This window comes from Virgibacillus sp. MG-45 (assembly GCF_036409425.1).
Taxonomy (GTDB): Bacteria; Bacillota; Bacilli; order Bacillales; family Amphibacillaceae; genus LDC-1.
Genome location: NZ_JAXOFU010000016.1, coordinates 1 through 57,671, shown reverse-complemented (window position 1 = coordinate 57,671; position 57,671 = coordinate 1). Strand labels below are relative to the sequence as shown.

At 38.0% G+C, this 57,671-nt stretch carries 63 protein-coding genes (1 of these 63 running past the window's edge); 39 read left to right on the top strand and 24 right to left on the bottom strand.

The features are described 5' to 3' along the window. The 4 genes from SPK86_RS14530 to SPK86_RS14515 all read left to right on the top strand — a co-directional run. A protein-coding gene (locus SPK86_RS14530) for a saccharopine dehydrogenase family protein (RefSeq protein ID WP_330949700.1) crosses the window boundary here: on the top strand, positions 1-825 show its 3' portion. The gene continues 348 nt to the left of window position 1, outside the view; 825 of the gene's 1,173 nt are visible here — the last part of the coding sequence; the start codon falls outside the window, past its left edge; the stop codon is at positions 823-825. A 299-nt stretch (positions 826-1,124) separates the two neighbouring features. After that, positions 1,125-1,907, top strand: a complete 783-nt coding sequence (locus SPK86_RS14525) for an IclR family transcriptional regulator (protein WP_330949699.1) — start codon at positions 1,125-1,127, stop codon at positions 1,905-1,907. Beyond that, positions 1,904-2,242, top strand: coding sequence for a DUF3870 domain-containing protein (locus SPK86_RS14520; RefSeq protein ID WP_284141226.1), 339 nt, complete (start codon positions 1,904-1,906; stop codon positions 2,240-2,242). Before SPK86_RS14525 ends, SPK86_RS14520 begins: the two co-directional genes overlap by 4 nt. 61 nt (positions 2,243-2,303) lie before the next feature. Further along, a complete protein-coding gene (locus SPK86_RS14515; RefSeq protein ID WP_330949698.1) occupies positions 2,304-2,861 on the top strand; it encodes a hypothetical protein in 558 nt (185 codons plus the stop codon). Between the two features lie 85 nt (positions 2,862-2,946). On the opposite strand, the gene SPK86_RS14510 is transcribed toward SPK86_RS14515, so the two are convergent. The 4 genes from SPK86_RS14510 to SPK86_RS15185 all read right to left on the bottom strand — a co-directional run bounded on the left by SPK86_RS14510 (position 2,947) and on the right by SPK86_RS15185 (position 7,275). Continuing rightward, positions 2,947-4,395, bottom strand: a complete 1,449-nt coding sequence (locus SPK86_RS14510) for an NAD-dependent succinate-semialdehyde dehydrogenase (RefSeq protein WP_330949697.1) — start codon at positions 4,393-4,395, stop codon at positions 2,947-2,949. 36 nt (positions 4,396-4,431) lie between these two features. Further along, positions 4,432-5,637: an acyl-CoA dehydrogenase family protein gene (locus SPK86_RS14505; protein ID WP_330949696.1), complete on the bottom strand. Its 1,206-nt coding sequence runs from the start codon at positions 5,635-5,637 to the stop codon at positions 4,432-4,434. 18 nt (positions 5,638-5,655) lie between these two features. Beyond that, entirely contained in the window at positions 5,656-6,804 is a 1,149-nt protein-coding gene (locus tag SPK86_RS14500; protein ID WP_330949695.1) for a CaiB/BaiF CoA transferase family protein, read from the bottom strand. Between the two features lie 327 nt (positions 6,805-7,131). Continuing rightward, positions 7,132-7,275 (bottom strand): VOC family protein, encoded by a 144-nt coding sequence (locus tag SPK86_RS15185; RefSeq protein WP_443089792.1) that lies wholly within the window; start codon positions 7,273-7,275, stop codon positions 7,132-7,134. A gap of 237 nt (positions 7,276-7,512) precedes the next feature. Here SPK86_RS15185 and SPK86_RS14495 point away from each other — a divergent pair, with 237 nt between their 5' ends. The 3 genes from SPK86_RS14495 (at position 7,513) to SPK86_RS14485 (ending at position 9,027) form a co-directional block, all read left to right on the top strand. Further along, positions 7,513-8,283 (top strand): class I SAM-dependent methyltransferase, encoded by a 771-nt coding sequence (locus SPK86_RS14495; protein ID WP_330949694.1) that lies wholly within the window; start codon positions 7,513-7,515, stop codon positions 8,281-8,283. Between the two features lie 235 nt (positions 8,284-8,518). Continuing rightward, the gene (locus SPK86_RS14490) at positions 8,519-8,767 is read left to right on the top strand and encodes a hypothetical protein (protein WP_330949693.1); all 249 of its coding nucleotides are present in this window, start codon (positions 8,519-8,521) and stop codon (positions 8,765-8,767) included. A 41-nt stretch (positions 8,768-8,808) separates the two neighbouring features. Then, positions 8,809-9,027, top strand: a complete 219-nt coding sequence (locus SPK86_RS14485) for a hypothetical protein (protein WP_330949692.1) — start codon at positions 8,809-8,811, stop codon at positions 9,025-9,027. Positions 9,028-9,224: 197 nt separating this feature from the next. Here SPK86_RS14485 and mreBH read toward each other — a convergent pair whose 3' ends face one another. After that, positions 9,225-10,232 (bottom strand): rod-share determining protein MreBH, encoded by a 1,008-nt coding sequence (gene mreBH, locus SPK86_RS14480; protein WP_330949691.1) that lies wholly within the window; start codon positions 10,230-10,232, stop codon positions 9,225-9,227. A 554-nt stretch (positions 10,233-10,786) separates the two neighbouring features. On the opposite strand from mreBH, the gene SPK86_RS14475 reads away from it, so the two are divergent. From SPK86_RS14475 to SPK86_RS14460, 4 genes are all read left to right on the top strand, one after another. Then, positions 10,787-11,689 carry a CAP domain-containing protein gene (locus tag SPK86_RS14475; RefSeq protein WP_330949690.1) on the top strand — a complete coding sequence of 301 codons (903 nt, stop codon included), beginning with the start codon at positions 10,787-10,789 and terminating at the stop codon, positions 11,687-11,689. A gap of 217 nt (positions 11,690-11,906) precedes the next feature. Then, entirely contained in the window at positions 11,907-12,674 is a 768-nt protein-coding gene (locus SPK86_RS14470; protein WP_330949689.1) for a lysophospholipid acyltransferase family protein, read from the top strand. 231 nt (positions 12,675-12,905) lie between these two features. Beyond that, positions 12,906-13,901, top strand: coding sequence for a glutaminase (locus SPK86_RS14465; RefSeq protein WP_284141543.1), 996 nt, complete (start codon positions 12,906-12,908; stop codon positions 13,899-13,901). A 36-nt stretch (positions 13,902-13,937) separates the two neighbouring features. Next, positions 13,938-14,603, top strand: a complete 666-nt coding sequence (locus tag SPK86_RS14460) for an SOS response-associated peptidase (RefSeq protein WP_330949688.1) — start codon at positions 13,938-13,940, stop codon at positions 14,601-14,603. A gap of 178 nt (positions 14,604-14,781) precedes the next feature. On the opposite strand, the gene SPK86_RS14455 is transcribed toward SPK86_RS14460, so the two are convergent. Continuing rightward, positions 14,782-16,143 carry an alanine/glycine:cation symporter family protein gene (locus tag SPK86_RS14455; protein WP_443089791.1) on the bottom strand — a complete coding sequence of 454 codons (1,362 nt, stop codon included), beginning with the start codon at positions 16,141-16,143 and terminating at the stop codon, positions 14,782-14,784. A gap of 207 nt (positions 16,144-16,350) precedes the next feature. Here SPK86_RS14455 and SPK86_RS14450 point away from each other — a divergent pair, with 207 nt between their 5' ends. From SPK86_RS14450 to SPK86_RS14440, 3 genes are all read left to right on the top strand, one after another. Then, on the top strand, positions 16,351-16,821 hold the full coding sequence (locus SPK86_RS14450; protein ID WP_284141545.1) for a low molecular weight protein-tyrosine-phosphatase: 471 nt from the start codon (positions 16,351-16,353) through the stop codon (positions 16,819-16,821). Between the two features lie 64 nt (positions 16,822-16,885). Continuing rightward, a complete protein-coding gene (locus SPK86_RS14445) occupies positions 16,886-17,179 on the top strand; it encodes a YtxH domain-containing protein (protein WP_330949687.1) in 294 nt (97 codons plus the stop codon). A gap of 94 nt (positions 17,180-17,273) precedes the next feature. Next, entirely contained in the window at positions 17,274-18,098 is an 825-nt protein-coding gene (locus SPK86_RS14440) for a YihY/virulence factor BrkB family protein (protein ID WP_284141547.1), read from the top strand. A 322-nt stretch (positions 18,099-18,420) separates the two neighbouring features. On the opposite strand, the gene SPK86_RS14435 is transcribed toward SPK86_RS14440, so the two are convergent. After that, positions 18,421-20,355 carry a heavy metal translocating P-type ATPase gene (locus SPK86_RS14435; RefSeq protein ID WP_443089790.1) on the bottom strand — a complete coding sequence of 645 codons (1,935 nt, stop codon included), beginning with the start codon at positions 20,353-20,355 and terminating at the stop codon, positions 18,421-18,423. 309 nt (positions 20,356-20,664) lie between these two features. Here SPK86_RS14435 and SPK86_RS14430 point away from each other — a divergent pair, with 309 nt between their 5' ends. Together SPK86_RS14430 and SPK86_RS14425 are read left to right on the top strand one after the other, a co-directional pair. Next, positions 20,665-21,525 carry a transporter substrate-binding domain-containing protein gene (locus SPK86_RS14430; RefSeq protein ID WP_330949686.1) on the top strand — a complete coding sequence of 287 codons (861 nt, stop codon included), beginning with the start codon at positions 20,665-20,667 and terminating at the stop codon, positions 21,523-21,525. Positions 21,526-21,539: 14 nt separating this feature from the next. Beyond that, entirely contained in the window at positions 21,540-22,226 is a 687-nt protein-coding gene (locus SPK86_RS14425; RefSeq protein ID WP_284141549.1) for an amino acid ABC transporter permease, read from the top strand. Positions 22,227-22,304: 78 nt separating this feature from the next. On the opposite strand, the gene SPK86_RS14420 is transcribed toward SPK86_RS14425, so the two are convergent. Together SPK86_RS14420 and SPK86_RS14415 are read right to left on the bottom strand one after the other, a co-directional pair. After that, positions 22,305-22,934: a DUF3267 domain-containing protein gene (locus tag SPK86_RS14420; RefSeq protein WP_284141550.1), complete on the bottom strand. Its 630-nt coding sequence runs from the start codon at positions 22,932-22,934 to the stop codon at positions 22,305-22,307. 51 nt (positions 22,935-22,985) lie between these two features. Next, on the bottom strand, positions 22,986-24,161 hold the full coding sequence (locus SPK86_RS14415) for an MFS transporter (RefSeq protein ID WP_330949685.1): 1,176 nt from the start codon (positions 24,159-24,161) through the stop codon (positions 22,986-22,988). A 151-nt stretch (positions 24,162-24,312) separates the two neighbouring features. Between SPK86_RS14415 and SPK86_RS14410 the strand changes: the two genes are divergently transcribed. The 10 genes from SPK86_RS14410 (at position 24,313) to SPK86_RS14365 (ending at position 35,813) form a co-directional block, all read left to right on the top strand. Then, positions 24,313-24,705: an OsmC family protein gene (locus tag SPK86_RS14410; RefSeq protein ID WP_284141552.1), complete on the top strand. Its 393-nt coding sequence runs from the start codon at positions 24,313-24,315 to the stop codon at positions 24,703-24,705. Between the two features lie 126 nt (positions 24,706-24,831). Further along, entirely contained in the window at positions 24,832-25,626 is a 795-nt protein-coding gene (locus SPK86_RS14405) for a YfkD famly protein (RefSeq protein WP_284141553.1), read from the top strand. 473 nt (positions 25,627-26,099) lie between these two features. Then, positions 26,100-27,410 (top strand): Na+/H+ antiporter family protein, encoded by a 1,311-nt coding sequence (locus SPK86_RS14400; protein WP_284141554.1) that lies wholly within the window; start codon positions 26,100-26,102, stop codon positions 27,408-27,410. Positions 27,411-27,484: 74 nt separating this feature from the next. After that, entirely contained in the window at positions 27,485-28,270 is a 786-nt protein-coding gene (pdaA, locus tag SPK86_RS14395) for a delta-lactam-biosynthetic de-N-acetylase (RefSeq protein ID WP_330949684.1), read from the top strand. Between the two features lie 142 nt (positions 28,271-28,412). Next, positions 28,413-29,996, top strand: a complete 1,584-nt coding sequence (mbcS, locus tag SPK86_RS14390) for an acyl-CoA synthetase MbcS (RefSeq protein WP_330949683.1) — start codon at positions 28,413-28,415, stop codon at positions 29,994-29,996. A gap of 438 nt (positions 29,997-30,434) precedes the next feature. Beyond that, complete coding sequence (locus SPK86_RS14385) at positions 30,435-32,582, top strand: ATP-dependent Clp protease ATP-binding subunit (protein ID WP_284141557.1); 2,148 nt, start codon at positions 30,435-30,437, stop codon at positions 32,580-32,582. A 183-nt stretch (positions 32,583-32,765) separates the two neighbouring features. After that, on the top strand, positions 32,766-33,647 hold the full coding sequence (locus SPK86_RS14380) for a ComEC/Rec2 family competence protein (protein WP_330949681.1): 882 nt from the start codon (positions 32,766-32,768) through the stop codon (positions 33,645-33,647). A gap of 237 nt (positions 33,648-33,884) precedes the next feature. Then, positions 33,885-34,262 (top strand): GntR family transcriptional regulator, encoded by a 378-nt coding sequence (locus SPK86_RS14375; RefSeq protein WP_330949680.1) that lies wholly within the window; start codon positions 33,885-33,887, stop codon positions 34,260-34,262. After that, the gene (locus SPK86_RS14370) at positions 34,252-35,109 is read left to right on the top strand and encodes an ABC transporter ATP-binding protein (protein ID WP_330949679.1); all 858 of its coding nucleotides are present in this window, start codon (positions 34,252-34,254) and stop codon (positions 35,107-35,109) included. Before SPK86_RS14375 ends, SPK86_RS14370 begins: the two co-directional genes overlap by 11 nt. Positions 35,110-35,111: 2 nt before the next feature. After that, on the top strand, positions 35,112-35,813 hold the full coding sequence (locus SPK86_RS14365; protein ID WP_284141561.1) for a hypothetical protein: 702 nt from the start codon (positions 35,112-35,114) through the stop codon (positions 35,811-35,813). 39 nt (positions 35,814-35,852) lie between these two features. Here SPK86_RS14365 and SPK86_RS14360 read toward each other — a convergent pair whose 3' ends face one another. From SPK86_RS14360 to SPK86_RS14325, 8 genes are all read right to left on the bottom strand, one after another. Continuing rightward, a complete protein-coding gene (locus tag SPK86_RS14360) occupies positions 35,853-36,629 on the bottom strand; it encodes an ABC transporter permease (protein WP_284141562.1) in 777 nt (258 codons plus the stop codon). Further along, the gene (locus tag SPK86_RS14355) at positions 36,629-37,537 is read right to left on the bottom strand and encodes an ABC transporter ATP-binding protein (RefSeq protein ID WP_284141563.1); all 909 of its coding nucleotides are present in this window, start codon (positions 37,535-37,537) and stop codon (positions 36,629-36,631) included. The genes SPK86_RS14360 and SPK86_RS14355 overlap by 1 nt, the downstream gene beginning before the upstream one ends. Beyond that, positions 37,538-37,738 carry a PLD nuclease N-terminal domain-containing protein gene (locus tag SPK86_RS14350; RefSeq protein WP_330949678.1) on the bottom strand — a complete coding sequence of 67 codons (201 nt, stop codon included), beginning with the start codon at positions 37,736-37,738 and terminating at the stop codon, positions 37,538-37,540. Positions 37,739-37,795: 57 nt separating this feature from the next. After that, positions 37,796-38,902 (bottom strand): DUF1648 domain-containing protein, encoded by a 1,107-nt coding sequence (locus SPK86_RS14345; protein ID WP_284141565.1) that lies wholly within the window; start codon positions 38,900-38,902, stop codon positions 37,796-37,798. Beyond that, entirely contained in the window at positions 38,902-39,297 is a 396-nt protein-coding gene (locus SPK86_RS14340) for a GntR family transcriptional regulator (protein ID WP_330949677.1), read from the bottom strand. Before SPK86_RS14340 ends, SPK86_RS14345 begins: the two co-directional genes overlap by 1 nt. Before the next feature lie 199 nt (positions 39,298-39,496). Beyond that, complete coding sequence (locus tag SPK86_RS14335) at positions 39,497-39,811, bottom strand: DMT family transporter (RefSeq protein ID WP_284141567.1); 315 nt, start codon at positions 39,809-39,811, stop codon at positions 39,497-39,499. 1 nt (position 39,812) lies between these two features. Continuing rightward, on the bottom strand, positions 39,813-40,166 hold the full coding sequence (locus SPK86_RS14330) for a DMT family transporter (protein ID WP_284141568.1): 354 nt from the start codon (positions 40,164-40,166) through the stop codon (positions 39,813-39,815). Positions 40,167-40,402: 236 nt separating this feature from the next. Continuing rightward, positions 40,403-40,819 carry a helix-turn-helix domain-containing protein gene (locus SPK86_RS14325; RefSeq protein ID WP_284141569.1) on the bottom strand — a complete coding sequence of 139 codons (417 nt, stop codon included), beginning with the start codon at positions 40,817-40,819 and terminating at the stop codon, positions 40,403-40,405. Between the two features lie 162 nt (positions 40,820-40,981). On the opposite strand from SPK86_RS14325, the gene SPK86_RS14320 reads away from it, so the two are divergent. Beyond that, positions 40,982-41,350, top strand: coding sequence for a hypothetical protein (locus SPK86_RS14320; RefSeq protein WP_284141570.1), 369 nt, complete (start codon positions 40,982-40,984; stop codon positions 41,348-41,350). A gap of 194 nt (positions 41,351-41,544) precedes the next feature. Here SPK86_RS14320 and SPK86_RS14315 read toward each other — a convergent pair whose 3' ends face one another. The 3 genes from SPK86_RS14315 to SPK86_RS14305 form a co-directional block, all read right to left on the bottom strand. Beyond that, a complete protein-coding gene (locus tag SPK86_RS14315) occupies positions 41,545-41,673 on the bottom strand; it encodes a YfhE family protein (RefSeq protein ID WP_284141571.1) in 129 nt (42 codons plus the stop codon). Between the two features lie 77 nt (positions 41,674-41,750). Continuing rightward, on the bottom strand, positions 41,751-42,305 hold the full coding sequence (locus SPK86_RS14310; protein WP_284141572.1) for a GNAT family N-acetyltransferase: 555 nt from the start codon (positions 42,303-42,305) through the stop codon (positions 41,751-41,753). A gap of 316 nt (positions 42,306-42,621) precedes the next feature. Then, positions 42,622-43,527 (bottom strand): TIGR01777 family oxidoreductase, encoded by a 906-nt coding sequence (locus SPK86_RS14305; protein ID WP_284141573.1) that lies wholly within the window; start codon positions 43,525-43,527, stop codon positions 42,622-42,624. A gap of 154 nt (positions 43,528-43,681) precedes the next feature. Between SPK86_RS14305 and recX the strand changes: the two genes are divergently transcribed. Then, positions 43,682-44,491 carry a recombination regulator RecX gene (gene recX / locus SPK86_RS14300; protein ID WP_330949676.1) on the top strand — a complete coding sequence of 270 codons (810 nt, stop codon included), beginning with the start codon at positions 43,682-43,684 and terminating at the stop codon, positions 44,489-44,491. A 1-nt stretch (position 44,492) separates the two neighbouring features. Here the strand turns inward: recX and SPK86_RS14295 are convergent, their stop codons facing one another. Then, a complete protein-coding gene (locus SPK86_RS14295; RefSeq protein ID WP_330949675.1) occupies positions 44,493-45,152 on the bottom strand; it encodes an SDR family NAD(P)-dependent oxidoreductase in 660 nt (219 codons plus the stop codon). Between the two features lie 111 nt (positions 45,153-45,263). Here SPK86_RS14295 and SPK86_RS14290 point away from each other — a divergent pair, with 111 nt between their 5' ends. Continuing rightward, entirely contained in the window at positions 45,264-45,599 is a 336-nt protein-coding gene (locus SPK86_RS14290; protein WP_284141576.1) for a YfhH family protein, read from the top strand. A gap of 161 nt (positions 45,600-45,760) precedes the next feature. Here SPK86_RS14290 and SPK86_RS14285 read toward each other — a convergent pair whose 3' ends face one another. Next, positions 45,761-46,747 carry a metal-dependent hydrolase gene (locus SPK86_RS14285; RefSeq protein ID WP_284141577.1) on the bottom strand — a complete coding sequence of 329 codons (987 nt, stop codon included), beginning with the start codon at positions 46,745-46,747 and terminating at the stop codon, positions 45,761-45,763. Between the two features lie 103 nt (positions 46,748-46,850). Between SPK86_RS14285 and mutY the strand changes: the two genes are divergently transcribed. The 4 genes from mutY to SPK86_RS14265 all read left to right on the top strand — a co-directional run bounded on the left by mutY (position 46,851) and on the right by SPK86_RS14265 (position 50,873). Beyond that, positions 46,851-47,918, top strand: a complete 1,068-nt coding sequence (gene mutY, locus SPK86_RS14280) for an A/G-specific adenine glycosylase (RefSeq protein WP_284141578.1) — start codon at positions 46,851-46,853, stop codon at positions 47,916-47,918. Between the two features lie 250 nt (positions 47,919-48,168). Next, a complete protein-coding gene (locus tag SPK86_RS14275) occupies positions 48,169-48,339 on the top strand; it encodes a gamma-type small acid-soluble spore protein (RefSeq protein WP_284141579.1) in 171 nt (56 codons plus the stop codon). A 176-nt stretch (positions 48,340-48,515) separates the two neighbouring features. Continuing rightward, entirely contained in the window at positions 48,516-49,046 is a 531-nt protein-coding gene (ntdP, locus tag SPK86_RS14270; protein ID WP_284141580.1) for a nucleoside tri-diphosphate phosphatase, read from the top strand. 75 nt (positions 49,047-49,121) lie between these two features. Beyond that, a complete protein-coding gene (locus tag SPK86_RS14265; RefSeq protein ID WP_284141581.1) occupies positions 49,122-50,873 on the top strand; it encodes an ABC transporter ATP-binding protein in 1,752 nt (583 codons plus the stop codon). Positions 50,874-50,982: 109 nt separating this feature from the next. Here the strand turns inward: SPK86_RS14265 and SPK86_RS14260 are convergent, their stop codons facing one another. Next, the gene (locus tag SPK86_RS14260; RefSeq protein ID WP_284141582.1) at positions 50,983-52,278 is read right to left on the bottom strand and encodes a glutamate-1-semialdehyde 2,1-aminomutase; all 1,296 of its coding nucleotides are present in this window, start codon (positions 52,276-52,278) and stop codon (positions 50,983-50,985) included. 254 nt (positions 52,279-52,532) lie between these two features. Between SPK86_RS14260 and SPK86_RS14255 the strand changes: the two genes are divergently transcribed. The 6 genes from SPK86_RS14255 (at position 52,533) to perR (ending at position 56,656) form a co-directional block, all read left to right on the top strand. Then, positions 52,533-52,964 (top strand): potassium channel family protein, encoded by a 432-nt coding sequence (locus SPK86_RS14255; protein ID WP_330949674.1) that lies wholly within the window; start codon positions 52,533-52,535, stop codon positions 52,962-52,964. Between the two features lie 57 nt (positions 52,965-53,021). Beyond that, positions 53,022-53,492, top strand: coding sequence for a thioredoxin-dependent thiol peroxidase (gene bcp / locus SPK86_RS14250; protein WP_284141583.1), 471 nt, complete (start codon positions 53,022-53,024; stop codon positions 53,490-53,492). 232 nt (positions 53,493-53,724) lie between these two features. Further along, on the top strand, positions 53,725-54,396 hold the full coding sequence (locus SPK86_RS14245) for a sugar transferase (protein ID WP_284141584.1): 672 nt from the start codon (positions 53,725-53,727) through the stop codon (positions 54,394-54,396). Between the two features lie 96 nt (positions 54,397-54,492). Next, on the top strand, positions 54,493-55,443 hold the full coding sequence (locus SPK86_RS14240; protein ID WP_284141585.1) for a D-2-hydroxyacid dehydrogenase: 951 nt from the start codon (positions 54,493-54,495) through the stop codon (positions 55,441-55,443). 2 nt (positions 55,444-55,445) lie between these two features. After that, a complete protein-coding gene (locus tag SPK86_RS14235; protein ID WP_330949673.1) occupies positions 55,446-56,003 on the top strand; it encodes a cob(I)yrinic acid a,c-diamide adenosyltransferase in 558 nt (185 codons plus the stop codon). A 203-nt stretch (positions 56,004-56,206) separates the two neighbouring features. Then, complete coding sequence (gene perR / locus SPK86_RS14230) at positions 56,207-56,656, top strand: peroxide-responsive transcriptional repressor PerR (RefSeq protein WP_443089789.1); 450 nt, start codon at positions 56,207-56,209, stop codon at positions 56,654-56,656. 134 nt (positions 56,657-56,790) lie between these two features. Here the strand turns inward: perR and SPK86_RS14225 are convergent, their stop codons facing one another. After that, a complete protein-coding gene (locus tag SPK86_RS14225) occupies positions 56,791-57,171 on the bottom strand; it encodes a YgzB family protein (RefSeq protein WP_284141588.1) in 381 nt (126 codons plus the stop codon). Positions 57,172-57,671 lie beyond the last annotated feature (500 nt).

The following is a 57,671-nucleotide window of genomic DNA, read 5'->3' as shown; positions in this document are numbered from 1 at the left end:
GCTGAAGTAGCAAATGTCACATTAATTCCTGATCTTGGTGTTGCTCCTGGAATGATAAATATTTTATCAGGCTATGGGGCGAGTAAGCTTGATCAGCTCCAATCCATTCGCCTGTATGTTGGAGGCATACCTGTAAAGCCTGACGCGCCGCTTGAGTATAATCATGTATTTTCAATGGAAGGCGTGTTTGATCATTATACCGATCCATCGTTAATTATCCGCAATGGGATGAAACAGGAAGTTCCTTCTTTATCAGAGGTTGAACGAATTTACTTTGAGAAGTTTGGACCATTGGAGGCATTTCACACATCTGGTGGCACATCGACATTGTCTATCTCTTATCCGGATTTAGAAACACTAGAATATAAAACGATACGGTATCCCGGTCATGCTGAAAAATTCAAGCTACTCGTTGATCTTAATTTAACTCGTGCGGATTATGAAGTGGATGTTCATGGTCAAAAAATTAAACCGCGTGATGTATTTTTAAAGGTGCTTGATCCGATAGTGGAGCTTGGCGATAAAGATGATGCAGTATTGTTACGGGTCGTTGTTTCAGGTGAGAAGAATGGTGAACAGAAAACCTATGCCTATGAAATGACAACCTATAAGGATCGGGAACATAATGTCACTGCAATGGCTAGAGCAACTGCAAATACAATTTCGGTTGTTGCACAAATGATTGCAAACGGGGATATAACAAAGCGTGGGGTTTATCCACCAGAACAAATCGTTCCAGGTGCCTTGTATATGGAACAAATGGCAAAACGCAATGTCGTCATACACGAAATGGAAATGACTGAAAAAACGCACGTGAATAGTTAAGTGTGTTTTAACACGTAAGATAATGGAGAGACTGGGACAAAAGTGTATTAATCAATGTAAATTACGAACAATACGATAGTTGGATAAATAATCGCTCCGGAAAGATACTCCGCTTTCCGCGGGCGGCTAGTGAGCCTCCTCGTTCCTTCGTCACTGTGGGGTCTCACCGACGCCTTTCCTCCCGCAGGAGTCTCCGTATATTTTCTACGCTAGAATAGCGTATTGTTTGTCTTTATTACCGACTATTTAGATTTATCCCAGTCTCCCTTTTACTTATTAGCTGAAGAAGGAGAAGAAAAATGAACCAAAGTGTTGTAAAGGCACTCAAGCTATTGGATTTGTTTTCAGAAGAAACACCAGAGCTTTCATTAAAAGAAATTGCAGTAAGATCATCTCTTCCAAAGCCAACAGCTTATCGGTTGTTAACAACGCTTGAGCACATGAACTTTTTATACAAAACAAAGGATTCAGAGCATGATAGTCGCTATCGATTAGGCCTAAAGCTATTGGAATTAGGGCAGCTCGTTTCTTCATCCTTAGAAATTAGAGAAGTCGCTCTACCGTTTATGGAAAAACTAGCACAAACAATTAATGAAGTCGTTCACTTAGTCATAGTCAATAATGATGAAGCGACGTATATTGAAAAAGTAGAAAGCACTCGTGCGTTACGGTTGTATACGCGCATAGGAAAAAGCTCACCACTTTATATTGGCTCAGGACCTAAGCTATTATTGGCATTTTTATCAGAGCGTAAACAGCAAGCAATCCTAGAGCAATCAAATTTATATCAATTATCAGCGCAGCAATTAATAGATAAAGATTCATTACGAAAGCAATTACAGCATATTCGAAAGGTAGGCTATGCCTATAGTATCGGTGAACAGGATGCCGACACGACTGGGATATCCTATCCAATACAAAACTTTAAAGGAGAAGTCATTGCTGCTTTAACAGTAAGTGGTCTTTCAAGTCGTTTTGAAGGGGATCATTTACTGTATATTAAAAAGCATACGAAGGAGAGCGCATTAGAAATTTCTGCTAAGCTAGGATATCAATCTACGATGGAGTGTGCGTACGAATGAGAAAAACCATTTTTATTGCTGGACATGCCAGATTACCATCAGGGATGGCTGCAAAAAGTATCTATGAAACATTGACGATTACTGCAGAAGTGGATAAAAAATATGGGGTTATCGTTTCTGCGGGCTGTACGTTAGCAACGCTTCATGGTAGGGAGTATGTACAGGAGCTATTAAAGGGATATAGCTTACAAGATGGAATTGAGCAGCCGGTAGAAGATGTAAAGCACCATTACTTAGGGAAAGCAGGGAATGCAATTATTTCCGCATTAAAGGATTTAGATAAACAATATGAAGCTTATCGGTATCGATCTCAAGATGAACGGCGGGATGCATAAGTTTAACAAATAACATATAATGGAAGTAACGTTACAGGTTTAAATAGAAGCATGTATCCTTATGAAATATAAAATTGCCTACATGGAGAGTGAGATGGCTTTGAGCAGACTAATGTCATGTTTTGTTTTATTGCTAATGGGAGTAGTATTTTTAACGGGATGCAATGATGAAAAAGAATTGAATTTAAAGGATGGAGACGAACAAATAACCGAAGAGATGAATGATGTTATTTCAGATTACATTATTCAAAAATATGCCGACACGTATGCAAACACAGAAAAGCAATTTGAAGTCCATAAAGTATATGGAACGAGTGAAAAAGATGAGATCCTAACTGTTTATCTATGGTCTTATTATGGTGGCTATAGTAAAGCTACTGGAATAGAAAACCAATCAGGTCATTCATTGCCTGCGATGATTCGGTTAAGCAAAAAGGAAGATAGCTTTACTGTTATCGAATATAAAGAACCAAAAGACGGGAGTTTGTATTCGTCCTCTTTAAAAAAGATGTTCCCCAAAAAATACTTAGAGCTTGTTACACAAGATAGTGGAGATGTAGGAGAATTACAATTAGCGATGGATAAAAAAGTGAAACAATGGTTAAAGGGAGAAGGGTAAGAAAAAAGGGCTAATCACAAAATTAGCCCTTTTTCTATTCTGTGGATGGAATTTATTAGTTTATCAAACTTGCAATCGATTGACCTTATCGCTCTACACCAATTGAGACAAATTTCTTTTCCAGAAATTCATCCATTCCATGATGACCGCCTTCCTTGCCATTCCCAGATTGTTTGATTCCGCCGAATGGTGCTTCTGCAGTGGCTGGAAAGACATCATTTACCCCGACAATGCCGTAATCGAGCTTTTCTGCTACTCTTAGAGTTCGACTTGTGTTTTCTGTGAAAATGTAGGCGGCAAGCCCATAATCGGTATTGTTTGCTTTCTGGATAACTTCCGTTTCAGCTTGAAATGTTTGAACAGGAAATAACGGGCCAAACGTTTCTTCATGCATGACAAGCATATCATCGGATACATCTGCAATCACCGTAGGCGAGCAAAAATAACCTTTTAAATCCCCGGTCCAATCATTCCCACCTGCAATGATTTTAGCTCCCTTTTTTAGTGCGTCATTTAAATGTGCTTGCACTTTCGCACATGCTTGCTCGCTAATTAAAGGCCCTAAATCTGTATCTTCCTCCATTCCGGAGCCAACCTTCAATCCTTCAACCTTTTCTTGAAGCTTGTCGAGAAATTCTGTTGCAACGGCTTCATGAACATAAAGTCTATTTGCACAAATACATGTTTGCCCACTATTTCTAAACTTACTTGCTAAAGCAAGATTCACAGCTTTATCTAAGTCTGCATCCTCGAATACGATAAGTGGGGCATGACCACCAAGCTCAAGAGATACTTTCTTCAATTGCGCTGCACTTTCACGCATTAAATATTTGCCCACTTTTGTTGATCCTGTAAATGTAATCATTTTAACCGCCTTATTGGTCAGCATCGCTTTGCCAATCGCATCGGCATCACCTGTTACCATATTTACTACACCTGGTGGCATTCCAGCTTCTTCAAAGATTTTAATGATTTCGATTGCCGAAAGTGGTGTTTCGGGTGATGGCTTTAATACTACCGTGCAGCCTGCTGCTAATGCTGGAGCTAATTTACGAGTAATCATAGACGATGGAAAGTTCCATGGTGTGATGGCTGCAACTACTCCGATTGGTTTTGGGATAACAAGCATTCGCTTTGTAGGAATGGAGGATGGAATCCATTCCCCATAGCTTCTGCTTGCTTCCTCTGCGTACCATAATAAAAAGCTTGCTGCTCCTTTGACCTCTCCAATCGCTTCCTTTAGCGGTTTTCCTTGTTCTGCAGTTAGAATTTCTCCTAATCGATCGGCATCCTGTAACATTAGTTGGGCTGCTTTATATAAGATGCGAGACCGTTTGCGTCCAGTCATTTCACTCCACATTGGAAATGCTTGATCCGCTGCCATGATCGCTTCCAATGCTTCCTGTTCTGCACCGAATGCAACTTCAGTCAGTTTTTCTAATGTAGCTGGATTATAAATAGGCGTGGTTTTTCCAGGCTCTAACTCTTTCCATTGTCCATTAATAAAGATACTCTTTGTTTGTGCTTCTAGCATCTTCACCCTCCTAAAAAAAGATAAGTAGATTTTCTTTTACTTCACTGATTCGGTTTGACCTTCCCAAGCTGGCAGCATTTTATTCAGCTCTTTATCCTTGCGATAGCCAAGCACATATTCTGCTTGCATCACTGTATGAATTTCTCGCGTTCCTTCATAAATAACAGGTGCTTTCGAGTTTCGTAAATACCGTTCAACAGGATATTCATCTGAAAAGCCATAGGCTCCGTGAATTTGCACCGCATCATCCGCAGCTTGGTTGGCGAAATCACATGCTTGCCATTTTGCGAGTGACGTTTCTCGGGTATTCCTTTTGCCACTATTTTTTAGTTCGCCAGCTCGGTAGACTAGTAAGCGACTCATTTGTAGGCCTGCCTCCATTTTGGCGATCATTTGCTGGACAAGCTGATGCTTTCCTATTGGTTTACCAAAGGTTTCACGTTCATGACAATAACTAACACTCGCTTCTAAGCAAGCCATAATTTGACCGACTGCACCTGCGGCAACCGTAAATCGTCCATTATCTAGGGCCGACATTGCTATTTTAAAGCCTTCTCCTTCTTCACCAAGGAGGTTTTCTTTAGGAACCTTGATATTGTCGAAAAAGATTTCGCCCGTATTACCAGCACGTATTCCAAGCTTTCCTTTTTGAGCCTTCGAGGAAAAGCCTTCCCATGTTCTTTCTACGATAAATGCTGAAATACCATGATGCTTTTTCGATTTATCCGTATACGCAAAAACGAGAAAGTGATCTGCAGTATCACAAAGCGAAATCCATGTTTTTTGCCCGTTTAAAATATAATATTCATCCGCTTTAACTGCCGTAGACTGAAGAGAGGCAACATCTGATCCTGCACCAGGCTCTGTTAAGCCAAACGCACCGATTTTCTCCCCTTTTGCCTGTGGGACAAGATATTTTTCCTTTTGCGCTTCAGATCCCCACTGCAGGAGTGTCATACTGTTTAGTCCGGTATGAACAGAAACCGCTGTACGAAAAGCAGTATCTCCTCGTTCTAGCTCTTCACAAACAATCGCGAGGGCATTGTAATCCATGCCACTTCCTCCATAGATTTCTGGGATACAGACTCCCATTAGTCCAAGTGCTGCTAGTTTCGTGTAAATGTCTGGATCAAATTTTCCTTCTCGGTCCCATGCTGTAATATGGGGCATGATTTCTTTGTCTACAAAGCTACGGACTGTTTGCCGTAACAATTGCTGTTCTTCGGTAAATTGAAAATTCATTATCAATCATCTCCTATTTTATGAATACGATTTATTAATTCCAAATTGCACATTGTGCTCACCAGCAATTGGTGGATGCTGTCTAAATGAAACTGGAGTTCGAGAAAAATGTAGTGGACTGCCGATCAGCTTAATCGGTCCAGCGGTTGGATGCATTAGCTCGACAAACATGTTTCGTGCTAGGAGCTGTGGATCTTGGGTTACATCACTTAATTGCTGAATTGGTCCACAAGGAATATTGCTTTCGTGACATTGATTTAGCCAATATTCTGTTGGCTTTGTTTTAAATATATTCTGAAGCAAGGGCACTAATTCCGTTCGATGTGCTACCCGCTTCGGGTTTGTTCGAAAGCGTTCGTCTTCTCCGTATTCGGGTTTCCCTAGAATTGCGCATAAGGTCTTGAATTGGTGATCATTTCCAACCGCAATGACCATTTCACCATCAAATGTCTCGAATGTTTGATACGGGACAATGTTTGCATGATGATTCCCTAGCCTTGTTGGCACCTCTCCTGACATTAAGTAATTGCTTCCAATATTGACAAGTGCGCTTACTGCTGATTCATATAAAGAAATATCGAGTTTTTGTCCTTTTCCAGATTGACTGCGTTCGAGTAATGCGCCTTGAATGCCAATACATGCATAAAGCCCAGTTAAAATATCCGTGATGGCAACTCCCATTTTTTGTGGTCCGCTATCTGCATTACCAGTAATGCTCATGATTCCACTCATTGCTTGAATAATAAAATCATAGCCAGGTAATGCTTTGTATGGTCCCGTTTCACCGAATCCAGTAATCGAACAATAGATAAGCTGAGGATTAATATCCGATAAGGTAGCATAATCCAAGCCGAACTTTTCCATCGTGCCTGTCTTAAAGTTGTGTATGATGACGTCACTATCAGCTACAAGTTCTTTGATGATAGCAATACCTTCTTCGGTTTTTAAATTGACAGTTATGCTTTTCTTATTGCGGTTTGCACATAAATAATATGCACTAACATCATTTTGAAAGGGTGGTCCCCATTTCCTTGTTTCATCACTGCCTCCTGGAGCTTCTACTTTAATCACTTCAGCACCAAGATCACCTAGAATCATAGTGCAGTAGGGTCCTGCCAAAACGCGAGAAAGATCGAGAACCCGGATATGTGTTAATGCTCCTGCCACATTGTACACTCCTTTCTTCCTTATCTTTGTTTACGGTACGCATCAGGCAAAAGGCAATAAAAAAGCCAATTCAAATTGAATGCAGTGAGCTGCATGGCAAGTTGAACTGGCTGTTTATCTGTTGGAACACAGCTTGAAGGCAAGTGTGAACAGACTCGGCAGATGCTCGTATAGTATGAATGATAAGTAACAAATGATTTGATCATGGAGGTAGACGCTGCGAACGCCTTCACATGATTCTACCGTTTAGTGTAATGTATTCTGAATAATTTGTAAATGTTTCTGAGAAAATTGAAATGTTTACGTCGTTTCAAATTGTAGGTATTCTTAAATATTCCCAAAGGGATCTCGGAAACTAATATATTTTCCTAGAGGACAATTTGTTGGTTCTCCTATAATAAAATTGACTTCTTTCTCCTTTAAGCGTTTGACGGTTTCATAAATATCTGCAGTTCGCAAACCTAATACCACGCCTGTAGTTTTATTATCTTAATTATAGGCTGCATTAATGTTCTCTTCTAAGCGACCATGGAAAGAGCATTCCTAGGCTGTTTGCGTTCAATGAAATAAGAAATAAGCTAAGTATGAATGTTCTATTTGATTTAAAATAGTCATTTTGAAACCGTCGTAACTAAAGAAGACCTAGAAAATTATGATAAAATAGGGGATAATTAGAGTATTAAAATAATATATTTTAAGGAGAAGAAGATGGTACTAGATAATTCTGAAGAATATAACGACCCTATATTATATGATCAAGAAAATGAATCGTACAATGAAGATATTCCATTTCTATTAAAGTGGGCATCGAAGCAACAAGGTACTATAATTGATTTGGCTTGTGGAACAGGTAGAGCAACAATTCCGTTAGCGAATAAAGGATATAAACTTATTGGGGTAGACATACATAGTGGTATGCTAGATCAAGCCAAAAAGAAATCATCTAAGAATAATCTTCCAATAGAATGGGTAGAACAGGATTGCACCCAACTTAATTTGAATCTTAAGAGTAGTTTGATATATACAACTGGAAACTCATTTCAACATTTCCTAACAAATGAGAGTCAAGATGGTCTATTGTCTTCTGTAAACAGACATTTAGAAGTTGGTGGGAAATTCATTTTTGGCACAAGGTTTCCAAGTGTAGAAGAGTTATTACAACCCAGTTCGGAGGAATATTGGAGAACTTATTTTGATAGTGAAACTTTAAATGAAGTTGATGTATATACTATTAGTGACTATGATAGCTTAAACCAAGTTCAGAACTACGAGACTATTAGGAAATACAAAAACAATGATGGCGAAATTGTAAATGAAAGAAGGACAAACATAAGTCTTAGATACGTATTTCCAAAAGAAATGGAACGAATTTTATTAGCAAATGGATTTAAGATATTGAATGTTTATAAAGATTGGAATGAAACACCTATAACGAATGATAGTTATGAAATGATATATGTATGTGAAAAAATAAAGTAGTTCTGTACGCTCTTTACATTTCAAATAATGCACTTTTATTCTATTTAAATATTGCCTTTTACTCTATTAAAAATAATAATATCAAAACGATTGTTGTGTATTTGTAAATGAACCCTGCTAATCCAACACCAGTTTTTGGAACAGTTGTGTATGCTTCAGATGTAACTCCGAAAAAAATGTTATAGGACAATGGAACACTGACTTATAAGAGCTCATCCGAGGAAAGGATGTTTTTATGCAAAAGTGGTTTGTTTTACTGTGTAGTTCCATCATTCTTTTATTGTTGATTAGTGCTTGTGGAAAGAAAGAAGACAATGCTGTAGAATTCGGAAAAGAGTTTATTAAGGGATATTATCATGTTGAGGATTTAAGCCTTGATTTGAACAAAATGAACACAGCACAACTCCTTGATAAACAGAATAAATTTTCAACTTATTTTACAGAAAAGGAATTTGAAGACCTAGCAAACAAAAGATTTTTTTAATACCAGAAGAGGTAGCAATTAAAAAAAATAATACAATTTCTGTGCAAAACATTAAATTTGAAAAAAATGAACAAGACCAAGCAAAAAGTGAATCGTTCGATTTTAATCATTCTTTTACTTTAATATTTACTGATCCAGAAGGAAATGAGGTAGATAAAGTAGAATTGAAAGGTCAAATGACTATTATTAATAGTGATAATGAATTAAAAATTTATAGCTATTATGATGGTGAGCACCTAAAGGATATGCTTTATAACTAAAGTATCTTTTTAGTTTAAATACCTCTTTACTTGAAAAGTATTACTGCATTATATGTACAAACATATTAATAGTTACTTCATACAAAGAAGGGGCTGGTGAGTTATCGCCAGCCCCAATATTTGGATTAGGACCAATGTTTTTAATATAAGTCTTGATAAAGTTAGTACCCTTCGCTCTTCACGGTTGTATTACCCCGTTATTTCGCTATTTTTTGGAGCTTTGAAATCATTTTAATTGCTCGGCCTGTACCGATGGCAACAGATTCGAGTGGGTTTGGAGCAAGATGCACTGGAACAATGATTTCTCTTGTTAACCATTCTTGCATGCCATGAAGTAATGATCCGCCTCCGGTGAGGACAATTCCACGATCTACAATATCTCCGCTTAGCTCAGGAGGACAATCTTCAAGTGTTGCTCGAATTGCTTCTAGAATTTGCTCTAATGATTCTTTTAATGCAGCATATACCTCTTTGGATGAAATAGTAACTGTTTTAGGTAATCCAGTAACCATGTCACGACCGCGAATCTCCATAGTTTCCTCTAGATGATCTTCATATGCATAGCCAATTTCCATTTTAATATTCTCCGCAGTTCTTTCTCCAATAAGAATATTGTATTTCTTGCGGATATATTGAATGATTTCTTCATCCATACGGTCGCCACCAACTCGTACAGAGTTAGAAGATACGACACCACCAAAGGAGATAATTCCAACTTCTGCAGTTCCGCCACCGATATCAACAATCACATTGGCAATTGGTTCATCTACAGGAAGATCTGCTCCAATTGCAGCAGCAACCGGCTCTTCAATAATATGGACATGCTTTGCTCCATAGCTAGATATTGCATTATGAATCGCGCGGCGCTCTACCGCAGTGCTTCCAGCTGGGGTACATACGACAACTGTTGGTTTTCGCATAGATAGCCCCATTTTTTTGCTCACTTTTTTCAAAAATGCCTTAAGCATTTGTGCTGTTACATCGTAATCAGCTATGACGCCATCTCGTAACGGTCGGATAGGAATGATGTTTTTTGGTGTTTTTCCTACCATTTGTTTTGCTTCTGTACCAACTGCAACAACCTGCTTTGTGTTAACATCGATTGCTACGACAGCTGGTTCATTTAATACGATCCCTTTTGTTTTTGTATATATAAGGATATTTGCTGTACCTAAATCAATTCCGATTTCTGCATTTGATAACATAATATGTTCCTCCAATGATGACAATATTCGCTAACCTTTATGATAAGTGCCACTTTAATTCCTTTTGGCTTTGGGGATATATACCCACAGATAGCCATTTCACTTTATAGTTCTTCTATTATAATTCCTATTTTATGGGGGTAGTTATTCGTTTCTGTTAATTAATAATATTTTTTTATCTTGAAAAAATATCTCCTACCTTAATAGGTGAATATCGATAGAAATTTGGATGCACACTTAAAAAATCAAGTAACATTTTGATTACAAAAAAAGCCTTGCTGTAATATAATAGCTTGTTTTGACAGGGTGTCAATAGCAATTTTGATGCAAGTTTTGCCAGGTGAAAGTCTGATTTCCAATATTCCCGTTTTTAGGTTAAATCGATCCTCAAGTATATCAAGGACTTTTGCGCAATAGAGAGATTCTAATCGTGTATTTACTTTAAATGGAAAATGCTGCTATGAATATTACATAAAACGCATGTTATAGTATTTTTGCAGGCAGGACACAGCTTGTGAGAACTTAAATCAAATCTAAAAGAAGAGGTGTTTTTAATGTTGAAGAAAATAACTGTTGTAACAGCTTTATCAACTGCACTATTATTCGGAGGAACAATCAGTAATTCTGTTGATGCCGCAGCTAAGGATCAAGCACAGAATTTTTCATATAAAACAAAAATCTATTATTCTACAAATGGAAATTGGCAGCAAGTTTCAAATAAGGATATAAACAGCTATCTTTCAAAATACTTTTCATCTAATAATTGGAAAAACATTAAATGGGATTGGAATAACCATTCAAATAAAGGTGAAACAGAAGTAGAAAAGCAAGATCCTCCAAAACAGGAAGCACCAAAGGAACCTGTAAAAGTAGAACAAAATCAGCCATCGAAGGCACCATCTGCAGATAAAAAACCTGTACAGAAGCCAGAAACACCAACTGCAGATAAAAAACCTGTACAAAAGCCAGAAACACCAACTGCAGATAAAAAACCAGTACAAAAGCCAGAAGCACCAGCTAAAGAAAATACAACAACAAACAAACCAGCACAGTCTACACCACAAGGACAAAATTATGCACTAAGTCAGTTTGAGCAACAAGTTGTTGATTTAACAAACCAAGAACGCGCGAAGCAAGGATTAAGTGCATTGAAAGTGGATTGGGAATTAAGTAGAGTAGCACGTGAGAAGTCTCGTGATATGTCAGTTAATGGATACTTTTCTCATAACAGCCCTACGTACGGATCTCCATTCGATATGATGAAGAGCTGGGGAATCAGCTATAATACTGCAGGTGAAAACATTGCCAAAGGACAGCGTACACCTCAAGAGGTTGTTAACGCTTGGATGAATAGTGAAGGTCACCGTGCAAACATTATGAATGGCAAATTCACACACATTGGCGTAGGCTATGTTGAGTCAGGAAATGTTTGGACACAACAATTTATTGGCAAGTAATCGCTACAATAGATGATTATATTAAAGTCCTCAAAAGGATAGGAATACTTCCTTTTGGGGATTTTTCTATGCTCGTATATTTATATTTCCCTAACCGAAAGGGGATATACTGTCGAATTATAGCGAATCATGAAATGAATATTGTGTGAAGTAGGAAAAAAGTCTTGAACCGTTATTATTCTAAGGTATAATTTTAATTATGTTAGGAGGAGACAACGTGTTAAGGACAATGGGAATATATATATATGCAGGACTATTAGTAGTTGCAACTTATTTTAAGCTGCAAAAAGCGAAAAAAAGCTTTCACTCTGAAAATGATCGACAGTCTAATGAGTATTATTTCGAGCAACCGAAAACAGTATCTCGAAAAGTATTAGAGCGAACAGGATCAACTGTAACTGTGAAAGGACAAGAGAATTTACCAGATGGTGCGGTATTATTTGTGGCAAACCACCAAGGGTTGTTTGATATTTTAGCATTGCTTGGCTACCTCGGTAAGCCAGTAGGGTTTATTGCTAAAAAGGAAATTAATAAGCTACCGATTATTCGATCGTGGATGAAGCTAATTTATTGTGTTTTTATTGATCGCAATGATAGAAGACAATCAATGAAGGCGATTAATGAAGGGATCGAATATTTAAAGGATGGTCATTCACTTGTGATTTTTCCAGAAGGGACACGGAGTAGAGGAGGTAAACTGAACCCCTTTAAACCAGGGAGTTTACGTTTAGCTACAAAGGCTCGTGTACCTATCGTACCGATTACAATCAATGGTACGTATCAAATGCTTGAAGAGGATGGGGGGCGTATAAAAGCGTCCGACGTTTCATTGACAATTGGCAAACCAATGTACCCTGAAGCATATAAAGAAATGAAAAGTGCAGAAATAGCTGAGTCCCTACAAAATACAATCGAAAAGACGTTACAAACGGAAAATGCAGAAAAGAATGCAGCGAATATCGAAGAAGCATTAACTGTTCAATAATTAATATTCGAACAAAACGCTTGTTTAGCTTGAGCTATGCAAGCGTTTTTTATCTGAGTAAGTAACGCATTGTTTAAAGCTTTATTAAATAGGTGAATAATTATTAATGAAAGCCGCCTAATCGCTTTAGTTGCTACTTCCTTTCTTATCATTTATATTTTGAAGGAATACGTATCGGTCAAAATAATGATTTTAAAATAAGCCATTTCTATTCAGATTGAGGTGAAGGCATTGGTACAAGGAACAGCGAATTGGAGTACAGAACAAAACGAGAATTGGCTGCAAAGCTATGTTGACGACTGGGTTTCTTTTTATCGAAAGCATACGAAGGAAGGGGAGCTTGCTTCTTATATCCCAGTATTAAAGGAAGCAAATCCTGATTGGCTCGGTATTACAATCCTAGGGAATAATGGAATGAAAATAAGTTCAGGAGATACACATATTCCGTTCACGATCCAAAGTATTTCTAAGGTGCTTAGTTTAATTGTCGCTTGTATGGAGCGAGGCATATCTTATGTACTCGATCGAGTAGATGTGGAACCTACTGGAGAAGCGTTTAACTCCATTATGCATTTGGAAATGAGTCAGGTAAATAAGCCATTTAACCCTTTTATTAATGCAGGCGCGATTACAGTTACCTCTATGTTAAAGGGAAAAACATCAGATATGCGACTTGAGCCTTTGTTTTTGCTTTTAGAAAAAATGCTAGGCTATCGCCCAAAATTAAATGTTGAAGTGTATGAATCCGAGCGAAATACCTCGATGCGTAATCGCGCTATCGGCTATTATTTGTTAGAGATCGGCTTTTTAGAATCGGATATGAATGTCACGCTCGAAACTTATTTTAAGCAATGCTCGATTGAAGTTACCTCAGAAGATCTTGCAAAAATCGGTTTGATTTTAGCGAATGATGGAGAAGATCCAAATACAAAAGAGGAAATCATTCCGCGACAAATTGCCCGGATTGTAAAAGCGTTAATGCTTACATGTGGCATGTATGATGCATCTGGAAAGTTTGCCACATATGTAGGGGTCCCTGCCAAAAGTGGTGTATCTGGTGGAATCATTGCTGTCGCACCACCACGTGTTCGCGAGGAAGAATTACCCTTTATTGAAGGGTGTGGTATTGGTGTGTTTGGTCCAGCATTAGATGATCGTGGCAATAGTGTTGCTGGCATTCGTTTATTACGTCACATTGCATCACAGTGGGATTTAAGTATTTTTTGAGGAATGGTTGCATACACTTTCGAAGGGGGTGGCAGGATGTGTGGTCGCTATACCGTACTTGCAAATGAGACTGCTATTCGAACAGAATATGGATTAGCACATTCTATTGATTCTTTTCAGCCAAGCTATAATATTGCTCCTGGGCAGGATGTTTTGGCGATTATCCATGATGGAAAAGAGCGTAGGGCCGGCTATATACGTTGGGGACTCATTCCATCGTGGGCGAAAGATGAAAAGATTGGATATAAAATGATTAATGCGAGAAGTGAAACCGTACACGAAAAGCCGAGCTTTAAAAATCTGTTAGCACAAAAGCGATGTCTTATTATAGCAGATAGCTTTTATGAGTGGCAAAAGCAGGGTAGTCGTAAGCAGCCTAAAAGAATTCAATTAGCTGATCGGGGACTTTTTGCTTTTGCGGGATTGTGGGATAAATGGCAAACCGATGATAAAGTAGTTTTTACTTGTACGATTCTAACAAAGGATGCCAATCCGTTTATGAAACAAATACATGATCGTATGCCGATAATATTACCGAAGCAAAAAGAGGCTGAATGGATCTCGCCAACAAAGCAGCATCCAGTCCAAGTTAAAGAATTTCTTGCAGAAGTGAATATAGAGGATTTAACGAGCTACGATGTATCAGATTACGTAAACAAGGCAAAAAATAATGATGAAAACTGTATTGCACCAATCGCTTAAGTGATTGATGTTTTGTTGTTAACGAAACGAATGAGCTTGGAAGAATTTTTAATAAGCGAAGAAAGAAATCTTTTTCTCATGTTGAGAAAGAAAAAGGGCGTGATCATCCTTAAATAGGATGACCCGCTCTTTTTAGTTGCTCTTGCCTAGTTATATTTTTGCTCTATAATGCTTTTACTTAAGATGCTTGCTTCGCCTTTTTTGCTTCTAACTTCTCTTCTTTTGCTACCTTTAAGAATTTCTTTGTTTCATAGGCAACTACACCAGATAATCCTAAAAGGCCAATAAGGTTTGGAAATGCCATTAAAGCATTCATAATATCAGAAATGCCAAATACAATATCAAGTTTTTCCATAGCACCGTACATAACTGCTAGTACGAAGACAATTCGATAGTATGGGATAGCTTTATCAGTAAATAAGTATGAAAAGCATTTTTCACCGTAATAGGACCAACCAACAAGAGTAGAGAAGGCGAAAAGCACAATTCCAATTGTAACGATAAATCCTCCAACATCACCTAGATACATACTAAATGCTGCGGCTGTTAAATCTCCGCCTTCTGGACCAGATCCTGCTAATCCTGACATAACAATTGTAATTCCAGTAATTGAACAGACGATAATGGTGTCAATGAACACTTGTGTCATCGAAACAAGTGCTTGTCGTCCGGGATAATCGGTCTTCGCAGCAGCGGCCGCAATTGGGGCCGAACCAAGTCCAGCTTCATTGGAAAATACGCCTCGAGCTACACCATATCGAATAACGGTTCCTAAAATACCGCCTCCAACAGCACTTCCTGTGAATGCATCTGTGAAAATGAGGCTAATAACGCCTGGTAATACATCAAAATTCATTACCATAATAATAAGACCGCCAATAACGTAAAATAAGGCCATAATTGGAACGAAAAACGCAGTTACACGACCAATCCATTTAATGCCTCCAAGGATAACCAATCCGGTTAATGTTGTAAGCAATATACCAGTTACCCAGCCAGGAATTTGAAAGGAACGCTCCATTGCGTCAGACACAGAATTTGATTGCACCATGTTCCCGATTCCAAAGGCTGCAATCGCGCCAAAAAAAGCAAAAAGAATTCCAAGCCATTTTGCTTTTAGACCATGCTCTAAATAATACATCGGTCCGCCCGACATTTCTCCTTTACTATTCGTTACCCGATACTTTACCGCTAATACAGCTTCCGCATATTTTGTTGCCATTCCGAATAAGGCGGATAGCCACATCCAAAACACAGCACCAGGTCCACCAAGTACAACTGCTGTGGCAACACCGACGATATTACCGGTACCAATAGTTGCAGCCATTGCTGTTGTTAAGGCTTGGTAATGACTTATATCTCCTTTTGATTTTTTATCCTGTCTAGTTGGGCTGAACGCCAGGCGGAGTGCGTAAGGTAGTGTTCGAAATTGTAAAAAACCTAGTCTTAAAGTTAAATATAGTCCGGTCCCGACAATTAGCACTAAAGTGATCGGTCCCCAGACGAAACCACTAATTTCATTTATTAACTCTTTCAACATGCTTCCCCCTTTGTTTGATTATATAATATATATTAAATATTTCGAATATTAGCTTGGATGTCAAGCGTTTTTTATATTAATTCGGAAAAAATGCTAAATTTTAGTCGCTTTATAAAGTATATTACAAAAAATGCGTATACTATTATTTTCTTAATCAAGAAGAATTCGTTATAATACAAGTAAAAGTAGAATAGGTGGGGAAACAGAATGATCCGTGTGCTCTTTGTTTGCTTAGGGAACATTTGTCGATCTCCAATGGCTGAAGCAGTATTTCGGCAAATGGTTAAGGAAGAAAAGCTAGAAACCGAAATAGAGGTAGATTCCAGTGGTACAGGTGATTGGCATGTTGGCGAACCACCACATCATGGAACGAGGGACTTGCTAGCGCAAAAACAAATTCCTTATGATGGTTTACGGGCAAGACAGGTTACCGTACACGATTGGGAGAAATTTGATTATATTATTGCGATGGATGATCAAAATATAAAGGATTTAAGGAAGCTAAAAGCGGGTAATGATAATATCGTGGTAGCGAAATTAATGGATTATGTTCAAAATGCGGGTGAATCAAATGTGCCTGATCCATATTTTACAGGGGATTTTGATTATACATATAAATTAGTAAAAGCAGGCTGTGCCAATCTTTTAACCTATATTAAAGTGGTAAATGGACTTTAGCTTGAAACGAGCAAAGCCACTTGTACGAATGAAAAAGATCATGCAAATAAAGGAGAGATGATTCATGGGAAAACGTAAATTAATTACAGGGATTGTTGTTGGGGCAGTAGTAGGAGGGATAACGGCTTTATTTGACGGAGATACGCGAAGCTATACAAAACAAAGAATTTCACGCTGCAAAGATATGTCTTCTCACGTTGTTCGTAATCCAGCCGACGCAGTTAATAATGTGAAACAATCGGTGGACAAATTTTATGAAACATTCTCTTATCAGGCAGAAAATGCTGTAAATGCATTAGAGCAAGTAGAGCAGACGCTTGGAACGGTTTCGGACAAGCTATCATCAAAACGAAAGTAAATGTCTTGTTCATTAGAAGTTATAACATTTTTTAAATATAATCGGAATCTTTCCGCTATGCTAGAACATACTATGCAATTAGGGGAGTGATAGTATGGAAAAGGTCATGCGGTTTGGTAAGCTGTTAATAAGGCGAATAATGGTAGACGATGTTTTTGGACTTTCGGCACAGCTTGCCTACTTTTTTTTATTATCCTTATTCCCTTTATTATTATTTATCCTGACCTTGGTTGGCTATTTACCAATTGATGAAAATGCTTTAATGGACATGCTTGCAACCTTTGCACCGGAAGAAACCATGAATTTAATCAATTCAAATATTAGCTTTTTATTGAATCAGAAAAATAGCGGCCTATTATCGATTGGGATTATTGGAACCCTTTGGTCTGCATCTAATGGTGTTAATGCAATTATGCGGGCATTTAATCGAGCGTATGAAGTAGAAGAGGATCGCTCCTTTCTTGTATCGAGACTCATTGCTATCGTACTAACCATTGCGATGATCGCCATCATTGTGATTGCAATATTACTTCCTGTATTAGGAAGAATGCTTGGGGTTTATGTTTTTTCTTTTTTTGGATTGTCTAGTGACTTCCTTCATGTTTGGGAGACATTGCGTTGGGTCATTTCTTCTGTCGTGTTCTTTATCGTATTTCTTTCCCTGTATCGACTAGCTCCTAATAAGAAAATTCATATAGGAGATGCCTTTTGGGGCGCTTTATTTGCCACGTTTAGCTGGCAGCTTGCTTCACTTGTGTTTTCTTACTACGTAAATACGATCGGAAATTATTCAGCTACATATGGTAGCTTAGGTGCCGTTATTATTTTGATGGTTTGGTTTTATCTTTCTGCTTTAATTATTATTATCGGCGGCATCATAAACGCGATTCTACAAAATAAATACTTTAGGGTAAAATAATAGAGTTAGAAGAAGGTGGTGTGATCTGCGTTTCAGGCGATACACTTCGCTTTTTGTGGGCAACTCCTCAACCTTTAAAGAACATAACTGAAGGGCCCTTAATCGGGTCTTTGTCATTGCTTCATAATAGCTCGCATGTCTATCGCTGAAATATTAGTTGGACGGTTGATGCTAAATAAACAGGCTAGGTTCTCACAAAAAAATTATAAGAAGCACTCCTTCAATCTTTTTGGCTAGTTTGGACTAACTACCATTGTAAAACATTTGGGGAGTGCTTCTTTTGTAAAACCTCGTTTTTATCAAGTTCACTCATATAACACGCTTACTTTAAGAGTCGTAAACCATTAAGAATAACAAGAATTGTACTTCCTTCATGGCCAATAACTCCACCAGGTAAATCAATAATTTGGAAGAAGTTAGATGTAATTAAAAAGGCAATGACTGCTAATGAAAAGAAGATATTTTGCTTTATAATGCGATTCATACGACTGGATAGCTTCATCGTATTGGTAATTCTACTTAAATCATTCTTCATTAAAACGACGTCCGCGGTTTCTAGTGCCACATCTGTTCCTTCTCCCATTGCGATGCCTAAATTAGCAGTAGCAAGGGCAGGTGCATCATTAATTCCGTCTCCTACCATGGCAACATTTTTAAAGGTGTTTTTAAGCTGTTTTACATGGTTCACCTTTTCTTCTGGGAGGCAATTTGCAATATAATCATCTAGCCCAGCTTCCTCTGCAATCGCTTTGGCGGTTAGTTCGTTATCTCCTGTTAGCATGACAGTATGCACGCCTTGTTGTTTTAACGCTTTAATTGCTTTTTTGGCAACCTCTCTAATGGTATCTTTCAAGGCGAAGACAGCAACAATTTCTTCATTCGTTTTCGCACATACAATCGTTTTTCCTTCTTGGGCGAGTCTTTGAATTATTCCATCTTGGAACTTTTCAGCTAAGTCGGCTCCAACAAAGTCAGCCTTGCCAATTTCCCATTTTTGCTCATTAATTGTAGCAACAACGCCATTACCACTCACTGTTTTCATTGTATCTATTATTATCGGGTAACGTTCTAATTGCGCTTTTCCGAACGATGTAATCGCTTGGGCGAGCGGATGAGTCGATTCCTTTTCGATTGCAGCCACAGCGGCAATTACTTCCTCTTGATCAATTCCTTCTTTAAAGAAAGTATCAGTTACAATTGGCGTTCCATTTGTTAATGTTCCTGTTTTATCAAAGGCAATTGCTTTTACATGGCTTAGATTCTCTAAATGAACGCCACCTTTAAATAAAACCCCGTTTTTGGCACTGTTAGAAATGGCTGACAAAGTCGCAGGCATAATGGAAGCGACAAGTGCACAAGGAGAAGCAACAACTAATAAAATCATTGCACGATAAATGCTTTCCTCTACTGTCCAGCCAAACGCAATCGTAGGAATAAACATCATCACGACAACAACAACGAGTACAGCCTTTACATACACACCTTCAAATTTCTCAATGAATAATTGAGAAGGAGGCTTTTCCTCTTGGGCAGACTGAACCATTTGAATTATTTTTTGGAAAAGTGTTTCACTAGCTGGTTTTGATATTTCAATAGTGATTGTTCCATCAAGCGCTACGGTTCCGGCATATACATCTTGTGTATTTGCTTTTGATACGGGAATTGATTCACCTGTAATAGCACTTTCATCAATGGAAGTCGCTCCTTTTACAATCACGCCGTCAGCAGGAATACGTTCTCCAGCTCGAACGAGGATTTTGTCCCCGACTACGAGTTCTGAGACAGAAACGAGTTGTTCTTTCCCGTTTCGAATTAGCATTGCTTCTTCAGGCTGAAGATTCATTAATGCGGAAATTTCCTTATTACTTTTATTCATTGTGTACGTTTCTAATGCACCTGAAAGTGCAAAGATGAAAATAAGAATCGCACCCTCTGTCCAGTATCCGATAATAGCGGAGCCAATAGCAGCGAAAATCATTAGCATTTCTACATTTAATTCTTTATTTGCTATTGTTTCCGTTATCCCTTCCTTTGCCTTTGCAAACCCACCGATAGCAAATGCCATGAGGTGAAGGGTAACCCAAACCGAATGGGATAGCTGATCCGTTAGTAACCAGGTGATTAATATAATTACTCCACTTGTTAAGGCAGCAATTAATTCAATATGTGGTTTTATTTTTTCAAAAATAGAAGCAACACTCTTTTCTTTTGAATCGGGTGCTTTTTGTTTAGCTAATGCCTCTGTATTCATGCTCATTTTCAATTCCTCCAACCTAATTGAGAATAATAATCATTTACATTTCGTTATTAAATCAACACTTTAAGTAGTTTCTACTATAATCATATTGTTTATAATTTATAATTATTATAATCTAATATATATTATATATTATCACATGGGTACATAATGTCAAGTTGAAATTCCGAAAAAGAATCTGTGTTTAATAAATTGAGTAATACAGCTATCATTTTTTGGTGGAACAGAAGGATAAAATTTTGAAAAATTAGTCATTAACTGTTACAATCTATTTTGTGATTCATATATAACAACAAAGGGGTGTTCGAGATGAAACGAGCAATGTTCTTGATTATAATGGCTTTTAGTATGCTACTAATCACTGCTTGTGGTACATCGTCAGCAGGAAAAGAAGAAAAAACAGGGGAAACAGAAGATAAAATTTGGGAGAACATCAAGGCAAAAGGAGAGATTGTTGCTGCTACGCCAGGAACACTTTATCCTGCATCTTATTACCCAGAAGATAATGATGAACTTACTGGTTATAATGTTGAGGTGTTTCGTGAAATTGCAAAAAGACTTGGAGTGGATATTAAGTTTGAGACAATGGCATTTGATGGAATGCTTGCCGCACTTCATACAGGGAAAGTAGATATTATTCAAATTGGCCCGCGCGAGGAAAGCAAAAAGAAATTTGCATTTAGTGAACCAGTTAAGTACTCGTATTCTACAATGATTGTGCGAAAAGGAGATCATTCAGGAATCGAAAAGCTAGAAGATTTAAAAGGCAAAAAGGCTGGTGGAGCAGCAACGACTGTATATAGTGAAATTGCTCGTAAATTTGGTGCCGAGGTTATAGCATATGGGAATGTAACAAATGATGCTTATTTGCGGGATGTACATAATGAAAGAACAGATGTCATTATTAATGATTATTATTTGCAAAGTCTTGCGATCGGATCCTTTCCTGACTTTAATATTGAAATTCATCCAGATCTCAAGTTTCATCCAACAACGAACAATGTTGCAATGAAGAAAGAGGCTACTGTCTTATTAGAAAAAGTAAATACGGTAATTAATGAAATGAAACAGGATGGTACACTTACGGAGTTATCCGAGGAATTTTTCGGAGGGAAGGATGTATCGAAAAAGCCGGAAGCTTCTATTATTGAAGTCGAAGGTATTGAATAGAATGGTGATGGATCATGTGGGAGATTGATCAAGTACAGTTAACGTATTTATTTGATTTTAAAGTGGCTTGGGAGAATTTACCGTTTTTGCTGGAAGGTGTTCCATTAACACTAGGAATCTCTTTTGCAGGTATGGGAATAGGCCTTATTCTCGGATTGTTTTTAGCACTAGCCAGAGGTGCATCGAATCTTTTGTTTCGTTGGCCTGCACGGATCTATATTTCGTTTATGAGAGGTACACCCTTAATTGTGTTTTTGTTTCTTTTATATTATGGGTTACCTGTAATCGGAATAGAGATGTCAGCTATCGTTGCTGCTTCACTTGGATTTGGCTTAAATAGTGCTGCGTTTATCGCCGAAATCAATCGTGCTTCTTTAAATAGTGTTGACAAAGGTCAATGGGAAGCAGCAAAGGCGCTTAATATGGGGAAATGGTATACGTTAAGAAGAATCGTATTGCCACAAGCTACTCGAATTGCGATTCCTCCACTTACAAATGTATTTATGAGTGTTGTTAAAGGAACCTCTTTAGCTGCAATTATTACCGTTCCCGAATTGTTTCAGAAGTCCCAAATTGTCGCAGGTAGGACATTAGACTCGATGACGATGTATATTATGGTTGCTTTCATCTATTGGCCGATATGTATTATTATTTCAATGGTTCAGGATCGATTGGAAGCACGATATAGTCGGTTTTTATAGATTTAAAATAAAACAGCAATCAATGGGGGAGAAGAACTCTCATGGATTGCTGTTTCACGTTTTATTGAGATATTATTTCTACTGTTGATGGTTAATCTCCTCTTTCCAATAGGTCTTGCTTCCATTACTAATCAATTTTGCTCCTTTTGGTACCTGCACGAATAAAAGAATAAGATTAAGTATATCGACTGAAGAAGCCATCGCATTAACTAATATTATGATTTTAAAAGCAGGTGTTAAGATTCCTAACAGACTAAATAGGATTGGTAGGAAAATTGAAATTATAACAAAAGGAGATATTGTAATTAATAGATATCTTGACCTTGACATCACTTCTTCTGTTAGAACGTAGCCACCAAATAAAGTAAACCCAATAAATGTTTTTTTAGATTCAATAAAATTAGGGATAAACACTAAATGAAGAAGTTCGTGTATAACGATAAGTAAAAACAGCGAAACAATCCCAACTAAATTGATTGATATGGATAGCGAATCTGAAGTTGGATCAATACCAAACTCCTTCAATGAAATAGACGAGAAAATCTCGATCACACCAACAGTAATGAATGCATTGAAAATCATTAATGGAATGGATAAGAGAATAGCTCTTCCTACACTTTTAGGCTCTTTTAATGGATTCCAACCATTCTCAAGTAGCTTTATATGTTTTTTATTATCCACCTTTGGTATTCCGATTTTTATTTTCATTCAATCACCTCTCGACTTTGTGATTTTACTCCATCCATTTTTATGTTTATATCAATTAATTGCTAATTCGCTTGTTGTAGGCTCTCGTTTAACGAAAATGACTCCGAGAAGGATCACTAACATGATAACGATAATATAGAAGAAGGACAGGCCTGGAAACCATTCAATGATGATTCCACTTATATAAGGACCTAAAATACTTCCAAGACTAAAGAAAATACCACATAAAAGATTCCCAGCAGGAAGCAGTGCCTTTGGAAGAATATCAGTCATATAGGATATTCCTAAGGAGAACAAAGAGCCTACGAGCATTCCAGATAGCGCAAACGTAATAAATAATACCGGAATGGAATGTTCATATAATGCTGCGACGATAAAGCAAATGATTCCTCCACTAATTACGCCTAATAAAACCTTTCGTCTGCCAAGGCGATCACTTAAAATGCCTAATGGTAATTGTAAGATGATGCTACCAAGCGCAAAAAAAGGAATAATGAAAGCGATGATTTCAAAATCGTGACCGATACGCAGACCATATATCGGAAAAATGCCGTGCAAGGTAGCTTCTAGGAAACCATAGCCAAAGGCAGGTAGTAGCGCTACCCAAGCGATTTTCAATGTGGAAGAAAACCGGTTCCAAGAAGATAAAGAGCTGGTTGCTGCATCCATATCTTGATCTGGCCACTTATTTCGAACGAGAAACATGAAGGACCAAACAAACAGACTAATAAATCCTGAAACGATAAAAGGTAGGGACTCATTAATGGAAAGCAATCTTGTCATTAATGGTCCAAGGGTAAAGCCTAATGCGAAAAACAACCCATAGAGGGAGATGTATTTCCCGCGCTTTTCTTTGCTAGCTGTAGTAGTGACCCATGTCTGTGTTCCGAAATGAAGCATATGGTCGCCAATCCCAATCGTTAAACGTAAAATAAACCAAAACCATAATGATTTCCACAATGGAAATAAGAATAGAGAAAGGAAGACAAGCAAACCGCCGACAAGAATGATTGGCTTAAATCCATATTTTTGCAATGGCTTTTCCATAAATGGCGAAGCAAGCAAGACGCCTATGTATAGTCCGGTTGCATGTAATCCGTTAACTGATGAAGAAACACCACTTTGTTCAAGGATAATTGCAATGAGCGGTAGTAGCATTCCTTGTGAGAATCCTGAAATCGTCACAAGGCTAATTAAAATCGAAAATCGTAGTCTAGATGATGTCATAATGATGCTCCTAACTAAAAAAAGATACGCTTTAAATGTATGATGTTTTCTAAACGAGGTCAATTGGAAAGTAACTTTTCTTGAAAAACGTTATAATGAAATGGAAAGAGGTTATATAGTAAATAGGATAGACAAAGATGGAGGGATGGTTATGAACTATTATTTAAAGGAAAATGGAGTGCGGATAAAATTAGGATACGGGGAACTAGAAATATCTGGCGATGAGGATTTTGGTTTTCGCCCCTTTCAATTAATGGTATCGTCCATTGTTGGATGTAGTGCATCTGTATTTCGAAAAATATTGGAAAAGCAACGAACGAAAATAGAAGATATGATTGTTAGTGCTGAGGTAGAACGAAACCCTGAAGAAGCCAATCGCATCGAACGGATTGCCTTAACCTTCACTATTAAAGGACACCAGCTTGATCCAGATAAGCTTCACAAAAGCTTAGAGGTTGCTAGAAAGAATTGCTCCATGGTACGCTCCGTCGAAAATAGTATTCAAATCGATGAAAAAATAGAAATCATTGAATTATCTCGTTAACTTCTTTTCACACATACGTAGAAAAAATCGCAGGGAAAATATGCCTTTGCGATTTTTTCTGTTTTTTCTTTGTATAATATTTTTCTGGTCGAAAAAACTAGGATAAAAAGAGAGGAATGGACAGATATGAAAATTAAATGGAACATCCTAGTTATCGCTTTTATTATCACCTGTTTACTTTTACCTCCAACTACGAGCGAAGCGAAAGAAAAGAAGAAAAATGACTTTGATATGCCTAGTCATGTTTTATCGATTTCTAAGGAAAATACGTTTCCCAATGCGAATGAAGATCAGGAAGTAGTAGAGCCGAGCGAATTTACGAAGAGCATGATTGATGAGCTAAAGGTGCCAATCGAAAATCCAGATCTGATTAAATTGCTCAATGAAACATCGATAAAGCCTTCCCCCATTTCATTTGGATATCGAGGAAGTGTCTTTTTAGGTAGATGGCCGCTTCATTATAAATCTACAGAAACCACGGTAAATTGGGAATACCAGAAGATTAATTTGAACGAGCTAAACAATATTGGTGGCGATACTGTTCAAAAGCTAAACTATGTGCAGCAAAGCCAGTCGGAAATAAAAGGCGCGTTAACGAATAAAATTTCCAAGCCAAGCGATGTAAAACGAATGATGCTGTTGAAGGCGAAGGAAAAGACAAAATTACCACTCTCGTATCGTACCATCATTGGAAAAAATACAAAAAAGGAAAACGCCTATAATGTTCCCGTTCAAAAGTATGGACAATTAACGGCCTACGCTCCTGCTTTGAGTGAGAAGGGAGAAGTAACCTTTGGTGAAGTCTATATTCAACTAAAGGGATCGAAAAAATCATTAGAAATAAAAAATGTAACAAAGCAAGGAATTGGTGCATGGATTCCAATTCATGATCATATCTCCTTTTCATTTCAACTCAAATAGCGGAGCAATCAACAAGCGGGTGTTCACCTTGAAATGTGTGAATACCCGTTTTACGGTTATCGGGCGAGCTGCCAACCAAACTCGAGCGAGAACCACCCAACTCGATCAAGAAAGCGCCTGAAACGATCAAGAAAGGGCCCAATTCGATCAAGAAAGCGCCTAAAACGATCAAGAACCAGTCCAACTCGATCAAGAAAGCGTCTAAAACGATCAACAACCGCCCAACTCGAGCGAGAACTACCCCAACTCGAGCGAGAACTACCCCAATTCGAGCGAGAAACACCCAAACTCGAGCGATAACCGCCCAATTCGATCGAGAACTAGAACCACCCCAACTCAATCAAGAGAAATTCATTTTTCCACATTAATAGAAATACATATTTAAAAAAAGGGGTTGCAAAAACTACTTTAATACTTTATCATAGTAAAGTATTAAAGTAACGCTATAAATACACATCATAGGGGGAAGAAACATGGAATGGGTAGTTATCGTTTCCGTTTTAGTTATGACAATTCTTAGCTTGCTTCGGGTAAATGTCATCATAGCAATTATTATAGCTGCGTTGATAGCAGGATTAATGTCAGGGTTATCTTTAGTAGAATCCATTGACATGCTTGTTGCAGGTATGGGAGGACAGGCAAATACTGCGCTTAGCTATATATTATTAGGTGCTTTTGCAGTAGCGATAAGCTACACAGGGATTACCTTAATATTAGTAAATTATTTGATTCGCATTTTAACTGGAAAGAAGACAATACTTCTTTTGGCAATCGCTGGTGTTGCTTCTTTATCGCAAAACTTAGTACCGGTTCATATTGCTTTTATACCTATATTAATTCCACCGTTATTAAAGCTTTTTGATGATATGCGCATTGATCGTCGCGGAGTAGCGACAGCATTAACCTTTGGCTTGAAAGCTCCATATATTATGATTCCGGCCGGCTTCGGATTAATATTTCAAGGAATTATTTTGGATTCGATGAAAGAAAACGGTGCTACCATAACAGCTGGTCAGGTATCGTTATCGATGCTCATTCCTGGGGGAGCAATGATTGTTGGCTTATTGATTGCCGTTTTTATTACGTATCGCAAAGGAAGAGAGGCTGTTCCTGAAGCTGGAGGAGCGGAAGAAGCGATACAAGTGGAGAGTACTGGAAAGGTTACCTTTAATCAAAAGCACGCTTTTACATTAGTCGCAATTGTTGCAGCGCTTATTGTTCAAATTTGGACAGGTAATTTAATTGCGGGTGCGCTAACAGGGTTAATTTTAATGTTTGTCATGATTGTTGTACCGTTCAAAAATGGTGATAAAATCGTCGCAGATGGAATTGGGATGATGGGAACCATTGCGTTCGTTATGCTCGTTGCTTCTGGTTTTGGCAATATTTTAAAGGAAACGGGAGCAGTTGCAGCACTTGTAGAAGCATCGTCAGGATTGCTTGGAAATAATAAGGTAGTGATTTCATTTATTTTATTACTTGTTGGCTTATTAGTAACGATCGGAATTGGCTCTTCCTTTGGGACGATTCCTATTGTTGCAGCTTTATTTGTTCCTATTTGTATTGCGGCGGGCTTCTCGCCAATGGCTACCGCGTTGTTAATAGGAACAGCAGGTGCGTTAGGGGATGCGGGATCACCAGCATCTGATAGTACACTTGGACCAACCTCGGGACTGAATGCAGATGGAAAACACCATCATATTTGGGATACATGTGTGCCAACATTTTTGCACTATAATATTCCGTTATTCTTATTTGGTTGGATTGGATCAATTTTTCTATAAAGAAACAAAACCCCTGTATTGAATAATTTTCATACGAAACGGAAAAAGTAAGAAAAAAATACAGGTGGGATGATATGCGGAAAATAATCACTGTTCTTGCACTACTATTTGCAATGATAGGAAACCTCCATGTAATAGAAGCTAGTAGCTATGGCTGGGGTTATAAAAAAAATAATGACAATCAGGTGCCGGAAATCGGAAAATATCAAGCAATGCTTGAAAAATATAACGCCTATTATGCTGATTTATCCGGTAAAAAAAACATCTATTTAACGTTTGATAATGGATATGAGGAAGGATATACGGAAGCGGTATTAGATGTGTTAAAGAAAGAGAAGGTGCCAGCAACTTTCTTTGTTACTGGTCACTATTTGAAAAGTGAACCAGAATTAGTAAAGCGGATGGTAAAGGAAGGTCATATTATCGGCAATCATTCCTATCATCATCCAGATTTTACAATCATTACGAAACAAGCGATTCAAGAGGAATTAGAAACGTTAGAGGCAGCTGTTGCACGGATAACAGAACAAAAGGATTTAAAATATTTACGCCCGCCTCGTGGTCTTTTTAATGAGCAAACATTAAAATGGTCGAATGAATTAGGTTATATTCATGTGTTTTGGTCATTAGCCTTTAAAGATTGGAATGTAAATGATCAAAAAGGCTGGCGGTATGCACATGAGCAAATTATGAATCAAGTACATCCTGGAGCCATCGTTTTATTACATGCGGTATCAGCAGATAATGCAGAAGCGCTATCGCATATTATAAAAGATTTACGAAAGCAGGGGTACCAATTTAAAAGTCTCGATGACCTCGTATTAAAGGAGACGGTACCAAAAGCGTTATATGGTTTATAAAAAAAGTATCATAAAGAAGAAGTAAGAGCGAACGAAAATAAGTTATGTCTCTACTTCTTTTTTTATGCTTAAAGAATTTTTATTTAAAATTTTCCGAACTTTTGTTATACTGAAGAATAAATGCCAAAAGGGGTGAAGGGGAATGAATAAGGAAGATTTAATTGCTCCAGAGTTGTATAACATTGTATCGGAAGTAGAGAAGCATGCATTGAAAACAAATCAAAAAGCATTGATTTGGCAGGATGAGGAAGGTTTGACGAAGGAGATAACTTATGCTGAATTAATGCGAAATGTAAACAAAATTGGAAACGTTTTCTTAGAGTGTGGTTTAAAACAAGGAGACAAAATTCTTATTATGATTCCACGGCTTATTGAAGCTTATGAGGTATATTTAGCGGCTTTAAAGCTAGGCATTGTTATTATCCCCAGCTCAGAAATGTTAAAAACAAAAGATCTCCAATATCGTGTATCCCACGCAGATGTAAAAGCAGTGGTTAGCTATTATCCATATGTAAGCAATTATCAAGCAATAGAAGAATATAATCAGTTAGTAAAGTTCTCGGTCGGTAAGCCAGTAGATGGTTGGCTCTATCTTGATGGTTTACAGGAAGATGCGTCAGAAGACTTAACAGGCGCGAATACGAAAAGGGATGATATTGCTTTTTTACCTTATACATCGGGAACCACGGGCAATCCTAAAGGTGTCGTACATACGCATGGATGGGGGTTCGCACATTTAAAAACTGCTGCTGAAAACTGGCTTTGTATCGAAGAAGGAGATAAGGTGTGGGCAACAGCTGGACCTGGATGGCAAAAATGGATTTGGAGCCCCTTCTTATCAGTACTTGGCTCAGGTGCAACAGGCTTTGTTTATTACGGGAAATTTGACCCGAAGAAGTATTTAAGCTTACTTCAGGATGAGGAAATAAATGTGTTATGCTGTACGCCAACAGAATATCGGCTAATGGCAAAGGTAGACAATCTTGCTGACTATCAATTACCAGCACTTCATAGTGCGGTTTCGGCAGGAGAGCCTTTGAATGTAGAAGTAATTAATTTGTTTCGAACGTATTTTGATGTTACCGTTCGTGATGGTTATGGACAAACAGAGAATACGCTATTGCTTGGAATCATGAAGGATATGGAAGTGAGACCTGGATCAATGGGGAAGCCGACACCAGGAAATGATGTTGACATTATCGATGAATTTGGCGCCCCAGTAGCAACAAACGAAGTAGGAGATATTGCTGTGAAATTAGATAGCCCTGCATTGTTTCGCGAATATTATAAGGATGAGGAACGAACGCATATGTCGCGTCGAGGCGTTTATTATGTAACAGGCGATCAGGCAAAGAAAGATGCGGATGGCTATTTTTGGTTTGAAGGACGGAGCGATGACATTATTATTAGCTCTGGTTATACTATTGGTCCATTCGAGGTGGAGGATGCATTAATCAAACACCCTGCTGTGCAGGAATGTGCAGTGGTAGCAAGTCCAGATGAGATCAGGGGTAATATTGTAAAAGCATTTGTCGTCTTAAGGGAAGGGTATAATGAAAAAAGCGACGCATTTATTCAAGAGCTTCAGCAGCATGTAAAGGAGCTAACGGCGCCGTACAAATACCCTCGTGAGATTGAATTTATTGAGGAGCTACCGAAAACGACATCTGGAAAAATTAGAAGAGTAGAGTTACGACAAAAAGAAAAAGTAAAACGATCACAGTGATATAAACGAGCCGTCAGATATCTGGCGGCTTTTGACTGTCTAAGAAATTATAAAATTGCTTTCGTCGGGAGAACGGTTTATCAATAGTCACGTCTAACTCCAAGCTGCGAGGTGCGCACACGCCAATAATTTTCATCATCTCTCTTGATTCCTATAGCAAGGTTACGCCGCTGCAAACAAATATATATCATAACCTCGTACTAGAAATAATTCTTAAAAAATAAAACAAACCTCTTGAAAGTCAAAATAGGTCAGAGTATAATAAAGTCAGAAGGTCAAAGATGGTCAAATCCTTCAATCCAATTCTACGGATTAACAATAAGATGCAAAATATTTGCTTGCGTTTTATTATCCGTGTTAGATTACATCAATAAGGTCAAATATAGTCAAAGTCAAACAAACTAGATTAAATAATATATACATTAGGAGGAATGAAAGATGAAATGTCAACAATGTGGTGTCAATGAAGCTACTGTTAACATGACCATGCAAATGAACGATGAGAAAATGCAGCTTCATCTTTGTAATGGGTGCTTTAGAGAGGTACAAGGGAAAATGATGAATCCAGGCTCCTTTTTCTCTGATTCCTTCTTTAGTGGCAATGCAAATGATATGTTTGCTAACCATTATGCACAAGGGAATGGTCAAGGAGGAAGTAAAATGGGAACAAGAACTCAGCAACGTGGAAATAATGGCAATGGCTTGCTAGATCAGCTAGGAAAAAACCTTACCCACGCCGCACGTGCTGGATTGATTGATCCTGTTATTGGTCGTGACAACGAAGTAAAACGGGTTATTGAAACATTAAATAGAAGAAATAAAAACAACCCTGTTCTTATTGGTGAGCCAGGTGTAGGAAAAACAGCAATTGCTGAAGGATTAGCTTTAAAGATTGTTGAAGGAAACGTACCTGGAAAATTAGCGAATAAAGAAGTATATTTGCTTGATGTCGCATCACTTGTTGCAAACACAGGTGTTCGTGGTCAATTTGAAGAACGAATGAAGCAATTAATTAAAGAGTTACAAAATCGTAAGGATGTCATCTTGTTCGTGGATGAAATTCACTTATTAGTTGGCGCAGGTACAGCAGAAAGCTCACAAATGGATGCTGGAAACATTTTAAAGCCTGCTTTAGCCCGAGGTGAAATGCAATTAATTGGGGCAACGACATTAAAGGAATACCGTAAAATTGAAAAGGATGCTGCATTAGAGCGTCGCTTCCAACCAATTATTGTAAAAGAACCAACAACAGAAGAAGCAATCCAAATTTTAAATGGAATTAAAGATCGTTACGAAGCCTTTCATGAGGTTCGTTATTCCGAGGAAGCAATCCAAGCTTTTGTTACGTTATCTGCTCGCTATATTCAAGATCGATTTCTTCCAGATAAAGCAATTGATTTAATGGATGAAGTCGGTTCTAGATTGAATTTGGCAAACGCTGAAAAAGACTCGAATTCATTAGAAAAGCGTCTTCAGGAAGTCATTAAGGAAAAAGAAGCGGCAGCTGAAAAAGAAGACTATGAACGAGCGGCGAACCTACGTTATCAGGAAATTCAGTTGCAAAAACAGCTTGAAAAAGCAAAAGGCGAAGAGCAAGTCATTGATGTGGATGTTTCTGATATCCAATTAATTGTTGAAGAAAAAACCGGAATTCCAGTAACGAAGCTTCAAGCAGATGAACAGGAAAAAATGAAACATATTGCAACAAACCTTGGCAAAAAAGTGATTGGACAAGAAAAAGCCGTCGCACAAGTTGCGAAGGCAATCCGTCGCAGTCGTGCTGGTTTAAAGTCAAAAAAACGCCCAATCGGATCTTTTTTATTCGTTGGGCCTACAGGAGTAGGGAAAACAGAGCTAACAAAGGTATTAGCAGAAGAATTATTCGGTTCCCGCGATACACTTATTCGCCTTGATATGAGTGAATATATGGAAAAGCATGCTGTATCAAAAATTATTGGCTCACCTCCAGGATACGTTGGTCATGAGGAAGCAGGTCAGCTAACCGAACGAGTTCGGCGTAATCCGTATGCGATTGTATTGTTGGATGAAATCGAAAAGGCACATCCTGATGTTCAAAACATGTTCTTACAAATTATGGAGGATGGGCATTTAACAGATTCGCACGGTCGTACGGTAAGCTTTAAGGATACGGTAATTATTATGACAAGTAATGCTGGTACAGGTGTGAAACAAATTAATGTAGGCTTTAATAAGGATGCCCATGAATCTGTATCAACATTGGAAAATTTAAGTGCTTATTTTAAGCCTGAATTTCTAAACCGTTTTGACTCGATTATTGAGTTTAATTCTCTTTCTGAAGAGCATTTAGTTCATATTGTCGATTTGATGCTTCATGAGCTTGAAGAAACGATGGAGGAATCAGAAATAGCTATTACAATTACAGATGAAGCAAAGCATGAGCTTGCTCGTCTTGGCTATGATGCACGTTTTGGAGCTAGACCATTACGTCGGGTTATTCAAGATAAGGTAGAGGATCAAATTACAGACCTTCTGCTTGAAAACGGCGAGGTAAAAGCAATCCATATTGACGTGCGAAATGACGAAATTGTCGTTACAAATAAATAAATATCATGAACCCTTTTAATGGGGGCAGATTACTATATCTGTCCCTGTTAAAGGGATTTTTTAATGGGCTAAATAATGCTTTTTCTACTGCTTGGACTTTATTAACATTTCTGCGTGTAAATAATAACGTTCCTTTTTTCATAAACTACAGAAGTAGCTTTTAGACAGAGAAAAGGATGAATAATGATGCAACTTCATAACCATTTTTTAACCATTATTTGTAGTATAGCGTTTATTTTCTATCCATTCACAACGCAAGCTAGCGCGCCTCCATTTGGAGAATTAAAAGTGCATTTTATTGATGTAGGACAAGGGGATAGTATGCTAGTGACAACTCCAGCGAATAAGCATATTTTGATTGATGGTGGCCCACCTGGATCAGGAAATAAAATCATTGCTTATTTAAAGAAACAGGGAATACGCAAATTAGATTTGCTGATTGCAACACACCCCGATATGGATCATATTGGCGGCCTACCTGATGTTATGAAAAAAATAAAAGTAAAAAAAATCCTGGATTCAGGAAAGCTACACACAACGCGAGCCTACCGAAAATATATCCGGGAAATTCATCAACGAAAAATCCCACTAGAAATTGCACAGGAAAACACTTCAATTGACATAGATCCACAGGTGCAAATACAAATCTTAAATGCATATAAAAAAGGAAAAAATAATAATGAATCCTCCATTGCTTTAAAAATTGGGTATAAGGAAATCGATTTCTTATTAATGAGTGATGTTGAACGAAAGCAAGAAAAGAAATTCATTAAAAAATTTAACGTAGAGGCAGAAATTTTAAAGGTTGCCCATCATGGTTCACGAACAAGTAGTTCATTTGCTTTCTTAAAGCATGTACGACCACGCATTGCTATTATTACGTACAGTAAAGAAAATGATTATGGGCATCCTGTTCACCGCGTTATAAGAAATTTATACAAGCTAAAGACAGAAATATATTCTACTGCTGTTTATGGAGATATTGTAATCCATACGAATGGAAGAGATTTCTATTTAATTCCGGAAAAAAGTCCCCTCGAAGGCATCGACAGTGATGCAGGGTAATAAACTGTTCTTTGTTCATCAAGCAAAGAGCAGTTTTTTGGTGGTTGAAAAGGCATGTTACAGAAAAAACTTAATCAGCTCTTAGCGCCAAATTTACGCTATGTCTATAATAAGTCGTCCAATCTCCCTATAGTAATGTTCACTTTGCGCTTTTCTTTCTTTTCCCTATTGACAATCCTTATTTTAAGTTATATGGTTAGTTACATAAGTAATGAACCAAACAACAAAGGTGATAATATGAAAAATAAATTGAATGAAAATAAACCAATCTATCTGCAGATAAAGGAACAACTAGAGGACTCCATTATTAATGATTCATTAAAGCCAGGTGAACGTGTTCCTTCTACCAATGAATTTGCAGCATTTTATCAAATTAATCCAGCAACTGCAGCAAAAGGTATTAATGAACTGGTCACAGAGGAAATCTTGTATAAACGGAGGGGCGTAGGAATGTTTGTAACTGATAAAGCAAAGGATGTATTAGTTTCGAAACGAAAGGAAAGTTTTTATGAAAACTTTATAAAGCCACTAAAAGTAGAGGCGAGCAATTTAAGTATTCGTCCTAATGAACTAGTAGAAATGGTGATGAGGGAGGAGCAGGGAAATGAAGATTGAAGTGAAAAATTTACAAAAGCAATATGGGAAAACGCTGGCGCTAGATGATATTTCCTTTACGCTAGAGGAACCTAAAATTTATGGCCTTTTAGGGCGGAATGGTGCAGGGAAAACGACGTTTATGGAAATATTATCTGGGCAGATTCTTTCTTCAGGGGGAGAGATTCGAATTGATGGAGAAAAGCCGTTTGATAATCAACGGTTAACTGAGTCAATTTGTTTAATACAAGAAGGTAATAATTTCAAGAGAGACTTAAAGCTAAAGCAAGTGCTGCGAATTTATGCTGCATTTTATCCTACGTGGGACAATGATCTTGCCTTTCAATTAATGGAGGAATACCAGCTTGACGCGAATAAGAAGGTGAAGTCGTTATCAAAAGGTATGGAATCCGCACTTGGGATTATTGTAGGGTTAGCAAGCAAAGCACCAATTACGATTTTTGATGAGCCTTATATTGGTTTAGATGCGGCTGCGCGAAAAAAGTTTTATCAAATTTTATTAGAAGCGTATGAAGATGAAAAGCGGACAATTATTTTTTCTACCCATCTTATTGATGAGGTCAGCTTATTATTTGAAGAAATTCTAATTCTGGAGCAGGGAAAGCTACTGTTGCAAGCAGATGCAGATCAGCTCCGAGACAAAGCTTGTGCAGTGACAGGACCAGTCCATCAGGTGGAGCAATTTATAGCTGGAAAAGAAGTCATTAAGAAAAAGAAGCTTGCAGGGATGATGACGGCGTACTTATACCAAAACGCAGAAGTGGCAAAAGAAACCGGATTAAAGGTTGAAAGTATACCGATACAAGATTTAATGATTTATTTGACAGAAGCAAAGAAGGGGGCTTAAGGATGGGACGACAAGTAAAGGGATTATTATACTTTTTTACAGCAGATAGTATGCGCACATTAGCCATTTTCTGGGGTATCCTATCAGGTACATTACTGCTTAATCTCGTTATTGCTTATTTTTTAGTTGATGTAACGGATACGAGGATGCTCTTCATTATCCCATTTGGAACGTATATTTTCTGCGCTATTTTTGGCTTTGTTACCGTTAAACAATGTATTCCATTTGCAATAAAAATGGGGGCAACTCGAAAAAATATCTATGCTTCCATTGGTATCTTTTTTCTTCTTCTTGCGATTTTCAAAGCAGTGCTATCTAGTACGATGCAAAGTGTGCTGATGTTCCTTATTGACTTGTTCCAAATTAAAACATTTTCACTCGTGCATCCGGCAGCACTTTTACAAGACACATGGCTGACTCGAATTGTATTAGATGCATCGATGATGGTTCTCATTTTGACGATAATGTTTTTTGTTGGCTTAATCTTTTATCGTTTTGGCTTATTAGGTGGCGGTGTATTTTCTGGGGTTATCGTGATTGTAATGCTACTAGGTCTAGCTAAAGGAACGATTTTTGATGTGGCAACCCAGCTCTATAAAAATATAGACATGACTTTGTTTTATCAAATTAGCTTCATTGCCTTCCTTTTATATGTATGTACATGGATATTTATACGTAAAATTACAGTCCATGGGGCAAAATAAAAGCAAGTCCCCGACAAGAAGCGTGCCGGGGACAACATATTAGTTTGCCATTTCCTTTGTTTTAAACGTATAGACAGATGCAATTAACAATACAAGTGAAATGACAACTGTTATAAGTGATGTGATTGCCAAGTCTCGTGTTACTTCGTGAATCAGGAGTAGCTCATGAATATGGCTAGCTAAGTTGTTTGGACTCCATGTAAGATAGGTGCCAAAAATCTTTGTAATAAGGCTCATTGCCATAATGGTTGTAATCGTCATAAAAGCGACTAAGCCAGGCGATTTAAAAAGGGTGTTAAAAAATATCGATAAGGTTACGACTAATGTGAGCCATAGTCCATAAAAGAAAACGACCTGCAACATGGCTACAAATGATAGCTCACCAAAAAGAAGATTAACATAGTACCAGCTTCCAAGCATCCCAACAAATAATCCAATCCAGACGAGAAGCAAAAGTGCCGTCCATTTTGCAGTAATATAATTCACATGGCGTACAGGCTTCACTAGTAGTAGCTCCAGAACACCAGATTTACGTTCATTGGCGATTACTCCCATTGACATAAGCACGATGACGAGAACTCCGAGGCTACTTAGTTGCGCAATACTCATCATTATTGCTTCGTTTGCTGTTGGTGTAGGCATTTCAAACACGGCACCTTCAGGTAGTCCACCAACAGATTCAATGATTTGTGGCATGAAGTAGGTGGAGATCGGGTCCATGATAGATAAAAGCACGAGCACTAATGGCACCCAAATCCACTTGAAATTACGCCAGTTTTCGAGTAATTCCTTTTCAAATAGAGACATCCATTGCATTATTGCTTCACCGCCTTCATAAACATTTCTTCGAGCGTCACTTGATTAATAGAAAAGCTTGTTAATGGCCAGTTGTGCTGAGAAGAAAGAGCTAAGATTTGCTTACGTGCTTCTTCTATATCTTGGGAATGAACATGTAGAATGTTTCGTTCGATATAGCTATCTTCTATGGCTGATAATGCATTAATTTTTTCTTGATAGACTTTCATATTATTTGTAAATGTAAGCTCCATTTTTGAGGTTTGATATTTTTGTCTTACATTATCGATCGAGCCTGCTTCAATAATTTTTCCCTTATTTAACAAGAGAAGCTCATCACTTACTTCGCTAGCATCGGATAAAATATGCGTGGAGAATAGAATGGTCATCTCTTGTTTTAATTCTTCCAATAATGTAAGTACGTCTCTACGCCCAATTGGATCGAGAGAGGAAACAGGTTCATCGAGCATTAATAGGCGAGGGCGGTGAATAATCGCTTGTGCTATGCCTAATCGCTGCTTCATTCCCCCAGAGTATTTTCGGATATGTTGATTTTTTGCATCAGCAATGCCAACTTTTTTCAATAACTGTTCCGCACGTTTACTTGCTTCGGCTTTTGATAAATAGGCAAGCTGTCCGCTATGAACGAGAAATTCTTTGCCAGTCATCCATCCGTGGAAAACAGGGTATTGCGGAAGATAGCCGATAAAAGCTCGAATATCTTCCTCTTTTTCATTTCCCGCAAAAGAAATTTCACCCTTGCTTGGCTTTACTAGTCCTGCTAATATGCGAAGAATCGTTGTTTTCCCTGCTCCGTTTGGACCAATTAAGGCGATGCATTTCCCAGGCTCAAATTGGAAGCTAACGCTATCTACTGCGGTATTTTTTTCATAGACTTTTTTCAGGTTTCGAACAGTTAGCAAAGCCATTTATCGTTGTCTCCTTCCAATTACGAAATAAAGGATTGGACCAATCGTATTGAGAAAAATGATGACGAAGAGCCATAGCCATCGAGATCCGTTCGTTTCTTTTGTGCGAAACCAATCAATAAGCGCTACGATCATTAAGATTCCTTGTATCACGATAAAGGGGGCAATTATTCCCCAGTTTATCTCTTGTAAAACGTCCATGTTTTTCCCTCCTCAGAAGTCTGTTTTTACTTTGTGTTTTCATCCAGACAGCAGAAATCAACCTAAAATAAGTGGAATCCCGATTGCTAAACCAATAATGACAAGCAGAAAAATCCATGATAACGGATGTGCCCAATTATTTGTCCAGCCAACACCAAATCGTTTTTCTAAAAAGATAGCTGGATCATTTCGATTAAAGTAAAAGATTCCTAACTTCCAGTATCGGTCATCATCCCGGTCGATAATTTCGCCAGCATTATCCTTTCCTTGTACCTTTAACCTACTACCACCTTGACCTGTTGTAATGGAAAGAATAATCGCTCCGATTGTAATTCCAATTGATATGGCGAGGGGAAGTACAAGCATCAATGTTGTATTTACTGGGTAGAACAAAGACAATTGAATGAATGCAAATAAAAGTGCCATTGCGGTTCCAGTTATAATAATAAATAGGGACCAACGACGACGAAATATAATGTTTTGTATGACCGAGCTTTCTGTATTTACAGCACTTACTTGTTGTTTTGCTTTGGCAATAATGGTATTGATAAAAATAAATAGCAGTGTTAAATAGACTTGCATAATAGGCATAAGAAATGCGGAACGATATGATTTTTCAGACCAGTTTGTAACCTCGCCAGAAAAGTCGTATTGCATAGGGATGCGAGCAGGTAGCTTATCATAATTAATAAGTGTCCAGGCAGCCGTTAATAAGGCAATGATAAAGGAAATGCTAAACCAAAGGTTCGAATAGGTTAGCTTTTGATCGCGAAATTTTGTATCCATGACAACAAGCTGTGACCGCTCGGACCAGGCTTTATTTTCTGCTTTCAATTGTTTCATCTCACGGTGAAATCGAATATAAAGGACGAAGCTAACGAGCAGGTAAATAGAAATCGCCCCACCTAGGATAAGGCTAATCACATTTTCATCCTGCCACACGCTTCCTGATAGCAGGATAGAAATCGTAATAATGACACTCAATATCCCTGTTTGGAGAACATATTTTTTACGCATTTGTTGTAGCTTTGGTTGGTGATATACGGATGCAGGAATGGAGACACCAAAGCTTTCCGTTTTTCTCGTCCAATAAGGAACGAACATTGTTGCAATAAAACACGGAATTAATATGACGATAATTAAAATTAATAGAAGCGAATTCATTATTCCTCACCCTCTTTATGTTGATATTCATAAAATAGCTCACTACAAAGCTCCAGAAATGAAGCTTTATCAACCCCGCGACAAATCGCTTCCGCAATAATCGGATGAAGCGTCGCATGAAGCTTTTGGTAGTATGCTTTATCTGCCTTAGCGACACCATCTGGATGGATAACAACACCCTTTTGACGATGAATTAATATAAAACCTTCTTGTTTCAGCTGCTGATAGGCTTTGTTGACGGTGTGAAGATTAATGCCAAGATCAGCGGCAAATGAACGAACAGAAGGCAGTGCCTCTCCAGGCGTAAGTTCATTTCGAGCTATTCCAGCAATGATTTGATGTTTAAGCTGTGTGTAGATTGGTTCTTCTGATTCTAAATCAAGCTTTATATACACACCTGATTCCACTTCCTTTTTATTGTTTTATCTGTTATATATATAGTATAACAGGTGGAACAAAACGTCAATTACATGTTAAAAACCCATTATAAAAGCATGCCCAAATGCGTGGATTTGAACATGCTTTTGTATTTTATCTCGTTTTTGTGATATGTGTTGTTCCTATATATTATTACTTTATGGCAAGCGAAGTATATTAATGAAGGATTTTTAAGCCAACTGCGCCAGTAATAATGCATAATAAAAAGAAGATTCGTTTCCAGCTTGTTGATTCTTTGAAAAAGATCATTCCCATCAATACAGCGCCAGCTGCACCAAGACCTGTCCAAATGGCATAGGCGGTTCCAAGGGGGATTTCTTGCATTGCCATGGATAAAAAAACAAATCCAACACCAAAGGGAAGAATGACAAACAACAGTCTTTGGAACGTTTTTCGTTGAAGATAATAGTTAATCCCGATGACACCAAAAATTTCTCCAAAGCTTGCAATAATAAGATAAATCCAAGCCACATTATTCCGCTCCCTTATACGTGTGTACGTGTTTTTCAGACGTTTCGTTATCTGATGTTAGCTTAATACCTATTACCCCGACAATAATTAATCCGACGAACAAAAGTTGTTTGATAGAAAGTGCTGCTCCAAAAAAAGACGCGTCAACGATAACAATTCCCGCTGCTCCCGCTCCTGTAAAGACAGCATAAACGGTCCCAGATGGCAGTTTTTCACATGCCTTAATGATAAAATAAAAGCTACATATAATCATAATGATTGTACCTAGCCACTCCACGATAGAATTAGAATAACGTAATCCAATTACCCAAAATATTTCTACAATCGCTGCGAATAGAACATAACTCCAAGCCATTGTATATCTCCTTTCTAATTAGAAACCGAAAGATAGTCGATTTTTCTTATAGTGTAGCACATCATGTAGGAGAAGTAGTTTTTTCTGTTTGCTCTTGAACTACGATCCCGTAGCTTACGTTAATGTAAAAAAGAAAAAATCGATATCCTGTGGAGTTTTGCTCCTTCATTAGATATCGATAGTCATGATATTGCAAATGCTTTGAAATAGATTTATCCAGCTTTTGTTGAACAACCTTACAGACGTTCAAATTGATCAATGAGCTTGCCAAAAAGATCGTGGACGGCCTGTTGTTTTTTGAAAGATAAGCCTTGCAAACGATAAATTTCATTTCTGAATTGCGGATGCTGCATCAAATATTCTACTAATTCAACGACCTCTTCATCAAAAGCTTTGGATTCTGAACTGTATATTCGTTTGAAATCCTTTAGTAAGTCATCACGAAAGGAATGTCTTCCAACAAGGTGGTCTAACGTTACATCAAATAGATCACAAAGCTTCATTAGCTTAGAAACATCTGGTGTAACTGCATTTGTCTCCCATTTAGTAACAACCGAACGAGAAATATGTAGCTTGTCAGCAAGCTCCTGCTGTGACCAATGATGCTGTTCACGCAAATATTTTATATGATATGCGAGTTTTTCTGAGCTCATGTTTATCCCACGCTTATAAAAATATTAGATTAATTTCGTTAACGAAGCTAAATCTTCTTTCATCCTATCATTGTTCCTTTTTAATTATATGGAAAAGGTTGTTCTGTTAAGTAACATATAGTATTATGTACGTAAACAGAACTAAAAGAGGGGAGCATTTGTATGATTAGCAGTCTCATATTGTATCACCCAACGATTACGAGCTTGACCAAATGCAAAATATTACGGGCCATGTTTTATGAGGAAAGATTTGAGATTAATGTATCAGGAAGTAATACAGTAACCATATTCGTTTGGGATGTTCCAAAAGAGGAAATATGGCAAGCAGCAGTCCAGTTTGAATCATCAAACATTAAGGTTGGCTATGGGTTTAGCGAAACGAAGAAAACGGCAGCAAAGAAAGCATGGGATACACTTTTCAAGCGTATAGCAAGAGAGCATATCTTAAACCTCAGCTTAGAAGCATCCGCAGATCGAATATTCGAATCATCCACAGACTTATACACACCACAACCAAGTGTTCAACGGTAGTTACAGTATTTACCCACAATTTCCACACAAATAAATCATGGATATTCACAAGTACTTGTGAATATCTTATAGAGTAAGAACGCGCGTTTAAAAGGTTATCCCCAGCCTTGTGCATAAGTGAGTGTAGCGCATAGAAAAAGGAGCTTGATTTTGATTTAAGCTCCTTTACTCTATGTGTATAACAGTTATGTGCATTACTGTGTTCCTTTTTGAGACAGGCGGTTGTAGACATTGTTTGCTCGTTTGAATTCCTTTTGGTAAAGAACCTCTTGTGATTTAGATAGAAATTTTTCTTTTCTATCTTTTTTGGATTTATCGCGCATTTGGGCATCCCTCACTTTTCAATCTTAGAATTGCCCGTATCGTTGCTAAATATTCATGTTGTTAATAAAAATATCAATTAAATAACCTCTCCGTCGGCAGTAACTTCCAGCATCGAAAATTGTAAATAAGACAGATAGTGTTCTTTTGTAATTGCAAAAAGGTCATACACATCTTCCCGTTTATTTATTTTTCCATATACTTCGGGATAGATTGAATTTCCTAACGCAACATATGGTAGCTTTAAAATAGCTTTTAGTGATCGTGTATTTGTTCTACGAATTTTAATAAAAATCGTTTCTACAGCTGTGTGGTAGAATAGCTCTTCAAAAAATTGTTCTTTGGCATGTCGGTTATACCCTTTCCCAAAGTATGGCTTGCCAATCCAAGTTGCTAAAAATCCACCGTTATTTTCGATATCAAACAGATTAATCGTGCCAATTGGCTGGTGATATTCATCTGTAATGGTCCGTGAAATTAATTCACCTTGTTCCTCAGCTTCCATCGTTTGTTTTGTGATGAAATAAAATTCGTCTACATTCTCAGCTTTATGTCGGACATATGGGAAAACTTCTGGGTGCGACATGAGCTCATAAAGTGCTGGAACTTCATGGAGTTCCCGTTTTTTCAGCATAAAAAATACCCCCCATTTTTTTGCAGGTGGGCATTGTAATACCTTGAGGGAGTCCAGTGGCCCACACCGCGAATTTTTAGTTAAATTTCAACAAAAATTCGGGGTGGGAATCGAACCCACTAGAACCAGAAAACTGGTGGCGCACCATTTGCCTTCCCTCTATATTAAGCAACACGCTTTTTTTACGATAAAAATAAATGTCTCGTCTCCAATCATCTATAACAGAACTTAGTAAACATCATTTTTCGTAATCTTATTTTACAATTTTTTTTTCGAAAAGGGAATCATTTTTTTGAGGAAAATTTCGACAAAATGTTCAATTATGATCCTTGTCTTTTAAAAGTGATTGTAATGCTTCTTCTAGGTAGGGATAAGAAAACGAATATTGGTGATCCTCAGCTTTTCGTGGCAGTACATACTGACCTTTGAGGATGAGCTGGCTCATCTCTCCTGTAACAAGATTTAATAGAGGAGAGGGGGTATGGAACCAGAAAGGTCTCTTGATAGTCTTGGTAAGCGTCTTCATGAAATCAATATTTCGTTTTGGATTTGGTGCCGTTACATTGATCGGACCTTGGATACTTTCGTTATCCATACAAAATCGTATCATTCGAACAACATCTTCCACATGCACCCAAGACATCCATTGCTCGCCATTTCCTAATTTCCCTCCTGCAAACCATTTGACCGGTAGTGTCATAAAAGGAAGGGCACCGTTATCTTTTCCTAAGATAACGCCAAAACGTGTAAATACGGTTCGTATTCCTAAATCTGTTGCTTTTCGCGCTTCATTTTCCCATTTCACGACAACATCCGCTAAAAAATCATTACCAGGCTCTGTTGATGCTTCTGTAAAGATTAAGTCTTCTGAAACACCATAAAATCCAATTGCCGATCCACTAATGAATACACGTGGTTTTTCTTGCAGCGTTTCCATTAAGTGAACAACTTTTTGCGTTGTATTAATTCTACTCTCTAATATCTTTTTCTTTTTTTCCTTTGTCCAATAGCCAAACAACGATTCTCCGGCAAGATTTACGACACCTTCGATTGGAGGGAGCTTTTCTCCTGGATACGTAAAATCGATAAAAGTGATGTTTAGGCTATTTGTATGCTTTTTGGGATTCCTCGTCAACACAAAAATATGGTTACCTTCTTTCTCTAACGCAGAAACAAGGTGCTGACCGACAAATCCTGTACCACCTGATACGATATAATTCACGAGACATCCTCCTATTCTAATACCGTTCCTTTTATTTATATAGCATAACGAAGTTTTTTTAGTACTGCTAGTATTTTGAGAAGATGTTACTTGTCCTTTTAAAGATGTTTCCACATTTGCTTTCGTGATATGATACGGATATGGAGGGGTTACTTTGAAAAGAATTACGCGTATTACGACACAGAAAAAAAAGCTAAACCGCTATAATATCTTTTGGGATGATGGAAATGGTGAAACCTATGGTCTTAGTGTAGATGAAGATGTCCTTATTCATAATCAGCTTCATAAAGGGATGGAATTAGATGAAGCCTTAATCGAGCTGTTACAGGAAAAAGATACGTTACAAAAATCATATACCCAAGCAATCCATTTCTTAAGCTATCGCATGCGTACAAAAAAAGAAATTCGCGATTATTTAGTGAAAAAAGAAGCAGAGCCTTCCCATATTGATATGATTCTTACCAAGCTGGAAAAGGAAGGATATGTTGATGATCGGCAATTTGCAGAAGCTTTTGTCGCTACGAGAATGCAAACCTCCAATAAAGGACCACAGCTTATCGAACAGGAATTGATACAAAAAGGGGTTCCTCCTGCTATTGCAGCAGAAGCAGTGGCTGTATTTTCGGTTGAGCTGCAAAGAGAAAAAGCAATGAAATGGGCAGATAAAAAGCTTCGACCAAATGAACGAAAGTCATATCGCCAACAGCTGCAGCAGCTGCAATCAACGCTAATGCAAAAAGGGTTTTCGCAAGCGGTTATTAAAGAGGTTATTGCAGAAAAGCAAGTGCAGCAAGATGAGGATACAGAGTGGAAGGCAGTTGTTCATCAGGGGGAAAAGCTATTACAAAAGCATGCGCGTAAGCATACTGGCTTTGAACTTCAGCAAAAATTAAAAGAAGCCCTTTATCGAAAAGGCTTCTCGATGGATTATATTGTTAAGTTTTTAGACGAATACGTAAAATAAATTACTTATCGATATAAATGGCTGCTCTGCCATCATCTTCATGAAAAATTTGTGCTGCGACAGTCTGTGCATCCTTGAATTCGGAGGCGTCCTGTACATGTCTCGAATCCTTCCAAAATGGCGTATTCATTCCACCCATATAGACAGCAGTGATGGAAATTGCATCATTTTCCCATTCCTTCTGTAAGCTTTCTGTAAAGCCGCGAATCGCGAATTTACTTGCACAATAAAGCGATTCGTTTCTTTTACCGCGCAGTCCAGCTGTTGAAATGATATTTAAAATTCTTCCTTTGCTTTCCCGAATTAATGGTAAGGCACTTTGCACGGATAAAATCGTTCCTTTTATATTTGTATTTAATGTTTGCTCGATGTCAATTAGCTTATACGATTCTATCTCACCAAAATGCCCGATTCCTGCGTTATTTATTAATACATCAAGCTGCCCAATTTGCTGAAAGGCAATGCTGACAGAAGCATATTCACGAACATCACAAAGCACAACCTCCGCCTCACCATTTATTTCTCTAATTTCATGTTGAACCATATGGAGCTTCTCGCCATTCCGTCCCATTAAATAAACGGTGTAGCCATTTGCCGCATAGGTTAAAGCTAAAGCTTTCCCTAAACCACTTCCTGCTCCTGTAATCGCTACTGTTGACATTTCAATTCCCCTCTCGTGTTAGTCGTTCTCTATAAACGATAACCTTCATCATTTCTATTGTCTTAAAGTATTGATAAAATGTAAAATGATAGGGGGAAGGGAGTAATAAAAATGAATTATCGATATAGTGATTTATCTGTGGAGCAGCTTCGAGCAGAGGCTGGAAAGTTAAAGGAACAGCTACAAAAGGCGGAACAGCTTGGGAACATTAGTGAGGCTGCGATTCTTGAGCGGAAGATGCAGGTTGCCATGGCCTATTTATTGAATCCGGCTGATTTTGAAATAAACGAGACCTATACATTAAATGGGGATCCAGGGCATACCTTTCGAATTGATTATTTAGAAGGTGTGTTTGCATGGGGGCATCGTTTTAACCTCCTTAATGAACGATATGAAACACAGGAGGCGATTCCTATTTCCTTGTTAGGAGATAAGGTGAACGCATGAAATGTAGGCTAAGACAAAATAAAATATGAAGATTTTAAACTAGTGGGACCCTGCACCACAAAAAGAAATCCGAACTTGATTCAGCATGAATCTGAATCAGTTCGGGTTTTCAAAATTTAAACGTATTGTCTCAGCCTCTTTTCTATAAATAAGAGAATTGTTCATATTGAATAGTCTTCAACGTATAGCTTTCGCTTTAGTTTATGCTCGGAGAAAATCCAACCTGTATAGGAACTCATTATTTCCTTATTATCACTAATTTGCACAACGGCGACAAATGGATAGTACCCTTTAGAGCGGTATCTAAGGTCGATGAAACGAACCTCTGTAAAGTCATCATACGCATTTATCTCCCAGCGATAAACAGGTGAAAAGGATAAAAAGGCAGAGATGTTTTTATCTGTACATGCCAGCTCTATCATTTCTGAATTTGGTAACGGAATCTTCTCAAATTCATCAATAATTTCGATATGACCGTTTTCAACAATCCCTACATAAAAGTGGTCCTTTGTCGTAATAGCTACACGCCAAAAGTTTTGCTTCATGGTAGGGGAGGTTGCTACTTGCTCTGTATCTGGGAAAAATTCGTGAATCTTTTTTACGATTTCTTTTTTATCGATATACCGCTTGATGTAATATAAAAGGATAACGGTATAGATAATGAGCCATGTTATACCTGGATTTGCCCCAAGTACCCAGGCAACAATTCCAGCTAAATGCAGCGTGAATATATATGGGTCAAACGTATTAATAAATCCATATGCCACCCATCGATTTGAAAATGGTCGATAAGCTTGTGTGCCATAGGCATTTGGAATATCTACGAGCACATGGATGATAACCGCTAAAAAGGTCCATGCCCATAAATGCAAATAATTCACTTCAGGGACAAATAAGTGAATCATACCTGAAATGAAAAGCCCCCAAAATATAATGGCAGGAAGAGAATGGGTTATGCCACGATGGTGTCTTATATATGTTGCATTATTACGCAGTTTTAATACGGTATCAAAATCAGGCGCATGAGAACCGATGATTGTGCCAACAAGGACCGCATTAAAAAGTGTTGGGTCACTATGCACAGCAGGATCTAATGTTGCTAATCCTCCTAATGCAACACCCATGACAATATGGGTTCCAGTATCCATAAGTGTATGTCCTCCTTGGATGAGCTAACGTAAATCGTTAGCCGCCAATACGTTCTATAAAAAGTTCGATTTTTTTTTATTGTATCACAAAGGATGTGTTATTATGGCTGATCAAGCGTTACAAAATATTAACATTTTACAGCTGCAAAATGATTTAATTCAGTGGTATACGCAAAATAAACGCGATTTACCTTGGAGAAAGGATCAAGATCCTTATAAAATATGGGTTTCAGAAATTATGCTTCAGCAAACGAAGGTAGATACAGTTATTCCGTATTTTAATCGTTTTATTCAGCAATTTCCTACCGTATTTGAACTGGCTAACGCAGATGAACAAGAGGTATTAAAAGCATGGGAAGGTTTAGGATACTATTCCCGTGCACGCAATCTTCAAACCGCTGTGAAGGAGGTTGTTGCGAGCTATGGTGGAAATGTACCTGCTGATGCAACACAGCTTGGTACGTTAAAAGGGATTGGACCATATACAAAAGGTGCGATACTTTCAATTGCCTTTCAACAGCCTGAGCCAGCAGTCGATGGGAATGTCATGCGCGTTATCACGCGAATTTTGAATATCGATGATGATATTGCTCAAGCAAAAACGAGAAAGCGAATTGAAGCTATTGTTCGTGAATTAATTTCACAGGAGGATCCCTCTGCCTTTAATCAAGGAATTATGGAGCTAGGTGCTTTAATTTGTACACCAAAGTCTCCAGCTTGTATGCTTTGTCCAGTGCAATCACACTGTCAGGCGTTCGCAGAAGGAGTAGAGGAACAGCTCCCAGTAAAAGCGAAAGCGAAAAAACAAAAGAGAATGTCGTATATGGCGCTGTTAATTCGCACACCAGAAGATAAAATTATGATTGAAAAAAGACCTGAGAATGGTTTGCTAGCTAATCTATGGCAATTTCCGATGGTTCTAATCGAAGAAATTGGACTTGATCATGTGGAAAATTGGCTACAAGTAGAATATGGCGTAAATATAAAGCAAAAACAAAAATGTGGCAAGCTAAAGCATGTTTTTTCCCATATTATTTGGGAAATAGATATTTATCTTGCAGAGACAGATCAAACGCTAGTCGATGATCAACGATTATTGCTTTTAGATAAAGCGGAATTAACGAGCTATCCATTTCCTGTTTCGCATCAAAAAATGATGGCGTATTTATAGTATCTATCAGAAACCATAGCAGTTTAAACGAAAGATACTCCTTCTAATTGCAGCTTCGTTTATTCAATAGCATATGAATGTAAAAAAGTGTTTGCGTGCATGTGTGTCTTGGGTAACGTGCATTATTATTTCCGAACAGCCATTTTTATCCCGCATAAATACCATACCAAAAAATGGATAAAATCCTTTTAGCATTATGTTGGATAACATTTTTTAAACTGGAGAAATTATAATTGCGGAGGTGATATAAATGGCTAAAAATCCTAAGAAATCTGCTTCTGGTACAAATGTTCAGCATGTAAAACAACAGAATCAGCAAGCAGCTCAAGGCCAAGGGCAATATGGTACTGAATTTGCATCCGAAACAAATGCGCAAGAAGTAAGAAAGCAAAATCAAAAATCTCAGCAAAATAAAAAATAACGCTCACCCCCAAAGATTGCTAAAGAAGGCTTTCCATCTCCCGGAAAGCCTTCTTTCTTATGTAAATGGAAGGAAAGGCAAGTCCATAATGCTTTATATTTCAGTTTATTGGCTTTATAATAGGTAAAAGCTGAGAGAACGACGAAGCAAAAAGGGGAATAGAAAGGAAGAAGTGCATGGTTGCTCCTAGAGTTGGCTCAAATATAGAAATTCAAAGCTATAAGCATGATGGAAGCCTGCATCGTATTTGGGAGAGTACATTCGTTTTAAAGGGAACCGAAAACATTGTGATTGGAGCAAACGATAAAACACAGGTAATGGAAAGTGATGGACGTAGTTGGATAACGAGAGAACCATCCATCTGTTTTTTTCATGCAAAGTATTGGTTTAATGTTATCGGAATGCTTCGAAACGATGGAATCTACTATTATTGCAATATTAGTTCTCCATTTGTCTATGATAAGGAAGCATTAAAATATATAGATTATGATCTTGATTTAAAAATTTATCCTGATATGACCTTTACATTGCTTGACGAGGATGAATATGAATTACATAAAAGATTAATGAATTATCCAGAAGTTCTTGATCGGATTTTGTATAACAATATTGAAATTTTAAAACGATGGGTTCGACAGCAAATAGGTCCATTTTCACCAGGTTTTATTGATCAATGGTATGAGCGCTTTTTAACCTATCGATGGTAAATTAACGTTCCTTGTTACCGATGTAGCAAGGCTTTTCTATTCATATAAATACGTATAAAGCAAGGGATGACATTAATGAATAGTGTGAAACAATATTTAAAGTTTGTGAAACCATATAGATGGAAGATTGTATGGACGGTTTTGATTGGAATTGTTAAATTTGCAATTCCATTATTAATGCCGTTAATTTTGAAATATGTGATTGACGATATCATTGATGCAGATGGATTAAGTGCATCTGAGAAGACTACCCAGTTATTCGTGCTAATGGGGGTATCATTTCTGATCTTTTTAGTTTTACGACCACCGATTGAATATCTTCGACAATATTTAGCACAATGGGTTGGGAACCGAATCCTTTACGACATAAGGGATCGCCTCTTTGATCACATTCAAAAATTAAGTCTTCGTTACTATTCAAAGACAAAAACCGGCGAAATTATTTCCCGGGTAATAAATGATGTCGAACAAACGAAGACATTTGTCATTACCGGATTAATGAATATATGGCTTGACTTAGTTACCATTTTAATAGCGATCGGCATTATGCTCACAATGGATGTGGGATTAACCCTTGTTGCTATCATTTTGTTTCCTTTTTACGGTTTTTCGATAAAATTCTTCTTTGCGAAGTTGCGGCAGCTTACACGCGATCGCTCACAAGCATTAGCAGAAGTACAAGGGCATCTGCACGAGCGAGTGCAAGGAGTTCCTGTTACGCGAAGCTTTGCCTTAGAAGAATATGAGCAAGGGCAGTTTGAAGCAAGAAATGATCATTTTTGGGATAAATCTATTAAACAAACGATTTGGAATGCGAAGACCTTTGCTGTGACAAATACGATTACAGATTTGGCGCCACTTCTTGTAATCGCATATGCAGGTTACCAGGTTATTCACGGGAACTTAACACTTGGAACAATGATGGCGTTCGTCGGATATATGGAACGAGTATATAGTCCATTACGCCGACTCGTTAATTCATCAACAATGCTTACGCAATCGATTGCCTCGATTGACCGGGTATTTGAATTAATGAATGAGAAATATGATATTACAGATAAACCGAATGCATTTGAATTAAAAAAGGTGCAAGGTAGAATTGATGTTGAAAATGTTTCATTCGCCTACGAGGAAGAGGAAGCAAGCGTACTGAAAAATGTCAGCTTACATGTAAAGGCAGGAGAAACGATTGCATTTGTTGGCATGAGTGGTGGGGGAAAATCGACATTAATTAGCTTGCTTCCACGTTTTTATGATGTCACTGAAGGAGCGATAAAAATAGACGGAACAGATATCCGTGATGTAAAAGTACGTTCTTTACGTGATAAAATTGGAATGGTATTGCAGGATAATACATTGTTTAGTGAATCGATCGCAATGAATATCCGCATGGGAAATCCGTATGCAACAGATGAAGAAGTAATAAAAGCAGCCAAAGCTGCAAACGCCCATGATTTTATTATGGAGTTACCACAAGGCTATGATACGCTCGTTGGGGAAAGGGGAGTAAAGCTCTCTGGTGGCCAAAAGCAGCGCGTGGCAATTGCTCGGGTTTTCTTGAAAAACCCACCGATCTTAATTTTCGATGAAGCAACATCCGCATTGGATTTAGAAAGTGAACACATGATTCAAGAAGCGGTCGAAAAACTAGCATCTGATCGGACAACATTTATTGTTGCTCATCGCCTTGCAACGATAACGCATGCAGATCGTATTGTCGTGATTGAAAATGGAAAAATAACAGAGACTGGCTCTCATGAGCAATTAATGGCATTAAAAGGAAGCTACTATGATTTATACCAGGTTCAGCATTTAGACAATGAATAATAAAATGACCAGCATCTGAAGCGCGTGGCTTTAGCTGCTGGTCATTTATTTTATTATAAGTTTAACGAGCAATGACTCCTCTTTCCTTAAAAAGGAATCTAATCAGGCTTTATTGATTAGCCATTTGACAGAACGCTTCCCCTACAGCTGTTATTGTTTCTTCAATGTCTTTTTCCGTATGCTCTGTCGTTAAGAACCATGCTTCATATTTGGAAGGTGCAAGATTAATGCCTTGTTCAAGCATTAATTTAAAGAACCGTCCAAACGCTTCTCCGTCGCTTGCTTCTGCTTCTTGATAGTTCGTGACGTTCGTACTTCCAAAATAAACGGTGAGGGCCCCTTTGAGTCGGTTAACAGTAATTGCAATGCCATGTTTTTCTGCTTGTTCATGTATCCCTTTTTCAAGCTGTGCCCCTAACTCATCAAGCTTTTCATACACGCCATCTTGTTTTAATACCTCTAAACAGGCAATTCCTGCAGCCATGGAAGCAGGGTTTCCAGCCATGGTACCTGCTTGATAGGCCGGTCCAAGTGGTGCTACCTGTTCCATAATTTCTTGTTTACCACCATATGCTCCTATTGGTAATCCACCACCGATAATCTTACCCATCGCAGTCATATCAGGCTCAATGCCATATAGTTGCTGTGCACTTCCATATGTAAAACGAAATGCGGTAATTACTTCATCATAAATAACGAGTCCACCCGCAGCATGAACGAGAGCATTTACCTCTTGTAAAAAACCTGGTTTAGGTTCAACAATCCCGAAATTACCTACTATTGGTTCAACGAGTACTGCTGCAACATCATTGCCCCATTTATCTAATGCTTTCTTTAACATCTTGATGTCATTAAACGGAACGGTAATCACATCCTGAGCAACAGATTGTGGAATACCAGCTGAATCAGGCGTACCTAATGTTGCTGGACCAGAGCCAGCTTCAACTAATACTGCATCGAAATGCCCGTGATAACAGCCTGAGAATTTAATAACCTTCGTACGGTTCGTATAAGCACGAGCTACACGAATAGTTGTCATAACTGCTTCTGTACCAGAGTTCGTGAAACGTACTTTATCTAATGACGGAATCGCTTCCTTCAGCATCTTTGCAAATTGATTTTCAAGTGCAGTTGGTGTTCCATATAATACGCCGTTCGTTGCAGCATGTGTAATGGCTGCTGCAATGTGAGGATGTGCATGTCCGGTAATAATAGGACCATATGCAGCTAAATAATCGATATAACGATTCCCATCCACATCCCAAAAATAAGCGCCTTTACCACGCTCCATATAGACAGGGGCACCACCACCTACTGCTTTATATGCTCTTGATGGTGAATTAACACCTCCTACAATATGCTGTAATGCTTCTTGATGTAATGCTTCTGATTTTAGGTGATTCATTTAAAATGCCTCCTTGTTTGTTCAAAAAAGACCGTTATTTACTAAAACACAGCTCTTTATTGAAGCTATCTATTATTTTACATGACCCGATATATTTTTCCAGTATCGCCTATTCAAAAATTGAAATTAACTAGAGGAGGGAAAAGGTACTAGGACGCTTGTGCGCGGCGCAAGTGTAGAAAATAAAGACAAGCTTTGCATACCTTCCGCATACATTAATAGAAGTGAAAGGAAGGGATAGAAGGTGAATCATTGTGGGTACATGGTTTATTATTTGTCTCATTAGTTTGATTGTCATCAAAAGTCTGATTGGATTTATTCGTGGTGAAAAGGGTAGATTCGGCCCACGCATGCTGGAAAGTCAGTTTTCATTTGAAATCTTTTATACACTGCTTATCACATATGGGATTGTTATTATTGGGTTTGGGATGATTTATTTTATCTTATCATTTGATCAGGCCATTCTTATAGAGAATGGCGAGCATCGAGATGTTGGTGTGCTAGGCAGCCTTATCCACTCCGTTTATTTTAGTGGTGTTACATTACTCACGATAGGGTATGGGGATATTACACCGATTGGGGTTGGACGCCTTATTGCTTTAATAGAAGCGTTGATTGGATATGTGCTCCCAACAGCCTTTGTGTTAAGACTTGTTCAATATTCTAATCGAGAAAGGGAATATTAGCAGTTCAATATGGAGGATGGTATAGTTAAGAAAGAATGAGATATGGAGGGATGAACGATGGCAATCACGGTTGGAAAAGAAGCGGTAGATTTTACACTTCCGAATCAACAGGGCGAGCAAGTAACCTTAAGCGATTTTCGCGGAAAACATGTAGTTTTGTATTTTTACCCAAAGGACATGACACCAGGTTGTACAACAGAAGCATGTGACTTTCGAGATCAATACAAAAGCTTTGCAGATGTAAATGCTGTCATAATTGGAATTAGTCCTGATCCAATAGAAAAGCATCAAAAATTTATTGACAAGCATGCGCTCCCATTTATGTTGCTTGCAGATGAAGAGCATAAAGTAGCAGAACAGTACGGGGTCTGGAAGCTGAAAAAGAACTTCGGGAAAGAATACTATGGAATCGAACGCTCTACCTTTATTATTGATAAAGATGGCATTGTCCAAAAGGAATATCGAAAGGTGCGCGTAAAAGGGCATGTTGAAGATGCGCTGATGTTTATTCGCGAGCAGCTAGCGTAGCATATTATATAAAAGCAGTCGGAAAGTAGCTTTGCCTTGAAGGCGACTACGATCGGCTGTTTTTTCTAAATTAAAAAGCCAATTAATTCGCAATAAAGGCTTGAAGGTTACCTTGATTTGTATGGAAAAAGATATATGAAGCTTTGATTACGTTTGCATGACAAAGTAATACATGCTGTTTGAGATGAATAGGATGCAATAGAAAGTAAAATGAAGAAGGTGAGGGATTGATATGGGATTCATGCAAACCGTTAGCGAAAGATCGGGTGCAGCAAATACCACGTACGTTTACCGTTTATGTAAACGAATCGTCGATATCGCTGGTAGCATAATGCTTCTGTTTTTATGTAGTCCGCTCCTTTTAATCATTGCCTATCGATTATCAAAGCAGGAAGGGAGCCCGATATTTCAACGGGAGCTTCGAACTGGGAGAGATTTTGCTCCATTCGTCATGTACAGCTTTCGCATAACAACAATCCCCTCTAAAGTCATTCGTGCCTTACCACCACATCCATTTCCGAGTAATTGGGAGCACGGCGTACCGAATGATTTTACATTTATCCCACATCAGGCACTGTACACACCAATAGGATTACAACTAAAAAAATATAAGCTAAATAAGCTTCCACAATTAATAAATGTTTTAAAAGGAGACATGAGCTTGATTGGACCATCTCCAGAGTATCCAGAAGTAACTGCACATTATAATAACGAACAACAACAGCGCCTCTTCGTAAAGCCTGGATTTACAGGGTATACGCAGGTAAATGGATTCTCAAATCAGCAGCATGATGCGAAAATAGTCCATGACCTCTACTATGTAGAGCATTGCTCGTTAACGTTTGATTTCACCATTATGTATGAAAGCATCCGCCGGTTATTTCAAAGAAAAAAAAGACGCTAACATTGTTTTCTTGCTTTTCAGTGTTCAATCAAGCTAAAAACATTTACTATAGAAACTATAGAAAATTGTTAAGCACTAGAGAAGGGGGAGCTGATATTGCATATTTTATTTTCTGCCAAGCTAGGCAGTGAAGCACAAGAAAAGCTTAGGTTAAAATTTCCGGAGCAAGTATTTACTTTTTGTGGGAATATGAATGAAGCACAATCACATCTGTCAAGTGCACAGATTCTTGTTACCTATGGGGAAGATCTAAACGAAAAATTATTGGATCAAGCTAAAAACTTAAAGTGGATTATGGTCATATCAGCAGGAATGGATCAAATGCCCTTCGAAGCGATACAAAAAAGGGATATTATCGTAACAAACGCGCGCGGAATCCATGCAGTTCCAATGTCGGAATATGTTATTTCCATGCTCTTACACGTATACCGACAAGAACGAGTATTGTTAGAAAATGAAGCGGCGCAAAAATGGGATCGATCTGTCCGTATGCGCGAAATCACTGGGAAAACGATCGTGATTGCCGGGACAGGCGCCATTGGGAAAGAAGTAGCCAGACTTGCTCAAGCATTTCGCATGAAAACGATTGGTATTTCAAGAAGTGGTAAGCCGGGGGAAAACTTTGATGCCACTTTTCAAACAGACAAGCTACTTGACGTGCTTCCAGAAGCAGACTTTTTCGTTTCGATTCTTCCGAGCTTACATAGCACAAAGCAGCTTTTAACGGATGCGCATTTTCAAGCCCTACCTCAACATGCAATCTTCGTTAATATCGGCAGAGGAGATGTTGTAGCTAGTGACGTATTGCTACGGGCAATCCAAAACAAAGAGATTGCGCACGCAGTATTGGACGTATTCGAAAACGAACCATTAGCAAAGGATCATCCATTTTGGCAAGAAGAAAATATTACAATCACACCACATCTTTCAGGTATTTCACCAAATTATTTGCCACGAGCATTGGCTATTTTTGAAACTAATTTAACACATTATATAGAAGGAACTGGACAACTAATTAATGTTATCGACGTTCAAAGGGGGTACTAGAAGTGCGAATTTACACAAGATCTGGTGATAAAGGAAAAACGTCATTAATCTATGGCAAGCGTGTTCCAAAAAATGATTTGCGAGTAGAGGCATATGGTACTTGCGACGAAGCTAATTCCATGATTGGTTTCGGTTTAAGTTTTTTGAATGAAGTAGAATGGGATGAAAAGCAAGCGTTTTTGAATGCGATGCATCGTATTCAAACGATTCTTTTTCATGTTGGGGCAGAATTGGCTACTCCAAGTGATAAAGAAGTAACTTGGAAGTTAAAGCAGGAGCATATCGATGAGCTTGAAAAGCAAATCGATGCTTGGGATGCAACGCTCCCAGAATTAAAGAACTTTATTCTCCCAGGGGGAACTCAGGCTGCTAGTGCGTTACATAGTGCGCGGACGGTAGCAAGACGAGCAGAACGATTAGCCGTTGGATTAGGAGATGAGCTTGCCAATCCGTATGTAGTTTCTTATTTAAATCGACTTTCTGATTTGCTGTTTGTTGCAGCGCGTTACGTGAATCAGCAGTTAGCAGGTGAGGAAATTCCATTACAGGCTGATGTTTAAAGTCTAATGAATTGGGATGGCGGCATTTCCTAATTTAGAGGAAATGTCGTTTTTGTTGAAAGATGTTTGCTATAGGTAATAATAATTATCCGTTTATAATATACTATAATTGACAGAATGCTATGGAAGCGAGTACACTAATTATAAAGATTACAATCTAATAATATTATTAGAGTTATACTATTATATTGAAAGTGAGGTGCATGACGGTGTCTGAAAGAAAATTACAGAAGGCAATTGATACTCTGAAAGAATCAGGTGTCCGGATTACACCACAGCGTCATGCGGTGCTTGATTACTTGCTCAATGCAATGACACACCCTACTGCAGATGAAATATATAAAGCGCTTGAAGGTAAGTTTCCCAATATGAGTGTTGCTACTGTTTATAACAATTTACGTGTTTTGCGTGAAGTTGGCCTAGTTCGTGAATTAACATATGGCGATGCATCAAGTCGATTTGACTGCAACACGTCAGAGCATTACCATATTATTTGTAATGAATGTGGTAAAATCGTTGATTTCCATTATCCTTCTTTGGATGAGGTTGAATCATTGGCAGAACAGGTAACAGGATTTGAAGTAAGTCATCATCGTTTGGAATTGTATGGTAAATGTAAGGAATGTCAGCAATTAGAAACAAGAAAGCACTAATTTAATATGTAAATATGTTGGATGACCAAATGCTGTGGGAAAGTGCATTTGGTTATTTTATTATTCAGAGTGAACAGCTCGATAATTAAAACAGCTAGGCTTTAGAAGGTAATCTTCATCGCCTAGCTGTTTTATTATTTTTCGTTCATCTTTTCCGCTTTTTGCTGCCGTTTAGAGTTGTATTTCTCATCAAACTCCTTACCCTCAAGTGCTTTATCTAATGTAAGCGGCTGCTTGCAATGCATGCAGGCATCCACTCTGCCGAGCATTTTTGTTGGTTGCTGGCAGCTCGGACAAACGACAGGAACTGCTCTTAATGATAACGTTCCAATCCAAAGATAGACAACAGTGCTGAATACAATGCATAATACCCCAATAAGAAACAATAAAAGCATCAGCCACTCGATTTTTTTGGCCATAATACCAAGGTACATGATCCCAATTCCCGCAAATATAAGTATAAGAGCAAAAGAGCGTATTTTGTTTATTTTACTTGAATAGACTAATTGAGCCATACTTCTCCTCCTTATTATATCCAAAGCTAGTATAGCATTTTTATATATTCAGGAATAGAATAAAGATGGGGAAAGTTGTAATACGTTGCATTATAAATTCGATTTTAAGCAACATAAGAAAAACGAAGACCATTCTCTACGATGTAAGCTTCTATAACCTGCCACCAGAGTATCGCTTTTGTTATTGCTATATTTTGGTAAGGAAGCGCTTATTGACAGTCATGTTAAACCATGATAAAGTTAATTTCGTTGCAAAAAAAGCACGATTGATTTTGCAGCAAAACATTTTTAAAATAGTGATTGACATGGTAGTTTGCGATGTGGTAAATTATTAAAGTCGCATTTTCAACTACGACGTAAACATCTGAAACATATCGGTAAAAAAGTCATTGACTTTCACCGAACAGATGTGGTATGATAAGAAAGTCGCCAAATCGAGCGACACATTATTTTTTGCTCTTTGAAAACTGAACAAAACGACCAGTATGTCAAGAAAAACG

Bases quoted from the DNA above. Each gene is read 5' to 3' on its own strand.
- SPK86_RS14525 (WP_330949699.1), top strand. From the start codon at position 1,125: ATGAACCAAAGTGTTGTAAAGGCACTCAAGCTATTGGATTTGTTTTCA.
- SPK86_RS14520 (WP_284141226.1), top strand. From the start codon at position 1,904: ATGAGAAAAACCATTTTTATTGCTGGACATGCCAGATTACCATCAGGG.
- SPK86_RS14515 (WP_330949698.1), top strand. From the start codon at position 2,304: ATGAAATATAAAATTGCCTACATGGAGAGTGAGATGGCTTTGAGCAGA.
- SPK86_RS14510 (WP_330949697.1), bottom strand. From the start codon at position 4,395: ATGCTAGAAGCACAAACAAAGAGTATCTTTATTAATGGACAATGGAAA.
- SPK86_RS14505 (WP_330949696.1), bottom strand. From the start codon at position 5,637: ATGAATTTTCAATTTACCGAAGAACAGCAATTGTTACGGCAAACAGTC.
- SPK86_RS14495 (WP_330949694.1), top strand. From the start codon at position 7,513: ATGGTACTAGATAATTCTGAAGAATATAACGACCCTATATTATATGAT.
- SPK86_RS14490 (WP_330949693.1), top strand. From the start codon at position 8,519: ATGCAAAAGTGGTTTGTTTTACTGTGTAGTTCCATCATTCTTTTATTG.
- mreBH (WP_330949691.1), bottom strand. From the start codon at position 10,232: ATGTTATCAAATGCAGAAATCGGAATTGATTTAGGTACAGCAAATATC.
- SPK86_RS14475 (WP_330949690.1), top strand. From the start codon at position 10,787: ATGTTGAAGAAAATAACTGTTGTAACAGCTTTATCAACTGCACTATTA.
- SPK86_RS14460 (WP_330949688.1), top strand. From the start codon at position 13,938: ATGTGTGGTCGCTATACCGTACTTGCAAATGAGACTGCTATTCGAACA.
- SPK86_RS14455 (WP_443089791.1), bottom strand. From the start codon at position 16,143: ATGTTGAAAGAGTTAATAAATGAAATTAGTGGTTTCGTCTGGGGACCG.
- SPK86_RS14450 (WP_284141545.1), top strand. From the start codon at position 16,351: ATGATCCGTGTGCTCTTTGTTTGCTTAGGGAACATTTGTCGATCTCCA.
- SPK86_RS14445 (WP_330949687.1), top strand. From the start codon at position 16,886: ATGGGAAAACGTAAATTAATTACAGGGATTGTTGTTGGGGCAGTAGTA.
- SPK86_RS14440 (WP_284141547.1), top strand. From the start codon at position 17,274: ATGGAAAAGGTCATGCGGTTTGGTAAGCTGTTAATAAGGCGAATAATG.
- SPK86_RS14435 (WP_443089790.1), bottom strand. From the start codon at position 20,355: ATGAGCATGAATACAGAGGCATTAGCTAAACAAAAAGCACCCGATTCA.
- SPK86_RS14430 (WP_330949686.1), top strand. From the start codon at position 20,665: ATGAAACGAGCAATGTTCTTGATTATAATGGCTTTTAGTATGCTACTA.
- SPK86_RS14425 (WP_284141549.1), top strand. From the start codon at position 21,540: ATGTGGGAGATTGATCAAGTACAGTTAACGTATTTATTTGATTTTAAA.
- SPK86_RS14420 (WP_284141550.1), bottom strand. From the start codon at position 22,934: ATGAAAATAAAAATCGGAATACCAAAGGTGGATAATAAAAAACATATA.
- SPK86_RS14415 (WP_330949685.1), bottom strand. From the start codon at position 24,161: ATGACATCATCTAGACTACGATTTTCGATTTTAATTAGCCTTGTGACG.
- SPK86_RS14410 (WP_284141552.1), top strand. From the start codon at position 24,313: ATGAACTATTATTTAAAGGAAAATGGAGTGCGGATAAAATTAGGATAC.
- SPK86_RS14405 (WP_284141553.1), top strand. From the start codon at position 24,832: ATGAAAATTAAATGGAACATCCTAGTTATCGCTTTTATTATCACCTGT.
- SPK86_RS14400 (WP_284141554.1), top strand. From the start codon at position 26,100: ATGGAATGGGTAGTTATCGTTTCCGTTTTAGTTATGACAATTCTTAGC.
- pdaA (WP_330949684.1), top strand. From the start codon at position 27,485: ATGCGGAAAATAATCACTGTTCTTGCACTACTATTTGCAATGATAGGA.
- mbcS (WP_330949683.1), top strand. From the start codon at position 28,413: ATGAATAAGGAAGATTTAATTGCTCCAGAGTTGTATAACATTGTATCG.
- SPK86_RS14385 (WP_284141557.1), top strand. From the start codon at position 30,435: ATGAAATGTCAACAATGTGGTGTCAATGAAGCTACTGTTAACATGACC.
- SPK86_RS14380 (WP_330949681.1), top strand. From the start codon at position 32,766: ATGATGCAACTTCATAACCATTTTTTAACCATTATTTGTAGTATAGCG.
- SPK86_RS14375 (WP_330949680.1), top strand. From the start codon at position 33,885: ATGAAAAATAAATTGAATGAAAATAAACCAATCTATCTGCAGATAAAG.
- SPK86_RS14370 (WP_330949679.1), top strand. From the start codon at position 34,252: ATGAAGATTGAAGTGAAAAATTTACAAAAGCAATATGGGAAAACGCTG.
- SPK86_RS14365 (WP_284141561.1), top strand. From the start codon at position 35,112: ATGGGACGACAAGTAAAGGGATTATTATACTTTTTTACAGCAGATAGT.
- SPK86_RS14360 (WP_284141562.1), bottom strand. From the start codon at position 36,629: ATGCAATGGATGTCTCTATTTGAAAAGGAATTACTCGAAAACTGGCGT.
- SPK86_RS14355 (WP_284141563.1), bottom strand. From the start codon at position 37,537: ATGGCTTTGCTAACTGTTCGAAACCTGAAAAAAGTCTATGAAAAAAAT.
- SPK86_RS14350 (WP_330949678.1), bottom strand. From the start codon at position 37,738: ATGGACGTTTTACAAGAGATAAACTGGGGAATAATTGCCCCCTTTATC.
- SPK86_RS14345 (WP_284141565.1), bottom strand. From the start codon at position 38,902: ATGAATTCGCTTCTATTAATTTTAATTATCGTCATATTAATTCCGTGT.
- SPK86_RS14330 (WP_284141568.1), bottom strand. From the start codon at position 40,166: ATGGCTTGGAGTTATGTTCTATTCGCAGCGATTGTAGAAATATTTTGG.
- SPK86_RS14325 (WP_284141569.1), bottom strand. From the start codon at position 40,819: ATGAGCTCAGAAAAACTCGCATATCATATAAAATATTTGCGTGAACAG.
- SPK86_RS14320 (WP_284141570.1), top strand. From the start codon at position 40,982: ATGATTAGCAGTCTCATATTGTATCACCCAACGATTACGAGCTTGACC.
- SPK86_RS14315 (WP_284141571.1), bottom strand. From the start codon at position 41,673: ATGCGCGATAAATCCAAAAAAGATAGAAAAGAAAAATTTCTATCTAAA.
- SPK86_RS14310 (WP_284141572.1), bottom strand. From the start codon at position 42,305: ATGCTGAAAAAACGGGAACTCCATGAAGTTCCAGCACTTTATGAGCTC.
- SPK86_RS14295 (WP_330949675.1), bottom strand. From the start codon at position 45,152: ATGTCAACAGTAGCGATTACAGGAGCAGGAAGTGGTTTAGGGAAAGCT.
- SPK86_RS14290 (WP_284141576.1), top strand. From the start codon at position 45,264: ATGAATTATCGATATAGTGATTTATCTGTGGAGCAGCTTCGAGCAGAG.
- SPK86_RS14285 (WP_284141577.1), bottom strand. From the start codon at position 46,747: ATGGATACTGGAACCCATATTGTCATGGGTGTTGCATTAGGAGGATTA.
- mutY (WP_284141578.1), top strand. From the start codon at position 46,851: ATGGCTGATCAAGCGTTACAAAATATTAACATTTTACAGCTGCAAAAT.
- SPK86_RS14275 (WP_284141579.1), top strand. From the start codon at position 48,169: ATGGCTAAAAATCCTAAGAAATCTGCTTCTGGTACAAATGTTCAGCAT.
- ntdP (WP_284141580.1), top strand. From the start codon at position 48,516: ATGGTTGCTCCTAGAGTTGGCTCAAATATAGAAATTCAAAGCTATAAG.
- SPK86_RS14265 (WP_284141581.1), top strand. From the start codon at position 49,122: ATGAATAGTGTGAAACAATATTTAAAGTTTGTGAAACCATATAGATGG.
- SPK86_RS14260 (WP_284141582.1), bottom strand. From the start codon at position 52,278: ATGAATCACCTAAAATCAGAAGCATTACATCAAGAAGCATTACAGCAT.
- bcp (WP_284141583.1), top strand. From the start codon at position 53,022: ATGGCAATCACGGTTGGAAAAGAAGCGGTAGATTTTACACTTCCGAAT.
- SPK86_RS14245 (WP_284141584.1), top strand. From the start codon at position 53,725: ATGGGATTCATGCAAACCGTTAGCGAAAGATCGGGTGCAGCAAATACC.
- perR (WP_443089789.1), top strand. From the start codon at position 56,207: ATGACGGTGTCTGAAAGAAAATTACAGAAGGCAATTGATACTCTGAAA.
- SPK86_RS14225 (WP_284141588.1), bottom strand. From the start codon at position 57,171: ATGGCTCAATTAGTCTATTCAAGTAAAATAAACAAAATACGCTCTTTT.